Source organism: Paraburkholderia sp. LEh10, assembly GCF_017814945.1.
Lineage (GTDB): Bacteria > Pseudomonadota > Gammaproteobacteria > Burkholderiales > Burkholderiaceae > Paraburkholderia.
The window spans coordinates 1-52,899 of record NZ_JAGIPX010000055.1 but is presented as its reverse complement, the minus strand read 5'-3'; the positions used below and the strand labels follow the sequence as shown (position 1 = coordinate 52,899).

The window sequence follows — 52,899 nt, the reverse complement described above, 5'->3', positions numbered from 1 at the left end:
CAGGTCTTGCAGGTTTTCTCGCTGCCGCGCGGCGCGCGGATCGTGCGGGTCGGGTCGAGACGCGGGTCGATGTGTTTCGGGTTGTTCATGATGCCCTCGGAAGCGCTGATAACTCGGTAATGGAGTCGAAGATTGAACGGAAACGAAATCAGAAATGGCCGGTGAACCGGTAGCGGTTGCCCGGGTGCCAAAGGTTGGCCACGGAAGCGACCACGCCTTGCGACCACGTGCGCCTGTGCAACACGAGACAAGGCTCGGCGTCGTCCATCGTCAGGAGTCGGCGGGTGTCGGCTTCCGGCGCGGATGCTTCGATGCGGTATTCGACGCGCTGCAGCGGCGCGACGCGCACGAGATACTGGTTAGGCGTCGTGTTCGTGAAGTCCTGCAACGCGTATTCGGGCGCGACAGCAGGATTCACCCAACGTTCTTCGAGCTGGACGGGCTCGTCGTTCTCGAAGTGCAGCACGCGCGAATGAAAGATGGGACTGCCCGCACTCACCTGCATTTCGGCGGCAAGCTCGTCGCCGGCAATCGCGGCGCCCACGTTCAGCACGTTCGCGTGATAGCGATGGCCGCGCGCGACGATCTCGTCGGAGATGCTGCGGATCGCCACCAGCGTCGACTCGTACTTGGGCCGCGCGACGAACGTGCCCGAGCCCTGAACGCGCGTGAGCACCTGCTCGGAAGTCAATTCGCGCAGCGCGCGGTTGACCGTCATGCGCGCGACGTTGAACTCGCGTGCAAGCTCGTTTTCCGACGGAACCTGATGGCCTTCGCTCCATTCGCCCGCGTGAATGCGGGCGAGGATGAAGTCCTTGATTCCCTGGTAGGCGGGTGCGTTCATGCTGGGCATCTCATCTCTTTCGCTGTGCCGCGATGCGGATGGTTTAGCGTTGCTCGGAGATGAATGAGAACGGGCTGTGCTTCGCGATGGTGCCGTCCTGCACGAGCTTCGTGATCGCGGCGATATCGGGCGCGAAGTAATGATCGAGCTCGTAATGCGCGACTTCCCCGCGCACAGTGTCCATCACCTTTTGCAGCGCCGGGCTCGTCTTGTGCGGCGCGCGCAGATCGACGCCTTGCGCGGCGGCCAGCAGTTCGATCGACAGGATGTTCGCTGTGTTGTCGGCGATATCCGCGAGCTTGCGCGCGGCGAACGTCGCCATCGACACGTGGTCTTCCTGGTTCGCGGACGTGGGCAGCGAATCCACGGAAGCCGGGTGCGCGAGCGTCTTGTTCTCCGATGCGAGCGCGGCAGCCGTCACGTGCGCGATCATGAAGCCCGAGTTCACGCCGCCATCCTTGACGAGGAACGGCGGTAGGCCCGACAGCGTCGCGTCGATCAGCAGCGCGATGCGGCGCTCGGCGAGCGCGCCGATTTCCGATGCGGCGAGCGCGAGGTTGTCGGCGGCGAACGCGACGGGCTCCGCGTGGAAGTTGCCGCCCGACAGCACTTCACCCGTGTCCGGGAAGATCAGCGGGTTGTCGGAGACGGCGTTCGCTTCGACGAGCAGCACTTGCGCGGCGGCGCGCATCTGGTCGAGACAGGCGCCCATCACCTGCGGCTGGCAGCGCAGGCTGTACGGGTCCTGCACCTTGCCGCAATCGCGATGCGACAGATTGATCGCCGAGCCGTCGAGCAGCGCGCGATACGAAGCGGCCGCATCCATCTGGCCTTGATGGCCGCGCAGTTCGTGGATGCGCGCGTCGAACGGCTTGACGGAACCCGCTGCAGCATCGACGGACAGCGCCCCCGCCACGAGGCCGACGCGGTACAGGTCTTCGATTGCGAACATGTTGTAGAGCGCGAGCGCCGCCGATGCCTGCGTGCCGTTGAGCAGCGCGAGACCTTCCTTCGCCTGCAGCGTCATCGGCTTCAGGCCGACGAGGCGCAAGCCCTCCGTCGCCGGGACGCGCTCGCCCTTCACGAACACTTCGCCGACGCCGAGCAGCACGGCCGACATATGCGCGAGCGGCGCGAGGTCGCCCGATGCGCCGACGGAGCCCTTCACGGGGATCACAGGCAGCACGTCGGCGTTGAACAGCTTGATGAGCGCCTCCATCACTTCACGGCGGATGCCCGAATGGCCGCGGCCGAGGCTCGACAGCTTGAGCGCCATCAACAGGCGCACGACGGGCTGCGACATCGGCTCGCCGACGCCGACGGCGTGCGACAGGACCAGATTGCGCTGCAGCAGTTCGAGCTGATCGTGCGGAATGTGCGTGCTCGCGAGACGGCCAAAACCGGTGTTGATGCCGTACGCCGGGTCGCCCTTCGCGGCGATGTCCGCGACGGCTTGAGCGCAGGCGTCGATGGCGGCGAAGCTCGCGGGATCGAGTTGCAACGTAACCTGTTCGCGTGCGATCTGGCGCAGTTGGGGCAAGGTCAGGGAGCCGGGCGTAAGGATCATGATGTAAGTTCCTGTCTATACAATTTCGACAAAGTGTAGCCGCGTCAGCTTGTCTATACAACTCAAATCTTGCAAAAACCGATAAGGGCTTTCCACTAGAGCTGACGCGGTTTTGCGGGCATGTTTCTCGCAGGGCGGGGGCCTTGCGGCGACAGCCGTGTCGCGCCCGGCCGCGCCGCGTTCCATGCCGATAACTTGTATATACACGTCGGCTTCGCGCGTTGGCAAGCAATCAAAAAAGGCCGCGATGCGCCCGTTTCGTGACGGCCGACCGCCAGATGCCCGCCGCCGGACGTCCGTGAATGTTGATTCCAGATCAAGATTGATTTGAAACTCGCGCGCTTTTTGCAAGACTCGCTCGACACCATACTGTCGTCATTCCAGTTGTTCGAAGGAGAGCGTGTTGAACATTTTCGTCACTGGCGCGAGCGGCTTTATTGGCGGATCGATTGCAGCGGGCCTCGTGCGCGCGGGGCATCATGTGACAGGCCTGATCCGCAACCCGGAACATGCGGCTGAGTTGAAGCGCCTCGGCATCGAGCCCATCGTCGGCACGCTCGACGACCGCGACCTGCTGATCGCCCAGGCAAAGGCCGCCGACGCCGTCATCAACGCCGCGAGCAGCGATCATCGCGGCGCGGTCGAGGCGCTGATCGAGGGGCTCGCGGGCTCCCGCAAGCCATCCGGCAAGCCCTTTCTGCATACGAGCGGCTCGAGCATCGTCGGTGACGCGTCGGGCGGCGAACGGGGCGACGCGAAGATCTACACAGAAGACGCGCTGCCCGAGCCGACACCCGACAAGGCGCCGCGCGTCGCAATCGAGAGGTTGGTGCTGAGCGCGGCGCAACGCGGCATCCGCTCGTCGGTGCTGTGCAATACGCTGATCTATGGGCACGGCGCCGTCAAAGGCAGCGCGAGCGTGCAGCTGCCGCGCCTCGTGCGCCAGGCGCAAAAGAGCGGCGTCGTGCGGCACGTGGGCAGCGGCGGCAACATCTGGTCGAACGTGTTCATCGACGATGTCGTCGAACTGTATCGGCTCGCGCTCGACAAGAGCCCGGCGGGCACGTTCTATTTCGTCGAGAGCGGCGAAGCGTCGTTCAAGGACATGAGCGGCGCGATCGCGAAAGCGATGCATCTCGGCCCGCCGCAGGACTGGCCCCTCGATCACGCGATAGAAGAATGGGGCTATGAAATGGCGTCGTATGGACTCGGCTCGAATAGCCGCGTGCGCGGCACCCGCGCACGCGACCTGCTGGGCTGGAAACCGACGCGCACGTCGGTGACCGAGTGGATCGGGCACGACATGATGAACGGCGCGTAAGCGCACGCATCAAGCGTTGCCCCGCGCACACGCTGTAAGCTGGCCTGTTGCGTATCCGTAAGCTCGCGTCGCTAGAATCGGCAATGTCCGATGAGGTTCATGACGACCTCGCTCTAACGGCCCGAGCTCCGATCACGCAATGCTGCTTGCACTCAATTTCGACTGGCTGACCAATCTGCTCGCGATCCTGTTCGTGATCGCGTGCCTCTACGATTCGCGCTACGACGAATACGGCACGCTGACGCTCGCGTCGGGCGCGATGGGCCTCGTCGTGATGGGCATCGAACTCTTTCTGAAGCCCGCGTTCGAAATGTCGCTGTAAGCGCGGGCTTGCGCACGGCGTTCCGCGTTGCGCCTTTCTCGCGTTGCACCTTTCGATGCCCGGCCCTTCACTTGTGCGCGGCTTCGTGACAGCAAGCACCCGCCTTCTGTCCCTCTTGCGCCAGCGTCCTGCCCGACACGCCGTCTTCGTAGCTGTCGTGACGGCGCAGCCAGCCCATCATCTTGTTCTCGTCTTCGTCGCGGCCCTTCGGCACATAATCGAGCAACGTATAGGTGCCGATCAGCGGCTCGCCGCCTCGACCGAACGCCGAAAACGTATGAAAGACCTCGTCGTTCTCATTGCGATAGAAGACGCTCATTCCGGGCAGTTCGTCGCACGCGTAGTCCTGCGTCTCGAAGTTGTAGAAGACCTTGCCTTGCGCCTCCTGTTGCGGCGTGAACGACACATTGAAGTCGAAATTGAAGTCGCTGCCGAACGACGAGACCCACGGAAACTGCCAGCCCATGCGCTTCCTGTACGCGTCGATTTTTTCGAGCGGCGCGCGCGAAACGGCGACGTACGTCACGTCGCGATGCGCGAGGTGCACGAGCGCGCCGTCGATATGATCGGACAAGAACGAACAGCCGGGACAGCCCTGCTCCCAATCCGGCCCGAACATGAAGTGATAGACGATCAGCTGGCTGCGTCCCGCGAAGAGACCCGCCAGCGTCTTCTTGCCGTCAGGCGTATCGAACGCATAGGTCTTGTCGACTTTCACCCACGGCAGCGCGCCGCGCTTCTTGACGAGCGCATCGCGTGCGCGCGTATGAGCCTTTTCCTCTGCGAGATGCGCGCGATGAGCGGCAAGCCATTCTTCGCGTGAGACGATCTTGTGCGGTTCCATCTGCTCCTCCAGTTGCATGGCCACTTCACTGCCGATCAGCGCTTGCGGCCTTCACGAGAAATAGCGTTCGAGTCCGTCGAGCGCATCCGTCCAGCCGCCGCGATGCGCGTCGCGCGCGGCCTCGTCGAAGAAGCGTTCGTGCGTGAGCGTCAGCCACGTGCCGTCGCCGTCGGCTCGCAGCTGGAATGTGACGATCGACTCACGTTCCGGCGTCGAACGGAACGCCCACGTATAGACGAGCTTTTCGTTGATCGCGACTTCGCGAAACACGCCGCTTACGTCGTGCTCTTCGCCATCCGGTGCGCGCATGATCATGTGAAAGCGGCCGCCCGTCTTCAACTCCATTTCGGCGAGGGTCACGTTGCAGCCGCCGGGATGCAGCCACTTCACGATTTGCTGCGGGTCCGTCCAGGCGCTGAAGACTTTCTCCGGGGGCGCCTTGAGGTGCCGCTGGAGCGTAAGGGCGGGTTGGGCGGGCATGACGCTTCCTCCACATAGGCGGCGAGTTGATCGAGTGCCTCGGACCAGAATCGCTGATAGTGACACAGCCACGCCATGGCCTCCTCCATCGGTCCCGCCGACAGACGGCAGGCAACCGTGCGGCCCGTCTTGGTCCGCGTGACGAGGCCCGCGTCGGCCAGCACGTCGAGATGCTTCATGACGGCGGGGAGCGACATCGCGAACGGCTCGGCCAGTTCGGAAATGGAGAGGTCGCGGCTGTCCGACAGGCGCAACAGCAGCGCGCGGCGAGTCGGGTCCGCGAGCGCGGCGAAAGTGCGATCGAGTGTGGCGTCCTGATACTTAACCATGGGGTTAAGTGTAGGACAGGGGGACGCCGTGTCAAGGCTGATGTTGCCCGGACGGCGTCCCCGGTTTGCGCGTTCGTGGTCCGCGGCGGCGTGGTGATCCGGCTGGATTCGCCCGCCGCGAAAAGTCAGAAGCAGTCAGGAAAGACAGACGCTCAGATCGCCCATCCGCCGAGATAGAACACGGCGAGCACCACGGCAATCGCCACCGTCCCGACATTGAGCTTGCGCCACTCGCCACTGACGACGCGGCCGATCACCAGCGTGCAGAACCCGAGCATGATCCCCGTGACGATGTTGGCCGTCAGCACGATGAAGACGGCGCATACGAGGCCCGACATCGAATCGACCATATCGTCCATATGCAGCTTGCTCACGCTCGAGAGCATCAGCAGTCCGACATACATCAGCGCGGGCGCGGTCGCATAGGAAGGCACGAGCGCGGCGAGCGGCGAGAAGAACATCACGACGAGGAACAGCAAGCCGACGACAGCGGCAGCCAGCCCCGTCTTCGCGCCCGCGGCGACGCCCACGGTCGACTCGATATAAGCGGCGGCGGGCGCGCCGCCCATGAAGCCGGAGAAGATCGAGCTGAGCGAATCGGCCGTCAGCGCGCGGCCGCCGTTGATGATGCGGCCATTCGCGTCGAGCTGGCCCGCCTGCCCCGCCACTGCGCGGATCGTTCCCGTCGCGTCGAACACGGCCGTCATCACGAGCGCCAGCACGCTGGGCAGCACGGCGAGCGACAGCGCGCCCTTGATGTCCATCGCGCCGATCAGCGATGCATGTCCCGGCGCGCTCAGCGACGGCAGCGCGAACACGCCATGGAACGCGACGCCGGGATCGAGCAGCAACGCAAGCGCCGAGATCGCGACGATCACGATCAGGATCGAGCCCGGCACGCGACGACGCACCAGACCGAAGATCGCGGCGAGCCCGCCCACCGACATCAGCACGGGAAGCGACGTGATATGGCCGAGCGTCACGGGCAGACCGGGCCCCGGATTCTTCACGACGAGACCGACATCGTTCGCCGCGATCAGCAGCAGAAAGAGCCCGATGCCGATACCCGTGCCGTGCGCGACACCCGCGGGAAGGTTGCGCAGAATCCACGAGCGCACGCCCGTCACCGAAATCGCGGTGAACACGAGCCCCATCAGGAACACGGCGCCCAGCGCGACGTTCGGATGCAGGCCCTTGCCGAGCACGAGGCCGAACGCGGTGAACGCGGTGAGCGAGATCGCGCAGCCGATCGCAATCGGCAGACGCGCCCACACGCCCATTAGCAGCGAGCCGAAGGCCGTCGTCAGGCACACGGCGACGAATACCGCACTGGTGTCGAAGCCCGCCTTGCCGAACATCCCCGGCACGACGAACACGGAATAGACCATTGCGAGAAACGTCGTGATGCCGGCGATGATCTCCTGGCGTCCCGTACTGCCGCGCGCGGTGATGTCGAAAAAGCGGTCGAAGAATGTCGTCTGCCCGTCGCCGGTGTTGCCGAACACCTCGCTCCCGGCTTCCGCGATGCTCTGCGCCTGGGGTTCCATCATGATGAGTGCCTCCTTTATCAGCATGCTGAAACGGCGGCCGGTCAGCGGCTGCGCCGTCATCAGGGTTCGTCTCGTTGAGTAGTAGATGTGTGCTGCGATTGACGATTTCGCGGCGCGCAGACGCACGTCGTCCTCGTTACGGCGGGTAATCCGTCGTCGGACGATCATCGATCGACATCGCGTTCCGTTTTCACCAGTCCACGACACGCCTTCGCGTCGTTCTTCTTGTGCTGAGGCGAAGGTTAGGCGAATCGCGATATGTCTCCTATCGCAATAAAAACATGCCGGGCATGTCGCGATCCTTATATCGTTTGAGACACGGCAATGTGCAATGCCGACCCGCGCGTTAACACCTACGCGTTCAGCGCGCGCATGCCGTGCAAAAGCGCCGGCCGACAGCGCTTTGAAGCCCGCACTGCATTCAGCCGGCGATGGCGGATTGCGGCGCGTTCGCATCGTGCATTTGCGCTCGCCGCCGTGCGTTTCACGGCCCGCTGTTCGAGCAAACGAGCAGACGAAACAAGGGCCGCGCAGCGCCACGGGTTAAACTCTCGGCAAACCATGCCTTTAACGCATTGCCGGCGAGACGCTTCGATGCCTGCATGAACCACTGGATCGTCGTTTGCGACAGCCCTTGCATCGGCCTGCCGCCCTGGCCACGGAGTCCCACTTGATGAATGGCGGTTTCCTACGTCCAGCCTGCCGTCTATTGTTCCTGGCCGTTTTTGCGGCCCTCATCGCGATGCTGTCGGGTTGCAGCCTGTTCGGTCCGACGGAGCAGCCGCCCGCGCCCATCACGGAAGCAACGGTGACGGACCTGACCGTCCCCGCACCTGTGACGGAGCCCGAACCCGAGCCGGTCGAACCCGCCGGGCCGAAGGAGCCGAAGAAGCCGCGTCCGCCCGTCGTGCGCCCGCACAAGCCGGAGCCGCCGCCGCCCGTGGTCGCGCCCGCGCCGCCGCCGCCTCCTCCGCCGCCCCCTGCCGCGCCCATCATCACGACCCGCGTGCTCGATCGCAACGCGATGCACGGTCTGCTCGACAGCGAAGTGCAGAAGGCTGACGGCAAGGTGATCGGCCGCGCCGTCGACATGACGGCGGACGGGAGCGGCACGCCGCGCCAGATGATCGTCAATCTGCACGGATTTCTCGGCATCGGCGACCGCAAGGCAGGCTTCCCATGGACGGCGTTCCGCTTCACGCCGAACGCAAAGGGTCCGCGCATCACGATCACGCTGCCGCCGAACCAGCTATCGGCGGCCAACCGGGCCAAGCCGTCGGCCTCGCTCGCGATGCCGCTTGCCGGCGTCACGGCAGCGCCCGCCGTGCCCCCCGGCCAGGTCGAGCTGATGGACACGGACGTCGAGCGTCCGAACGGCGGCAAGGTCGGCCGCGTGGTCGACGTGCTGGTCGACGCGAACGCGCAGCCGCAAGCCGTGGTGCTCGACGTGAGCGGCATCATCAGTGCGGATCGCCGCACGATTGCCGCGAACTGGTCCGCGCTGCGATTCGTCACGAAGGACAAGACGCTGCATCCGTTGATGGATCTCAATGACGCGCAGATCAAGGCTTCGCCATCCTACGAACCCGACAAGCCCATCCACGCCGTCTCGCCCGCGCCTCCTCCAGCACCCGCGTCCGCCGCGACGGCTGGCCCTACGTCGTCCGATGCGGCGGCCTCAACCGCGCGCAATTCACGATGACGAGCCGTCTCATGGTCAACGCACGCAGTCTTCGCGCCCTCGACTGGCTCAACTTCTTCGTCGCCAACGTGCAGACGGGATTCGGGCCGTTCATCGCTTCCTATCTCGCGTCGCACAAGTGGACGCAGGGCGAGATCGGGCTCGCCCTGTCCGTGGGCACCATCAGCGCGATGGTGAGCCAGGTGCCGGGCGGCGCCGCCGTCGATGCGCTGCGCAACAAGAAGGCGGCCGCCGCTTGGGCGATCATTGCGATCATCCTCAGCGCCGTGCTGCTCGCGACGAGCCCGACCGTGCTGCCCGTGATGGCCGCCGAGGTCTTTCACGGCTTCGCTAGCTGCATGCTCGTGCCCGCGATGGCGGCCATCTCGTTCGCGCTCGTCGGACGCCACGATCTCGGCGACCGGCTCGGGCGCAACGCGCGCTGGGCGTCGATCGGCAGTGCCGTCGCGGCGGGATTGATGGGCCTCTTTGGCGAGTACTTCTCGGCGCGCGCGGTGTTCTGGCTGACGGCGGCGCTCGCGGCGCCTGCGCTCATCGCGCTGTCGATGATCGCGATGCCGCAGCACCAGCACGTGCCGGCGCACAAGCCCGCGAAAAACGAACACGACGACGGCGAAGAGAAGGAATCGATTTTTCAGCTCTTGCGTGACAGGCGCATGCTGATCTTCGCGGCGTGCGTGGTGCTGTTCCATCTGTCGAACGCGGCGATGCTCAATCTCGCGGCGGGCGAAGTAACGGCGGGGATGGGCGACAACGTTCAACTGGTGATTGCCGCGTGCATCATCGTGCCGCAGGCGATCGTCGCGATGCTGTCGCCTTGGGTCGGACGCACGGCCGAACGCTGGGGACGGCGGCCCATCCTGCTGATCGGCTTCTCGGCGCTGCCGTTGCGCGCGCTGCTGTTCGCGGGCGTGAGCAGTCCGTATCTGCTCGTGCCCGTGCAAATGCTCGACGGCGTGAGCGCTGCCGTGTTTGGTGTGATGCTGCCGCTGATTGCCGCCGACGTCGCGGGCGGCAAGGGACGCTACAACCTCACGATCGGCCTGTTCGGCCTCGCGGCGGGGATTGGCGCGACGCTTTCGACGGCTGTCGCGGGTTTTATTGCCGACCGGTTCGGCAGCGTGATCAGCTTCGTCGGGCTGGCGGCCGCGGGCGCGCTCGCGGTGCTGCTGGTGTGGGCGGCGATGCCCGAGACGCGGGATGCCAATGGGGAGCGGGCCGTGAAGCCCGCTGCTTCGGATGATGGGGCTTTGAAGAGCGTGGAATAAGGGTTTGGGTACGGCTGGGTTTTTGCCCTTGCGCGGGCATCCGCGAGTGCGGTTTGTTTTGCCTTTGCGCGGGCATCCGCGAGTGCGGTTCGTTTTGCCTTTGCGCGGGCATCCGCGATGCGCCTCGCGGCGCAAGCGTTGCCCCTGTGCGGGGCGGCACCTACTTTCTTTGCCGCGGCAAAGAAAGTAGGCAAAGAAAGCCGCTCACACCGCCAAACCTTGACCGTTACCCACGGGCCCTTAACGTCCCCCGCACTTCGCACGGCAACGCACTGACCCATGTCCGTGCCAGCGCACTGATTGAACGCCTCAACCGCTTCATGCCCCCGCGTTGCGGAATACGACCTCGACTATCCACCGCCCCTGTGCGGCAAACGTATGTAGGCCTTCGCGCCTCAGAACACCTTCGCTGCGCGACGTCTCTGCACGGTTCAAGCGCCGCCGTGTGAACCAACATATGTTTGCCGCACAGGGCGCTGAATCACCAGCGATGGAAGGCCATTGTGCGGGCGCATGAAGCGGGTGAGGCAATTGCCGGATACGATGGCAACTAACATAGGTCAGCACGCTACTGTGCGAAGTGCGGGGACGCCGGGAGCACGTGGATAAACGTCAAGCACTGGCGGTGTGAGCGGCTTTCTTTGCTTACTTTCTTTGCCGCGGCAAAGAAAGTAAGTGCCGCCCCGCACAGGGGCAACGCCCGCGCGCGAGGCGCAATCGCGGATGCCAGCGCAAAGGCAAAACAAACCGCAATCGCGGCATGCCAGCGACAGCAGCAAAGCAAAGCAAAGCAAAGCAAAGAACCAGCGTCGCAGACAAACCAACCCAACCCCTACCTCAATCAATCGCCCTTCCCGCCGTCTCACGAATGAACGGCAACGCCGCCAGCGACACCGCGCCGCAACCGATCAGATACCAGGCAGGCGCCAGCGTACTCCCCGACAACTGGATCAGCCACGTAGCAAAGAACTGCGCAAAGCCACCAAAAATCGACACGCCGAGGCAATACACAATCGACATGCCCGTCGCGCGAATCTCGCGCGGAAACATCTCAGGCAGCATCACGATATTCGGCACTGCCGTAAACGCAACAAGCACGCCCAGCACCGCGACGACAGCCAGTAGTACAGGCACGGTCGGCACCGCGTTGATGACCATGAACGCGGGATACACAGCCGCGATCAGCAACACTCGCGAGATCCACAACACGCGCTTGCGTCCATATCGATCCGACAGCGAGCCCGCAAACGGCGAGCAGATCACCGTGACGAACGCCGCCGTCCACGACGCCCACAACGCAAGCGACATCGGCAGATGCAGAATCTTGATCGCATAAGTCGACAGGTAAAACAGCACGATGTAGTTCGCCGCCGTGCCCCCAATCGTCGTCACGACGCCCGTCGCGATCGCGCCCTTGTGCGTGCCGACGATCTCGCGCACGGGCCGCGCGACAGCCGCGGCCTCGATCGCGGGCGCTTCGTTAGACGCCGCGGGCATCGGCAGCGTTTCGTCCAGATGACGCCGGATATACACGCCGATCGGCCCCATCGCCATGCCGATCACGAACGGCACGCGCCAGCCCCAGCTTTCGAGTGCGTGCGTCGACAGCATCGCGGCCAGCGCGACGCCCAGCAGCGAGCCGACCACCGTGTTCAAGCCCTGGCTCACGAACTGCCAGCTTCCGTAAAAGCCGCGCGTACGGTCGCTGCCGTATTCCATCAGCAGCGACGTCGATGCGCCGATCTCGCCGCCCAGCGCAAAGCCCTGAATCAGCCGCGCGAGAATCACGAGCGCGGGCGCGGCAACGCCGATGGACGCATACGTCGGCGCGAATGCAATGATCGCGGAGCCGAGCGTCATCAGCCACAGCGTCAGGCTCATCGCCGCCTTGCGGCCCGCGCGGTCCGCATACGCGCCAAGCACCACGCCGCCCACGGGCCGCATGATGAAGCCGACGCCGAACGTCCCGACAGCAAGCATCAGTTGCATAAGCTGCCCTTCGACAGGAAAGTACAGCTTGCCGATGATCGTCGCGAAGAAGCTGTAGATCGTGAAGTCGAAGAACTCGAGTCCGTTACCGAGCGTGATCGCGGCAATCGCTTTTGCGTGGCTCGCACGCTGCGGCTGCGAGTCGGCACTCGCCGACATTGCGGCAGCGTCTTGCGTCGGCGTCGAAGTGGCTGAATAGCTCATGTCCGTCTCCCGAACGCGTTAGACCAGAAACGCCTGCGCGAGACGCACCCAATAGGCGGCGCCCGTCGCGAGACAATCGTCGTTGAAGTCGTAGCCCGGGTTGTGGACCATGCAGCCGCCCTCGCCGTCTCCGTTGCCGATGATCAGATACGCACCCGCGCACTGTTCGAGCATGAACGCGAAATCTTCGCTGCCCGTCAATGGCTGCATGTTCCCGATCAGGCCCGCGTCGCCGACCCAGTCGCGCGCGACCTGAGTCGCGAACGCCGTCATCGCGTGATCGTTGACGAGCACCGGGTAGCGGCGCTGATAGTCCATCTCCGCACGCGCGTGATACACGGCGGCTTGCGCGTGGACCACTTCCTGAATGCGCGTCTCCAGAAAGCTGCGCACGTCCGGCTTCAGCGCCCGCACGGACAAGCGCATTTCCGCCGTCTCGGGAATCACGTTGGACGCTTCGCCCGCGTGAATCGCACCGACCGTGATGATCGCCATGTCGAGCGGCGCGACGTTGCGCGACACGATGGTCTGCAACGCGAGCACGATCTGCGCGCACACGACGACGGGATCGACGGCCTTGTGCGGCATCGCGCCATGTCCGCCGTGCCCCGTCACCTTGATGACGACGGTATCGGACGACGCCATGAACGAGCCCGGCAGGAAGCCCAACTTGCCCGTCGGGTGGCCGGGCATGTTGTGCATCGCGAACACGGCATCGCAAGGAAACTGCTCGAAGAGACCGTCTTCGATCATTTTTTTGGCGCCCGCAAGGCCTTCCTCGGCGGGCTGGAAAATCACGTTCAGCGTGCCGTCGAACGAACGCTCCTGCGCCAGGTGTTTCGCCGCGGCCAGCAGCATCGCCGTGTGACCGTCGTGGCCGCATGCGTGCATCTTGCCGGGCAGCTTGCTCGCATAGGGCAGGCCCGTCTGTTCGTGGATCGGCAGCGCGTCCATGTCGGCGCGCAGGCCGAGCCTGCGCGCCCCGCTGCCCACTTTCAGTTGCCCTACGACACCCGTCCCGCCCAGCCCGCGCGTCACGCTGTAGCCCCACTCGGCGAGCTTTCCGGCGACCAGATCGCCCGTTACGTGCTCTTCGTACGCGAGTTCGGGATGCGCGTGAATGCGGCGGCGCAATGCGATCATTTCGTCTTCGAGGTCGGCGATGCCGGCGGGGATGACCATCGTGTTCACGCTGCTGTCTCCTTTGAATATCTGTGAGACCAGCATAGCCAACCGTTTCTTTGACGGACAGGCGGGAAACGGTTACGGTGACAACCGGTAGTTGTCACCCGCGGTGCCACCCCGCATACGTCTGACCATGAAACTGCATCAGCTCAGCACCCTCGCCGCGATCGCCGAAACGGGCAGCATCCGGGCGGCCGCGCGCCAGATGGGCCTCTCGCCCGCCGCCGTCACCAAGTCCGTGCGCGAACTGGAAGCGGACCTGCGCGCGCCGCTCGTGATACGCAGCCCGTCGGGCGTCGCGTTCACCGAGTACGGCCGTGCGCTCGTCGTGCACGCGCGGCTCGTGCTCGGACAGCTTGCGCGGGCGGAAGCCGAGCTCGAAGCGATGCGCGGCGCAGCGGCGGGCAAGCTGTCCGTCGGCGTGACGCCATGGCTCGCGCTGACGTTTCTGCCGGAGACGGTCAACCGCTTCAAGCAGAAGATGCCCGACGTGCAACTGGAGTTTTTCGAAGGATTGCTGGCCGTCGTGCAGCCGCGCCTGCGCGACGGGAGTCTGGACTTCTCGATCGGCCGCCCGCCGCCTGCGTCGCCGCAATCGGAGTTTCATAACGTGCCGCTCTTTTCGACCCATTCGGCCGTGGTCGCGCGGCGCGGCCATCCGCTTGCCGAATGCCGCACGCTACACGACCTGCAGGATGCCGAATGGGTGCTGAACTGGGACCCGGCGAGCAGCGAGTCGATGGCCGACAATCTGTTTCGCAAACGCGGGATGAAAGTGCCGCACACGATCCATCTCGCGCATTCGTTTGCGATCGTGCTAGGCCTGCTTCAGCAGACCGATTTCCTCAGCATCTTTCCGTGGCCGCTCGTCGAGGTGAGCATCGCGAAGGACAATTTGCGCGCGTTGCCGTTGAGGGAAGTGGTCGATGAAACCACTGTCAGCATCACGTCGCGGCGCGGCGTGCCCATCAGTTCCGCGGGCGCGTGGTTTATCGAGTGCCTGCGCGAAGTAATCGATGAAGGCGCGCGGTCGCAAGACGCCGACCGCCGCCGCCTGTTTCATTCGATCGAACTGCTTTTTTAACGCTTATTTCGCGTAACCCACCACGCACTTGATCTCAAGAAAGTCTTCGAGACCAAACTCGCCGTATTCACGGCCATTGCCCGACTGGCGATAGCCGCCGAACGGCGCTTCAGGCGAGTACTCCGCGTAGTTCAGATAGATCGTGCCCGTGCGCAGACGCTTCGCGACGGCGCGCGCCCGTTCCAGCGACGCCGACTGCACGTAGCCGGCAAGACCGTAGATGCTGTCGTTGGCCATCGCGACGGCTTCGTCTTCCGTGTCGTAGCCGATGATCGACAGCACCGGCGCAAAGATTTCTTCGCGCGCGATCGTCATATCGTGCTTCACGTGGCCGAAGACGGTCGGTCGAACATAGTACCCATCGGCGAGACCTTCGGGACGTCCCGGGCCGCCAGCCGCGAGCATGTTTGCGTACTTGCTCACTGCGTTGCCAACGCACTGGCTAACGCCTGACCCACGTCTCGCGCTTGCGCCCAGACATACGGCATCGAACATCTCGTCGCCCTCATTAGCGTGGGAACGTTGAGAGCCCGTGGGCAGGTGCTGTACTCGGAACGTTGGGGGCCCGTGGGTAGAAACAAGGATTGGCGGGGTGAGCCCGCTTTCTTTGCTTACTTTCTTTGCGGCGGCAAAGAAAGTAAGTGCCGCCCCGCACAGGGGCAACGCTTGCGCCGCGAGGCGCATCGCGGATGCCAGCGATAGCGGCAAAACAGACCGCAATCGCGGATGCCAGCGACAGCGGCAAAACAAATCGCATCGCAGATGCCAGCGAAAAGGCAAGGCGAACCACACGGCGCATGCCCCAAAAAGCCTGGCAACCCCAACAGCGTCGCAGACAAAAAAACAAAAAAACTACATCGGAAATCCCAGCGCCTTGATGGAGTTGATCCACCACCTGCGCCAGCCACCGCGATCATCAGCGCCATCAAACGCATTAAACGTGATCTTCGCCGCAATCCAACGCACCGGCTCCGGCGGAATATACGACGGCCCCTTCCGGGAAATATCGAGCGACGTAATCAGCGTATCGCGATTCCATAACATCTCGAGCCCCATGCGCGCGCCGAACCGGCTGCCCGCGACGCCAAAGCCCGTATACCCCGCGACAAACACCGTCTTGCCACCGTGATACTTGCGCGCAAACACCGCGCCGCGCGAACAGTAGTCGATCGGGCCGCCCCACGCATGCGTGAACTTCACATCGCCCAGTTGCGGGAAAGTCCGATAGAACGCTTCAGCGAGCTTGTAATACGTGCGCTCGTCGCGATCCTGCGCCGGGTTGTTGTTGCCGCCGAAGTGATAGCTGACACGCCCACCGAAAATAATGCGGTTGTCCTTCGTCAAGCGGAAATAGTTCAGCTGCGTGCGCGTGTCGTACACCCCCTGGCGGTTCGCCCAGCCGATGCGCGCCATCTGCTCCTGCGTCAGCGGGCTCGTAGCAATGATGTGATCGCGCACCTGCATCACCCGACGGTTGATGTCCGTCACGCCGACCTTCGCCGTGCCCGTGCCGAGCAGCACGCGCGGCGTCTCGACGCGTCCCGCCTCCGTGTAGACGATCATCGTGGCGCCACGCTCTTCGAGATGCGTCAGCGGCGAATGCTCATGCAGCCTCACGCCGAGTTTCAAGGCGGCCGCCTTCAGGCCCCACGCGAGCTTCGCCGGATGAATCGTGCCGCTGCGGTTGCGCGACCACATCGCGCCCGCAAACAAAGGCGAGTTCAACTGCTCACGCGCCTCGTCACTGTCGAGCAGCACGACATCGTGCCCGTGCGACACATGCAGTTCGAAGTCGTTGTGCAAGTGGCCAAGATGCTTTTCTTCGACGGCCACGGTCATCTCGCCGTTCCATTCGACATCCGCTTCGATGCCATAACGTACAAGCGATTGCTTGAAACCATCGAGGTTCTCTTGCCCAAGCCGCTCGAGCACGTCGAGATCTTTCGGAAACACGCGCGTCGCGTTCGGCAAGCCATGCATCACGGACGTCGAAATGATGCCGCCGGGCCGGCCCGATGCGCCGTAGGCAACCTTGCCCGCTTCGATGAGCACGACGTCGAGCTTCGGATCGTTCTCCTTCGCCTGAATCGCGGCCCACAAACCCGTAAAGCCGCCGCCGACGATCACGAGATCGGCCGTGGTCGGCCCGATCAGTTCGCGTTCGACGGCGGGCGCCGCCGGGTTGTCCAGCCAGTACGGAAACAGCTTTACGCCTTCGAATGCGCGTTTGACCGACTCGCTCATCTTCTCACCTGCTCATTTCCAGTCTTTGATAGGGGTGCCCCCAGGGCGCTTCGGTTGTATTACGCGGCGTCCTGCGTATCGAACAGTTCTTCGCGCGGCGCCGTCATTCTGCCGCCGCGCGCCGGATGCGGCTCGACGGCCTTGATCTTCGCATGCGTCGCCTTGTGACTGCCGCGCAGCCAGCGACGGCCTTGCGGACCATAGACACCGTCCGGCTCCGGAAAGCATTGCAACAGCGTGACGTACAACACGAAGGCCATCGTCAGCGCAACGGGCAGGCTGATATCGGTGCCGCCCGCGAGCCCGCCCAGGGGACCGACGAACTGATCGGGCAAGTTGACGAACGCAAGGCCCGTCAGCGCGCCCGGAATCCACGCGCCCATCGCGCGCCAGTTCCAGCCGTGCGTGAACCAGTAGTGACCGCCGCGGCCGCCGCGATTGAACACCTGCAGATCGTCCGACAGATAGAAGCCGCGCCGCGTCACATAGCCGATGATCATCATCACCATCCACGGGCAGCTGCACGAGTTGATCAGCACCGAGAACGTCGACACGCTTTCGACGAGGTTGAACACGAAGCGCCCGAGAAAGATGAAGCCGATCGCCGCACAGCCGATCAGGAACGTCGCACGCACACGGTTGAGCAGCTTCGGGAACATGCTCGACATGTCGAGGCCCGTGCCGTACAGCGCCGTGGTGCCCGTCGACATGCCGCCGAGACCGAAGAAGAACGACACGAACGTCGCGATCTGCGCGATCATCACCGCGAGCATCGTGCGATGCTTCGGCGTGTTCTGCGGAATGTAGCGCGCCCAGTCGCCCATCGTCGATGCGAACGAAACGGGATTGCTCAAGGCGACCAGCACGGCGCTCACGAACGCCGGCCAGAACCGGGAAGCTGCCGAGCACGGAAGTCGAAAACGTATTGCAGCCGCCGAATAAAAGCCGGAACAGGTCAACGGGCCGCGCGTAGCGCGAGCGGTCAGGAATGCGTTCGAAACCGAACGTCTCGACGGTCGTGATGCGGGTGTTGTTGCTGTCGATACTGCGGCTCATGTCTCCGACTCCTCTGACGGCCAGGGCAATCACCGCGGCTCGCGGCAGTCACGCGGCGTCCGCTTTTCGCAAATGTCTGGCTGCCACTGTAAAGAGAAACAATGCGCGCACAAATCTCGTTGGCACAATCGTAAACGTCGAAATGAATCGGCAGCTTTCACGCGCGGCGGCGCTTTCTTGCGGCCGCAACCGACGGCATCGGAATCGGCACGCTGCCCTTCATCCCCTCGTCGATCAGGAAATCGCGGAACAGGCTCGCGACGTGCGGCAGACGCTTGTCCGACACATGCATCACGTACCAGTCGCGCTCGATGGGATTGTGCGGCAGCGGCAGCAAAGCGAGCAGGCCCGCCTGAAACTCCAGCGTGCATGCGTGCAGCGACAGGAACGAAATGCCAAGCCCCGCTTCCACCAGTTGCTTGATCGCCTCGTTGCTCGACAGTTCGGAGCCGATATGGATCTTGTGCCCCGCCTGCCTGAACAGGTTCTCGACCGTCGAGCGCGTGCCCGAACCGCGCTCGCGCACGAACAGGTTCGCCGATTCCAGATCGCCGAGCGTGAGGCGCTTGCGCTTCATCAGCGCATGCGACGGCGACGCGACGAACGCCATCGGGTGCTTCGCGAACGCGGTGGCAACGGTGCGCAACTCACGCGGCGGGCTGCCCATTACGGCGAGATCGATTTCATGCGTCGCGAGCATGCGGATGATGTCCGCGCGGTTGCCCACCTTGAACTGCACCTTCACTTGCGGCCGCGCTTCCGTGAAGCGCACGAGAAACGGCGGAATCAGATATTCGGCCGTCGTGATCGCGCCGATGCGCAGCGTGCCGCCCTGCTCGCCGTGCAACGCGGCCAGGTCGTCGGCGGCGCCGTTCCACAGGTCGAGGATTTCGAGCGCATAGCGCGCGAGGATTTCGCCCGCGGCCGTCAATTGCACGCCGCGTCCTACGCGCTGCAAAAGAGGTGCGCCGGCCGCCTCTTCAAGCAACCTGATTTGCAGCGACACGGCAGGCTGCGTCAAGCGCAATTCCTCCGCTGCGCCCGACACGCTGCCGAGCTTCGCCACCGTATGAAGCGCCTTCAATTGACGAAACGTCGCCGCCTTTAACATAAGCCTTAACCTATATATCGCGTACAAACATTAAATTGTGCTGCTGATTTCCCCGATTCTATACTCGACCTGACTGATGCAGTTAAGGCATGAATCGAATTCAAAACGTCTCAGGAGAGTACCCATCATGGCCTCGATCGATCGACACACAGCAAGCAGCACACAACCTGCGCCGCACCGGATCGTCATTGTCGGCGGCGGCGTGGGCGGACTGGGACTCGCTACGCGTCTTGGCGAATCGCTCGGCAAGGCCGGGCACGCGCAAGTCGTGCTCGTCGACCGCTCGCCGACGCACTTCTGGAAGCCGCTCCTGCATGAAGCCGCGTCGGGCCAGATCGATCCCGCCACGCATCAGCTGCAATACGCGGTGCAGGCGCGGCGTCATGGCTTCGAATTCGAACAGGGCTCGCTGCAATCGCTCGACCGCGTGCAACGACGCATCACGATCAGCGCGACGCGTGACGCGGACGGCCGTGAAGTGCTGCCGGCGCGTCAGGTCGCATTCGATACGCTGGTGCTCGCGCTCGGCAGCGTGACCAACTATTTCGGCGTGCAGGGCGCGGCGGAACACGCGTTGCCGCTGGAGTGCGTCACACACGCGGAAACGTTCCGGCGCAAGCTGCTCGATGCCTGCACGCGCGCCAATCACGCACGGCGCGTGAGCGGCGCACAGCAGGTACAGCCCGTGTCGATCAACATCGTCGGCGCGGGCGCGACGGGCGTCGAGCTCGCGGCAGCGCTGCGCGACAGCATTCGCCTGATGCACCGCTACAGCCTCTTTGCGCTCGACCCGGAGCGCGACTTCTGCATCCGGCTGATCGAAGGCACGGATCGCGTGCTGCCCGCGCTGACGCAACGCATTTCCGCGCGCGCCCAGCGGATTCTCGGCGGGCTGGGTGTCGAAGTGTTGACGGATACGCGCGTCACCGAAGTGTGTGGCGACTGCGTGCGCACGCACGATGGCCAGCATCTGCCGAGCGATATCGCCATCTGGACGGCGGGCATCGCAGGGCCGCCCGTGCTGCGCGTGCTCGACGGCATCGCGGTGAACCGCAACGCACAGGTGCTCGTGACCCGCACGCTGCAAACCACCACGGATGCCAATGTGTTCGCGTTAGGCGATTGCGCGGCGTGTCCTTCGCATCGCGACGGCTTTCTCGCACCGCGTGCGCAGGTCGCGCATCAGCAGGCGATGTTTCTGGCGCGCGCGCTGAAGTGGCGGGTCCGTGGCGAAGCGCTGCCCGAATTCACGTATCGCGACGCGGGCACGCTGGTCGGTTTCGGCGACGTCGGCACGATCGGCAATCTGAGCGGTCTGCGCGAGCGGCCTGTGTTCGTCGATGGTTGGCTCGCGACGGTCGTGTACAGGCTGATCTATCGGCGGCACCTGATGTCGCTCACGGGCTTCGCGCGCATGACGCTCGACACGGCGAGCCATTGGCTGCGGCGTCGCGTGCATCCCGTGATCCGGCTGCATTGAGCGTTGCATGAAGCGCTGCCGTGCAAGTGGTCAGTCGCGTTCAGTCGAGAAACTCGGCTGAACGCTTGCGCAGCGCGGCCCCGAAATCGTCGAGCCAGCCGATCGACAGCCGCCAGCTCTGCCAATACAGATCGACATCGAGATGCTTGCCCGGCACCATGTCGATCAACTCGCCGCTTTCGAGTTGCCCGGCGATCATCCGCTCCGGGCACATGCCCCACCCCAGCCCCGTCGCGCACGCGCGCAAGAAACCGGAGACGTGCGGAATCCAGTGCGTCGGCGCATCGAACGCGGTGCGCGTGATCTTGTGCACGAAGCGCTTTTGCAGCTGGTCTTTCGGATTGAAGTCGACGCACGGCGCCTGTCGTAACGTATCGCGCGTGACGCCTTCGCTGAAATAGCGCTCGTAATACGCGGGCGTGCAAACGGCGAGATAGCGCATGCGTCCAAGACGCGTCGAGCGGCAACCCTGCACGGGCTCCGATTGCGTCGTCACGGCGCCCTGCACGCTGCCGTCGCGAATGCGCTGCGCCGTGTGGTCCTGATCGTCGATCACGAGGTCGAGAAGCATGCCGCGCTCGACGCAGAAGTCCGCGACGGCATCGACGAACCACGTGCCCACGCTGTCGTCGTTGACGGCGACGCGCAACGACGGCCACGGCTCCAGCAACGCGCCCGGCAACTCCGGCATGCGCCCGTTCAGTTCGGCTTCGAGCAATTGCACGCGCTCCGTATGCCGGCACAGCAGCGCGCCCGAGCGCGTCGCCGTACAAGGCTGCCCGCGCTTGACGAGCACGCTGCCGACGCGCTCCTCCAGCAGCTTCACGCGCTGCGACACAGCGGAAGGCGTCACATTGAGCGCGGCGGCCGCGCGGTCGAACGAGCCGTGGCGCACGACGGCCGCGAGCGCATCCAGCAGGGCATAGTCGAGCATTAGCGTTCCTTAAGCAGCGTTACCGATATTAGCTTCTCTTATTCTATCGATCGCGGCACACTCATGCCATCCGATTCCTCCTTCCATCAAAAAACACCATGAACTGGCTGGCTTTTTCGCATGGCGCCGCACTATGCGCGTCGTTGATCGTCACTATCGGCGCGCAGAACGCGTTCGTGCTTCGTCAAGGCATCATGCGTTCGCATATCGGCAAGATCGTGCTGCTGTGCACGCTGTCGGATTTCCTGTTGATCGGCGCGGGCGTCGGCGGTGCGTCGGTGCTCGTCGAACGTTATCCGACCTTCATTCACGCGCTGTTATACGTGGGTCTCGCGTATCTCGCGTGGTTCGGCATCAGCGCGCTGATGCGCTCGCTGCGCCCCGGTCACGCGATCCTCGACACCGATGCGAAAAACGATCCCGCGCCGGCCGCGCAGCGCGCATTGCCGATCGTGCTGATGACGCTCGCGTTCACGTGGCTCAACCCGCATGTCTATCTGGATACGTTTCTGCTGATCGGCACGGCGGGCGCGCGTGAAGCGCAGGGTTCGCGCGCCGCTTTCGCAATCGGCGCGATGAGCGTCAGCGCGGTCTGGTTCGTTGCATTGGGCTATGGCGCGCGGGCGCTCGCGCCGCTCTTCAGGCGCGCCACCGCCTGGCGCGTGCTGGATGGCGCGATCGGCAGCATGGTGCTGCTGCTCGCCGTCACGCAGTTGCGCTGATTCGCGCCCGGCAGGCTACCCCTTGAGCGTGACGCTGATGAGCGGCTCTGCGTCCTTGATGACCGCCCGGCTCACGCCGATGGTCTGCAACCCGCCATCCGTCACGTACGGCACGATGCCGAGCGCCCCGATCTTGCGCACGATGTCCTCGCGGCACGCATCATCGCCGGGCGCGCAATAGTCGATCGAGATCACGGGCAACTGGTAGCGCTCGTGAACCTCGCGCGCTTCGCCGAGCAGCCATTCGCGATCGCGGTCGGGCACTGCGCCGTAACGCTGATTGGTTCGATCCCATCGGCCGAATAACGATTCGAACGCGACGGCCGCAACCTGATCGTGCACCTGCGGCAGGATCTCGAAGCCCCGGTTGAGGATCAACTGCGCTTGCGGATAGCGTGCTTTCAATGCATGCAACACCGCGACGAGACCCGCCTGCTGCTTTGCACGCGCTGCGTCCGTCTGCGCGACGCGCCGATACGAATCGAGCGTATCGAGGAAAAAGCCGCGATAGCCACGTTCCCACAGCGGCTCGATGATTTCATCGACGAAGAACGCCGGCCATCCCGGCGCGGTCTGATCGACAACCGCCGAGTCGTGCATCGAGTCGCGCGCCGAATCGTGCATCGCGTCGCGCGCGTCATCGGCGGCCAGCAACCACGTGTGTGGCATTTTCGCGTAGTAAGCACGCGCCTTCGACACTTCGCCGACGCTCACGTACGCATACCACTTCGGACAATGCGCCAGATGCGCAGCCGGATCGAAACCGCTATCGGGTTCGAGCACGACGGTATCGAACGATTCGAACTGCTCCGCGCGCACATTGGCCCCGTAGTAGAACGCGACGGCCCCGATGCCGCTTGCCGACACCCGCTTGCACGCGGACAGTGCGGGCCGCAGCCACGCGACCGACAGCAGCAGGATCGCCACCGCGGCGCACGCGGCGACGATCCAGGAGACGCCCAGATGCGCGAGAGAAGTGGCTTTCATGGGCGTCTCCGTGTTGTCGTATCCACTTGTCGTATCCACGTTGGCATCGGGGGTACGGGGCGCTTCAGCCCGCCATGCCCCGCAGTTCCTGCACGAGTTGCGCCGACACGTAATGCGGACCGTCGAAAAGATAGGTCCGATAGCCGCGATAGGCGCGCAACTGCGGCGCCAGTTCGGCCGCGCTTGCTGCGCGAAACCCGCCACCCACGGCGGGCCGAAAGGCCTCGGCGATGACGCGTACGCGCGCCTTGCCGAGCCGCGCCGCCAGTGCATCGGCGTATTCGCGCGCCGCCGCCGGGCCGCGCGCATACACGCCGCAACCGTCCTGCAAAAACACACCGACGTCGTGCGGCAACCAGCCGTCGAGCCACGCGGCGAGCGTCGCGCCGCCGATGTTCGAATTGTCGTACACGCTGATCCACAGCGGTCGCGGCAAGGCTCCGAGCAACGGTGCGAGCCTCGCCGCGCCCTGCCACGTCGGATCGACCTCGACGGGAAAGTAGTAGCCGTCGACATGAACGGGCGGCCTTGCAGCCACGAGGCGCTTCGACTGCTCGACGAGCCGCGCCATCTGCGCCCGCGCGCCCGTTTCGTCGAAACGGCCCGCGAGACCGACGATCACATTGCGCGCCCACGGCTCTTGCGCAATACGCGTCCAGTCGGGCAGATGGCTGGACGTCTGCAGACGCACGGACGATGGCTCCTGCTGCGTCGCGGTGCCCGGCAGGAACGAGATGTCATCGACGGCCGTCCATTGCACGAGCAGGTCCGTCACGCCGAGCGCCTGCCAGTCGCCGCGCGGATCGACATGGTCTTCATCCAGTTGCCAGACGACGCCTTGCGCCCACGCCGCCGCATCGCCGGCGCGCGGCGTGGAACAGGCGGCCGTGAGCGCGGCGCTCAGACCCGCGGCGAGCAGCGCGCGCCGGCGCGGCGACGGCGGCTCCTGAGCGGCTTGAGTAACCTGAGCGGCCTGAGCCACCTGAGCGGCCATCCGTTCAATGCTGTGCTTTGAGATGTGCGTCACGGTAATTCTCGGCTAACCGTGCGCGGTCGATCTTGAAGTTGACGGTGACCGGCAACGACGCGCACGCCAGCAGTTCAGACGGAATCATATACGGCGGCAGGCGTTCGGCGAGCCGCGCTTTCCAGTCGCGCAATGCATCGGGCAAGCGGCCGTCGCCGGCGCCCGTCGCGACGAACCCGACGATGCGCGCCACCGAGCCATCGGGACGCCGCAACGGCACGGCCGCCGCGCTCGATACGCCGTGCAGCGCGCGCAACGCCGCATCGATTTCCATCAGTTCGATCCGGTAGCCGCCGATCTTGATCTGATCGTCGATGCGGCCGTGGCAAAACAGCAGTCCATCGCTTTCGACGGCGCCCAGATCGCCCGTGCGAAACGCGCGCTGCCCGTCATGCATGAAGAGGCGCGCCTCGTTCAGGTCCTCGCGGTTCAGGTAGCCGCGCATCACGTGCGGACCGGCGATGCACAACTCGCCCCGATCGACGAACACCGCCGCGCCGCGCTTCGCGTAACCGACGGGCAGGCGCGCATGCTGCGCGAGCAACGCATCGTCGACGACTATCGACGTACTCGCCACCGTTGCCTCCGTCGGCCCATACGTATTGATGATCCGCGCTGCGGGGAAGCGCAGGCGCAATTGCTTCGCGAGCGTGACGGGCAGCACTTCGCCGCAGAACAGGAACGTCGCGAGGGCGGGCAAGCCCTGCTGCGAGAATGCCGGGTCAAGCAATTGCTGTTGCGCGAACGAAGGCGTCGAAACCCATGTCGTCATGCGATGCCGGGCAAGCGTATCGAGAAACGCGCTGCGCCGCGCCGTCAGTTGCCGCGATGCGAGCACTGCCGTGCCACCGAGCGCGAGCGTGCCGAACAGTTCGTACATCGACAGATCGAAGCTGAACGGCGCCTGGTTCAGAAACACAGGCGATGCGCCGAGCGCGAAATCCGCCGCCATCCAGTCGGCCAGCGCGGCCACGCTCTCCCGGCCGATCTGCACGCCCTTTGGCTCGCCCGTCGTGCCCGACGTGAACAGCACGTACGCGAGACTCTTCTCACGCAGCGGCCGCGCCGCGCACCGTTCGCTGTCGTCCCTCGCGTGCCGCGCATCCGATGCCACGTTCAGCGGCACGAACGCGTCAGCCGCCGCATCGAAAACGATCCGCGCCCCCAGCGTCTGCGCGATGCGCCGCAGCCGTTCGTCGGGATAGATCGTATCGACGGGCACGAACGGCGCACCGAGCAGCAGCGCGCCCGTCATCGCGACGAAGAACGCTGCTTCCTTGTGGCCGCGCACGATCACGGGCACATCGGCTGCGAAGCCATGCTCGCGCGCCCGCTGCGCCCACGCGTCGGCGGCTTGCGCCAGTTCGCGCCAGCGCAGCGCGCGATCGGCGCCGATCACGGCCCATGCGTCCGCGCGCGTGTCGGTGTCGACAAAGCGGCTCGACGGCAGATCGAATCGCACGACGCGCCTACCCGTGCGCGGCGACGAACGCGCTGAGCGCATCCACGCTCGCGAGGTGCTCGGCGATTTCGGTGGGCGGAATCCGCACGCCGAACTGCATCTCGACGCCCATCACGATTTCGACGGCGAGCACGGAATCGACCAGCCCCGTTTCGAGCAACAGCTCGTCGCCGCGCACGCCGCGCAGGACGACCGATTCGACCAGCGACGCCACCTCGGCGTGCAGCGTTTCGTTGTGAGTCATCGTGTGATCCTTGCAAGTACCGTTTTGACAATCAGAACTGGAAGTAGAGAAAACGCACTTCGCTATGCAGTTGGGCGACGCAGAACGCCAGCGCGCCGAGCATCGCGAGCGTCCAGCGCAGCGACGGCCGCCATGTCGGCGCACGCGCGGTTTCAGTGGCGCGTTCGAGCGCGGGCGAGAAGAGGCCCATCCATTGATGCGAGTTCGGCGCACACCAGACGATCGCCAGCAACGCGGCGATCAAGAGCGCCAGCGTCGAGCGCCCGGCGACGAGGCGCAGCCAGCCCGCGAGGTCCGTACCCGCCGCGGTCCACGCGGGCCAGTCGAGCGTCTCGATGCCGCGCAGTCCGGCCATGCCTTGCAGCAGCGCGAGCGCATCGCCGACGCCATGCGCGCGAAAAAACGCGAACGCGACGAGCGCGGCGGCGAAGGTCAGCAACACATTGGCCGCGTGACGCACGCGCGTCGCAAAGCCGCTTGCCCGCGCGGCACGGGCGGCGGGCGACGCGGCCCGCCATGCGCGGTACGCGTGATTCACGCTCAGATACGACGCATGCAGCAAGCCATAGATCAGGTATTGCCAGCCTGCGCCGTGCCAGATGCCCGCGAGCGCCATCGTGTAGCAGGTCGGCACGGCGACCGTCGCCGCGAAGCCGCTTGCCGAGCGCTGCGCGAGACGTCCGATGGGCAGGCCGCGCGACGCACGGCCACGGTTGATGCGCATCGCCAGCGGGTAGTACAGGTAGGCCGTCAGGTAACGGGTGAGCGTCATGTGCCAGCGCTGCCAGAAATCGATGATGCTCGCGGCCTTGAACGGCGAATTGAAGTTCAGCGGAAAGCGCACGCCGAACATCTTCGCGAGGCCGACGGCCATATCCGAGTAGCCGGAGAAGTCGAAATACAGCTGCAATGCGTAGGCCATGCACGCGCCCCATGCCGCGAGCCACTGCAACGCGTGTGGCGCTGCGAAACCCGCGTCGGCGTACGGCGCAATGGTGTCGGCGAACAACACTTTCTTCGCGAGACCGATGGTGAAGACGAAAGCGCCGACCGACAGGTTCTCGGCCCGAAACCGGCAGGTTTGCGGCTGCGCGAACTGCGTCATCGTTTCCTTGTGATGCAGGATCGGACCGGCGATCAGATGCGGAAAGAATGTGACAAACTGCACATAGCCGAGCAGGTCCCGCTCCTTCACGATGCCCGCGTCGCAGTCGAGCAGATAGCCGATCTGCGTGAACGTGAAGAACGAAATGCCGAGCGGCAGGATCACCTCATGCATGCCTTGTTCGAGCCATCCGGCGGGCACGACGCCGCTTGCGTGAACGAGCGCGCCCAGTATCGCGGCCAGATACTTGTAGCGCACCAGCAGCGCAAGGTCGGCGGCGACGGCGAGGCCGAGCAGCCAGCGCCGCCGCGCCGATGACGCGGGCGCCGCGACGATCGCACAGCTCATCGCGTAGTTGAAAGCGATCGAGACCAGCAGCAGCCCGACGAACGCGGGGTTCCACCATCCATAGAAAACGATCGACGCGCCGCACAGCCACGCGGCCGCCGCGCGCGGCATGCGTTGGCCGAGCAGATAGTAGCCGGCCAGCGCGGGCGGCAGAAAGAGCGCGAGGAAGATGAACGAATTGAATAGCATCGGGATCAGTCCTGTCCGCCCGCGTGAGGCGTCGAGCGTGCGCCGGCAGCGGCAGCGTGTGCATCGAAGGGCGCATCGACGGGTGCATCGACGTGCATGGACAGCGCGTCCTCCGACATTTCCCAGATCACGACACGCACGCTTTTGGGCCAGTTCGCCCGCTCGCGCCAGGCTGACTGCATCGCGCGGTCGAACTGGCCGTCGTCGAGGCTGACGTTCCACACTTCGCGCCCCAGTTGCTCGCCAAGACGCTCGGCAAACGCGCTGCGCCGTGAAAATGAACTGCCCGCGAGCAGCACTTCGGCAGCCGGTCCGTCGTCGAGCAGGCCGCCGCTGCGCTGCGCGCGCAGCGTCTGCGCCGCCACGATGTCCGGCGCGGGGCGCCACGCATCCGGCACATCGTCGAGATTCGCTAGCTTCAGTAGATCGCCGACGCGCGGCGCGGCAGGCGCCGTCATATGCGTGAAGACCGTCTCGCCGCGCGCGCCGAGCATCGGCAGCACGGCCGCGCCGACAGCCTGCGCGGCCGCCTGCGCGCCGCGCGCGTTCCAGTGCACATCGGTGCGAAAGAACGCGGGACGCGCGGCCTGCAACACGGGCAACAGGCCGACCTGCGCGACGCCGCTTGCGCTCAACGCGCGCTGCCATGCGGCAAGCCGCTGCGTCAGCCGCGCGTCCTGGCGCAGCCCGCACAGCGCCTCGCTTTCGACGCGCGCCTTGTCCGGCACCGTGACGACCAGCAACTGGATGCCCATGCCGCGCAGCGCATTCGCATAGCCGCGCATCGTCGCGATGCGCGCATCCGTCAGCGCATCGCCGCCATCGGCATGCACTGGCGCGTCGTCGCCCGGCTGCACGGGCGCGCGCACGCCGTCCGCGTAGAACAGCCAGCCGGGGCACCCCTCGCGCACCTGATGACCGAGATCACCGAGCATCCCGTAGCGCGCCGCCGCCTGCCAACGCTGCAGCGTGCGCGCATAAGGCACGTCGAGCGCGCGATCAAGATTGCGCCCCAGACTGCCGTCGCGCCAGCCGCGCATATCGAACGACGCGCCCGCGCGCGACTGCGTCCCGAGCGAGGCCAACGCGCCGGCGAAGCCGAAGCCGAGCAAAAGCGCGACCAGCCACGCGATGCGTGCGTGCGAGCCTGCGCTTTGTCGCGCCGCGTCCGCGTCACGGCAGGTTCCCGCTGCCCCCGCTGCGCCCGCCCCCGCGTTTCCAACGGTCTCGCTCATGCCGCGAGCGCCGTCGCGACACGCGCAACGAATGTATCGTCCGTCATCAGCGAAGCGGCGTCCCACTGCCCCGCCGCGCCGGGCAGATTCATCATTTGCCCTTCGTTGAATTGCCAGACGAGCGCCTGCGGCGGATTGGCCTTGAAGGCGGGCGATTCCAGATAGTTGAGCAGCGTCTTCCACGGGCCGGTGTCGCCGAAGGTCCATGTGAGACCCACAGGACGGTCGATCGCGTTCGACAGCTTTTGCGGGAAGCCGAGATACGGCTGCACCATGCTGTTGCCCACCACCTGCACGACGGACGGTCCGCCTGCGACGAGCCCCTGCGGCGCGGCGCACGCCGTGCGCACGATGAAATGGTCTTTGCCGATCGCCTTCTTGCGCTCGGGCGGCAGCAGCGCCGCAAGGTCGCCGTAGTGGACCTCCTCGTTCCATTTGCCGAGCCGCGTGCCCGCTCCCGCGCCGCCCTTCAGCGGACCCGCCGCGACGATGAGGTCGGCGGCGCGCTGCGCAACGGCCTCCGACGAATGACCGCTCCAGTGATAGTCGGCGCGAATATATTTCTGCTGCGCGGCATCGACGGCAGCGATCGCGGCCTGCGTATCGACCATCCGCAGGCCCAGCTCGTTTGCGTGCCACTGGATGGCGGCAAGGCGCGCCGCCACGGCGCCCGAGAGTGCGACGCCTTCGGGCAGATGCTCGGGGCACGCGCGCGCCTTCAGCGGCGCGATCACGATCACGCTGCGAATGCCGCGCGCGTCGAGTTTGCCGGTGGCCCGGCGGATCAGGTCGAGGGCTTTCAGACAGGCAGGCGTCGCGTCGTCGCTGAAGCTCTCCCAGCCCGGGTAGAGCCACAGGTCGCGGCCTTCGATGACACTCGTCGATGCCGCCGCTTGCGCGCGTCGCGGCGCAAGAGCTATCGATCCCGCTAACGGCGCTGCCGCGAGCGCGAGCAACAGGCGGCGGCGCTGGCCGTCGACGGGCTGGGATTGGACGGGCAGCCGCGTGAGCGGATGGCGAGCGTCGATCATGTCGTGAATTCTCCGTAGCTGTTTTGCGTTGCTAGTTGGTGAGGTGGAGCAAACTCATTCGAAGCCCCACGCCCTTGCAAAAACCTCTGCCAAAGCCGTGGCAACAGCGTTCGCGCACGCGCGGCGAACGGTGTCGACGGCGAACGGTGTCGAAAGGCATCAGCGCGCGGCGGGCGGCCAGGCGAGCGCATCGCGCGCGCCGCTCAGTACCGGCTGGCGGGCGTCGCCATGAATGAACAGGCTGTAGCTTTCGCCCGCGGCGAGCGGCGGCAGCGGCAGCGGCGCGCTGGCCGCCGCGCCGCACCGCCCCACCAGCTTTGCGCTCACCGGGTTGATCGCGCGCGCGTCCTGCGCGCCGCTCGCGAGCTGCGCGAACACGGTCGGCCCCGCGCCGTCGACGCTGATCTCCGCGCTGCAGCCCGGCACGAAATTGAAGGCGCGCAGCGTCGCCTTCAGGCCGTCGACGCGCCCGTAGCGGCCCGCGACGCGCATCGCGTGCCAGCCCTTCGCATCGTGGCTGAGCGCCACCGTGACGGCGTCGCCCGGGTGGCCGGTGGCGGCCGTCGCGTCGGCCAGCGCCTTGCCGTCGACGCTGACATGCATCTGCGTAGCCGGCGCAAGCACGCTGAAACGCGTGGCCGCGCCCGGTGCGAGCGTCTGCGGCGCTTCGCTGCCCGCCAGCGCGACGCGCGCCGGCAGCGGCGACACGTTGATCACGCGCAGATATGTCGCGTCGTCGGGCGGCTGCGGCCCGTACAGGCTCGCGACATCGCCGGCCGCGGCGTGCGCTGTCGCGGGCAGCAGCAGCGCCATCGCGGCCATCGATGCCGCCATGCTCCCGTCGATCGGGCTGATTCTGTTCATGTGATTGATCCAGTTTCAATACGAATAAATGGCGCCGAAGAACACGCCGCGGGCGCGCTCGTCGCCCGTGATCTTCAGCCGGTACTGCACCGACAGATCGATAAACGAGCGCGGCGCGTCGTAGCGGCCGTCGCGGAACCAGTAGCGCGTCGAAATGCCGACGCCCGCGCCGACCGGGATGCTGTGATCGACATTCGAGTCGTAGTCCGCGCCGATCACCGCGTACGGGAACACCGTCCATTTCGGGCTTACGCTGTCCATGCGGAACGTGCGCCCCACTTCGACATTGGTGGTGCCGTAGACGCTGCCCGCGTTCAGATAGGCGCCCGTCTCCGCGTACGCCTGCAAGGTCCACCACGACGGCACGTCGATGCGCCTGCCCGTGCCGAAACCGCCTGAGTACGCAAGCCGCGCGAGCCAGTCCGGATGGGTCTTCGAGCCGATCGCGACGATCCGCTCGAATGCGACGATCGCGTCGACCTGAGACAGCGGCTTCGCGCGTGCGCCGAGTGCCGCCTGCGTCGTGGAGATGCCCGTCGCGCCGCCGTTCTTCACGCCGAAGCTGTCGTAGCCGCGCGCGTACAGTTCGAACATCCGGTCGCCCAGGCTGCCGAACGGGCGCCAGTACGCCTCGACGCCCGCCTGCCAGTTGTTCGACGTGCCCGGCGTCGTCGATGTCGCGTAGCCCGGCTGGATACCCGCGCCGCGATAGTTGAGCGACGCGTCGAAGCCCCAGTCGCGCGTCGCCTGGGCGTGCGCGCTGCGCATTTCGTTCAGCTGCGCGGGCGTGGCGGGCGTGGCGTCGGCGGCGGGCCTGGCACTGGCGTCGATCGCGCGTTCGAAGTACTGCGCGGCTTCGCGGTTGCGATACGCGTTAGCGGCGGCATACCCGGCATCGGCATTCGCGGATACAGGCATGACTCCCGCCTTGTCGGCCATCCGGAAATGCTGATACGCAAGCCGGTTCTCGCCTGCCCGCTGCGCGATATAGGCGGCCGTCATGTCGGGCATCGCGTCGAGCATGCCGGCAGCGACGAGCGCCCGCGCCTCGCGCGCCGCGGCGCGGTCGTCGCCCGCCGCGCTGAGCACGTTGATCAGCTCGACACGATGTTGCGGATCGTCGGGCGCGGCTTTCACCGCTTCGCGGGCACAGCCGAGCGCGCGTTGCGTGTCGTTCGCCGCTGCCGCCGTCGCCGACGCGCGTGCCGCCGCGAAGCCGGGGTCGGCGGCGTAGAGGTCGCAGGCCGCGCCGAACGCGTCCACGACGCAGTCGATCACCGGGCGGCGCGCAGGATCGATCGAGCCGGTGGCCGTGACGGACGCTTCCTTCGCGGCCGCCCCGGCGGCATGCGTCTGCGCGAGCAGCCGGTGCGCCTGCGCGCGGCGCAGCGCAATCGGGAAATCGGTATCGTCGCCAACGGTGGCGAGCGGCGTGAGCAGATCGAGTGCGCGCTGCGGCTCGCCTTCGGCAAGCCAGACATCCGCGATGATCGCGCGCGCGATGCGCTTGTTGCGCCGGGTCGCATCGCCGGCTTTCAACGCGTTGCCGAAGTCGGCGTCGGCTTCGTCCATGCGGCCTTGCGCCGCCAGCACGTAGCCGCGCAGCACGAGCGGCGCGATTTCGCTGTCGTCGGCGGCAATCGCCTCGCTTGCGGCAGCCTGCACGCCGGGCAGATCGTTCGCGGCGAACAGCGCGTCCATCAGTTGCACGCGATAGTTGACCAGGTCCGGCGCATAGGTGACGGCCTCGCGGGCATGCTCGACCGCGTGCGCATAGTCGCCTCGCGCGCGTGCGTCGAACGACGCGCGCGACGACTTCGGCGCAAGACGGCTGCCGATGAAGCTGCGGCGCACGCGCAGCTCCTCGTTGTCGCCGAAGCGTTTGACGGCGTCGAGATCCGCGTTCCATGCCTGCATATCGTGACCGCCGGCGCTCGCGGCATCGACGAGCAGCAGCCGCAGGCGCAGCAGATCGGGACGCAGTGCGATGGCCTCGTTCGCGTGGTTGACGGTGCTGTCGAAGTCCTTTGCGTTGTAGGCCTGGTAGGCTTGCTGCGCGGCGCTCAGTGCGGCGCCCGTCAACGCGTCCTGGTCGTTCGGCTGCACGCGAGGCGCATGCGCGACGGCGCGCGTCGACGCGTTCAGCGCATCGATCTGCGCGCGGCGCGACACCAGCGCCGGATCGCGCCCAAGCTGCACGATCGCATCGCCGAGCGCCCGGCTCGCTTCGCCATACCGGCGTTGCGCGGCAAGCGCGTTGGCGAGCAGCACGCGCAGCGATACCACGTCGGGCCGCTGGCGAATCGCTTCGCGCGCGCCCGCGACGGCGGCGGCGTAGTCGGCACGGCCATACGCGGCATAGGCTTGCTGCGCGACGCGATACGCGGCGCCCGTCAGCGGCAGCGGATTGCGGTCGGCCGGAATGGCGCGCGGCGCGTGCGCGACGCCTTGCGCGTACGCGGACCCCGCGCCGCACACGACGCCTGTCATCATCGCGGCCGCCGTCATAGCCGCCGTCACAGCCGCCGTCATTCCCGCCGTCGTCGTCATCGCTGCCGTCGTCGCCTTCAAGGCCGACCGCCACGACGCCGTGACGCTCACGCGCGCAGGCTCATCGCTGCAATCCGGAACGGCCGGCCGCGCACACGGCGAAGCACGCCACACAGCCATCAGCGCGTTGATAAATGAATCGGTCATTCGGATGCCGCCAGCGCGCCCTGCAGGCGGCGCTGTTGCTGGATTACGTTGTCGAGCGCCGCGCGCGTGATCACGTCGCGCGCGACCATGTAGTCGCCGATACGGCCGTGTCGATCCGGGCGGTAATGCTGCATCGCGGCTTCGAAGGCTTCGCGGCTCACATGGCCGTGCTCGATCAGCAAATCGCCGATCAGCGGCACGCTGCGCGCAGGCGCGGACCCGGCAGCGTCGTCAGCCGCGTCTTGCGGCGCCGCCACCTCGACGCCGCGCAGCGCGCGCAGCCCGGCGGCGATCTCGCCCTCCCGGACGATGTGCTGCACGACGGGTCCCGCGAGCAGCGCGCCGAGTTCGGCCAGCACGGATTCGGCGAGCGGACTCGCCGTCAGCAGGACCGTATGGGCGGCGGCGGCATCGGTTGCGCCCGCTCCCGCGCTGCTGTCCTGTCCTTCCGGTGCATCGGCCTGCGGCAACGCGCGATGCCGCACGATCACCTCGAGGGGCAGGCGCCCGGCATCCGCTTGCAGCCGCGATAGCTGCAAACGGCCGCGCGGCAGATCGGCCTGGAACGCGATCGCTTCCGCCAGCGTTTCCTCGTCGAGCCAGCCTTTGGCCATCAGCACGCGGCCGAGCGGCGCTTCGCGCGCATGGCTTTCGCCGAGCGCCAGTTCGAGCTTGTCGGAATCGATCGCCTGCCACGACAGCAGCAGCTCGCCCAGACGCTGACGGCGGTTGTTGAAGCCGTCCGCCGACGGGAAGTCGTGCATCGTCTTGTCCCATGCGAGCCGCTTGCCCGTCACGAGATGGGTGACGAACAGCTTCCATGCGCGCGACACAGCCATGAAATTGACGAAGTTGCCCACCACCATGCGTGGCACTGACAGCACGCCATGCTCCCAGCCGTACAGCCGCGTGACGAAATAGACGCGTTGCACGACGCGCAACAGCAACGCGCCCGCGTTGGACCACAGCAGCACGTCGAGCCACGGCGAGTCGGAAAACGGCGGCGCGATCAGCTCGGGCATCCAGCCGAGCAGCCCGGCGCCCGCGAACAGCAGGAACTGCAGCAGCAGCACGTACGCGAGGATGCCGACGATCGCGGTCACGACGCCCTTGCGGTCGCGAAACAGCAGATAGCGATTGGCGAACGATCCCGTCCAGCCTGTCTGCTTCCAGCCTTGCAGGCCGATGCCGAGCGTCCAGCGCGCGCGCTGCCGGTAAGCGGTGCGAAACGTGTCGGGAAAGAATTCGCGTACGCACAGCGGCATCGTGACGGTGATCTCGCGCTCCTTGCCGAAGCCGAACCATGCGTTGCGCCGTGTCGAGAACTGCACCGGGAAGCGCGCGAAGATAGACTGCATGCCCATCTTTGCGAGACGCGCGCCGACGTCGTAATCCTCGGTCAGGCTTTCGGTGTTGAACGGCTGGTTGCCGGTCTCGGCGATCAGCCCAAGCAGCGCGCGCCGCGAGAAACAGGTGCCGACGCCGGCCGACGGCACCGAGCGCGCGAGACTCTCGCGCACCACGAGGTCTTTCGCGTGCCACTCGGCGAACTCGTCCATGTACGTGCCCGCCACCAGCTCGAACCAGTTGCGCTCGAGCGACGCCACGGGCAGCTGGATCATGTCCTTGCGCGGCAACAGGTAGTTGAAAAAGCGCAGTTCGACGGGATGCAGCACGTCCTCGCTGTCGTGCAGCACGACGCCCGCGAATTCGATGCCGGCTTCGCGCTCGTAACGGAAGATCGCCTGGATCACCCAGTTCAGGCAGTCGGCCTTGCAGGTCGGGCCGTCGTGCGGCACCTCCACGCGGCGCAACTGCTTGTAGCGGCGGCGCATCCGTTCCACTTCGGCGATGGTCTGCGGATCGTTCTGGTAGGTGCCGATAAAGACGACGTAGTTGCGGTAGTCGAGCACCCGCACCATGTCCTCGATCATCGCGGCCACGACGTCGTACTCGTGCCACGCGGGCACCATGATCGCGAGCGGCTGCTCTTCGCGCTGGTACAGTTGCGCGCTGGTGAGCGGCTTATACGCGCGCTGCACCGTGCAGCGTCGCCAGATCGTGCGGACCCAGTACCAGAGATCGATGAACAGGTCGTCGAGGCTCGACAGCAGGATGACGAACGCCACCGCCGCCGAGACGTATTCGAGACCATGGTAGTAATGGGCTACCGCGTAGCCCGCATACCATTTGAACAGCGCTAAGCTCACGACTTGTCCTGGCTGCGGCGGCGCGCAATATGCGCGATCAGCAGCAACGAGACCAGCAGGCCGACGAAACCGGCGGCGGCGCCCCAGGCCAGCCAGCCGCGCAGATACCACGGCCGCCCCAGATCGTCGTCGATCACTTCGCCCGGATGGCGCGTATCGAACTGCCGCAGCGTGCCGCTGCCGTCGACGATCGCGATGTCGCCGCGCGATAGCTGGAACGACGCCGGCAGGATCGCGGCGGTGTCGCCCACCGTCCGGTACACGATGCCCCGCACGCTGCCCGACTCGACGGCCTCGATGACGCCGACGCGATTCAGGCCCGACACATCGGCGAGCATCCTGCCCGACGCATCGACGAGCGACAGGCGGTCTTTCGACAGACGCGCAACGCGCTTTTCGTCCGCGAGCGTCACGTCGGCCGCGAGGAACACGCCCTTCGGGCTGACCGCCTCGCCGTCGCGCGCGACGCTGAAGCTGGCGCGCTGCGGCGCGATGCCGCTCGCGTTCGCGAGGCTCGCGACGCGCGGCAGCACGCGGGTCGCGTCGTTCAGATACGCGGCGGGCACGATCACGTTCGCGTCCGTCGCGAAGCGCGCGACCATGCCCGTGAAGTCGTCGCCGGGCGTGGCGTCGGCGAGCGTCAGATGGCTGCTCGGCAGCACCGCGACGGGATGGTCCTGTCCGCGCGACTGGCAGCCGCCTTCGGGCTGGCGCCGGAACACCACGCGCAGCAGGTTGTTCGGCGCCAGCGTGTAATGCGGCACGCGCGCCTCAATGCGTTGCGGCTTGCCGTCGGCGTTGAGCAGTTGCGAGCCGATCAGCACGTCGTTGAAATAGATCGACGCCGTCTGCCCTGCGTGGTTCGCCGTGGGCACGGCTGCCACGTCGAGCACGACGGACTTCGGCAGCTTGCCGTTGCCCGAGGCCGCGCCAAGGTCGAAATTCGCGTCCCAGACGGCGACGTCCTGCACATCGAGCGTGCGCGGCTGGCCGCCGAGCAGCGCGAGCGAGATGCCGTCGCCGCGCGTATTCGGCGCGTCGTCGATCTGATGCACGATGAGGCGGCTCGTGACGTCGATGGGACGCCACGCGCGCGCGAGCGCCGCGACGGCGTCCTTGTCGCCGACCACGATCGCCGTTTGGCCGCCCAAATGCGCAAGCCGCACTTCGCCCGCCGCCAGCGGCTTCGCAATGGGCTCGATCGCGCGGGCGCGCCACGCGTCGAACGCATCGGCCGCGCGAGGCGCGGCGCTCGCGACCTGCTCGCGTAATGCGTCGAGTTCCGTGTTGAGCGTGTTGCGCAGCGTGTCGTCGGCGACGATCAGATCGGGCGCGAATGCCGGGCGCGGCGTCAGTGCGACCAGCGCGCCCGCTTCCGCGGGATTGGCCAGCGTGTGCGATCCGCCCGCCGCCAGCGCGGCGAACGCAGGGATGGCGCGCAGCGGCACGGGCACGTCGATGCCCGACAGGTCGACGGTGTCGCCCGCGACGGGCCACGCGCGCGTAACGGGCGTGCGGCCATCGCGCTGCAGCAGCGACTCGAGGCGCCAGCCGGCGTCGAACGCTGGCGCGCCGAGCGTGCGTGCGCCGAGCATTACCACGGGCTTGTGCGGCAACGCGCTCCACGCGCCGCGCAAATCGGTGATCGAATCGGGATCGTAGCGATAGGTGAAGCGCGTGGTCGGCGCGATCCGCCAGACGTTGCCGATCGCCGTCTGATCGGCGCACACGCTGTCGTTGACCACCGACGACCAGTCGAGGCCCACGCGCACGAATCCGTTCGCGCGCGGCGCGCCGTCCACGCCGAGCGTCGCCGAGCCGTCGCCCTGCTCTTGCGCCGGACTGCGCGAAAACACGGGCGAGCCGTCGAGCGAGACCAGCATCGTCGTGCGCCCGCCGTTGCCGCGCAGATAGCCGCCGTCGATCTGCAGCGCGGCATCGCTCAGCGTGACGCCCGCGGGAACCGGGAGATACAGTTCCTGACGGCTATCCGGCGCGCGCAGCACGATCGGGTCGTGCAACCCCAGTTCCGTCAGCACGACCGTGCGCGTCGCGAGCCGGCCGCTGCCGAGATGCGCGAAGCTGCCGGCCACGTCGGCCGGCTGTTGCGCATGGGCGGCCGTCGCGAGCAACAGCAGCGCGGCCCATGCATTCGGACGTGAACGCGCAAGGCGGGGCATGGAGATGGCGGGAATCACTTGGGTTATCTCTCGATCGACGCGCAACGGGTGAAGCCGGTTGCACGGCATGGTTAATCTGGAACGGTCGGCGGCGGGCCGTCACGGTCTGCGAGATCACGCGACCGGTCTCATCCGTGATATCGGCGCGGCGCGCTGTGCGCTGAATCCCGCTGCACGGCCCGGCGCGCGGAAGACGCCTGAAACAGGCTTGCATCCGCTTTCACCGCGCCTGCGCTAGTGCACGGCTCGCGCGGGCGCAGCATGCTGTACCCCGATATTCTCGGCGCCGTCATCGCTTGCGAATTCATCGAACGGACGCCCGGTTAGCGCCGCGACGATACGCGCCGATGCATGGCCGTCGCCATACGGGTTGATGCGGCGCGCGAAGGCGCTGCGCTCGTGCGCGTCTGCGAGCAACGCCGTCACCGCCTGCACGATCGCCGCGCGCTGCGTGCCGACGAGGCGCACCGTGCCCGCCGCCACCGCTTCCGGCCGCTCGGTCACGTCGCGCATCACGAGCACGGGCTTGCCGAGCGCGGGCGCTTCTTCCTGCACGCCGCCCGAGTCGGTGAGGATGATCGATGCGCGTTGCATCAGGCGCACGAAGCCGAGGTAATCGAGCGGCTCGATCAGGTGAACGTTGCGCGCATCGCGCAGCGAGTGCTTCACGGGGCCGCGCACATTCGGATTCAGGTGAACGGGATAGACGATCTGCGCGGCATCCGTGGCGGCCAGTTCGGCGAGCGCCGCGCAGATGTTCGCGAAGCCCTCGCCGAAGCTCTCGCGGCGATGCCCGGTGACGAGCAGCAGGGGCAGCGCGTCGTCGAGATGCGGCAGGCGCGCGTCGAGCTGGGCGCGCAAAGCGAGGTCACCGTCGATACGCGCCGTGGTGAGGTTCAGCGCGTCGATCACGGTGTTGCCTGTCACGACGATCCGGCCATGCAGCGCCTCGCGCGCGAGATTCGCCTTCGAGCTTGCGGTGGGCGCGAACATCAGGTCGCTCATTACGTCGACGACGCGGCGGTTCATCTCTTCGGGCCAGGGCTGCATCAGATTGCCTGTGCGCAGGCCCGCTTCGACATGGCCAACAGGAATGCGCCGATGGAACGCGGCCAGCGCCGACGCCGAGGCCGTCGTCGTGTCGCCATGGACCAGCACGCGGTCCGGCTTGACGGCGGCCAGCACGTCGTCGAGCGCCGCGATGATGCGCGCGGCCAGCTCGTTGAGCGTCTGGTTGCCCGTCATCAGCGCGAGATTGTGATGCGGTTCGATGCCGAACAGACCGAGCACCTGATCGAGCATCTGCTGATGCTGCCCCGTGACGCACACGACGGAATCGATATCGGGATCGCGCTCCAGCTGTTTGACAAGCGGTGCCATTTTGATGGCTTCTGGCCGCGTGCCGAAAATCGACAGAATCCTCGTTCTCATAATCCGGTCTTCTATTTAAACTTTGGCCGCGCGGGCCACGCCGTGCGGATTAACCATCGCACCCCCATATATCCAAGCCGATTTGTACGACGAAATCAATGTGCGCATTCCCGTACAAGCGCCCATCCGACGGCGATCGGCCACTGCACTGGCTGCCTGTCCTGCTCGATCCTCTTCGTGCCTTTCGATGCCGCGCGCTCGTGCGTCAGGACGAATGTGCCTGAAACGACGCGCATTCTAGCGCGCATTTCACGGATTTTTGCGAATGATTTCGGCTGCTTACAGCGTTCCGGCAATCGGCGGATGCACGGCGAAAAGGCGCTTGCGCGACGTACGTGTGGGTTTCATCGCCGCAAACGTTTCAGACGGCAGACACGAATGAGAATATGCGGAACATTAATCCGCGGCGGTCAAATCGCGATCTAACAATTCAAGAATGCGCGGCCGCGTTGCTGTTTAAAATATCAGCGGCAAACGTTTTCGGCGATTTTCTTTCGATTCGCGGGGCCGGAGCTAAAAACGAACGTCTGGTAATCCCGCAAAATGGGACCGTCAATTGTTGTTCGTGGCAACAACGCCTGGGCGCCGCCGACCCGATGGGCACGCCCGTTGCTCCACCGTGACGGCGACGGCGGTTTCTGCCGATACTGTTCCAGCATGCGGGTCGATCGCCATATCGATCCGTCCAGCAACCATTCAAGGAGGCTCTCATGCTTCGATACGCTGCCATCTTCTTCGTGATCGCGATCATCGCGGCCGTATTCGGCTTTGGCGGCATCGCCGCCGGCGCGGCTGAGATAGCGAAGGTGCTCTTCTTTATCTTTATCGTGATCTTCCTGGTGACGCTGTTGATGGGCGTCATCAGGCGGTGAGGCATCGTTCAGACAGGGCGCACGGCCACCGTGCCGCTCGCCCTACCCCGACGCGCGAGACTCCAGTACGCTCAACGCGTCATTAAGCCTCATCGCCCGCGTCTTTTGCGCGGGAATGCGCGCAGCCGCCGTGACGTCATCCACACGCTTGCGCCAATAGGAAAGCGGAATGGGGTCCGCATCGGAAATCCGCGCCAGGACAAGCTCTAGATGCTCGATATCCGACTCGAGCTGGTGATGGTTCATATCTTTCCCCGATCGCACCGTCCGCGCGGATCGGCGAATCAGGCCGTCGCGGCAGTGTCGAATTGATATGCACTGAAACGGGCCGTCACGTGTCGGAGACATCCAACGCGCTCTGGCCCTCGGACGCACAATATGACATCACGCGAAAAATCCCGGCAAGCCATCGTTGCGTCGGCGTTGCATATACGAGGAATCCTCACAACTTTCACGCGCTTGTAAAACTGTCGCCGGTTCAATCGAGCCGTGGAATGTCGGGCGCGAGGTCGTAGCCCAAAAAGCCGAGTATCAGCCGCACCATTTCGTCTTCGAACGCCTGGGTGCCGAAGTAATGCGGACGCTCCTGCGCGGTCGCGAGCAGCACGCCCGAGATTGCGCGAAACAGCACGAAGCGCGCTTCGTCGGCGGCAATGCGGCCGCCGAGCACGGGGTTCTCCCGGCTCATCGCCGCCGAAATCATGTCGAAGTAGTGCCGCATGCCCTGGCCTATCGGCGTGTCGGGCGGCGCGTCGCTCCATTCGGTGCGCAAGATGCCGTATAGCCGCGGACGGTCGCCAATGAACGCCGCCGTCGTGCGGATCATGCGGCGCGCGTTGAGCCCGGTGCCGAACGGCGCCGGGTGAACGAGCGCCTCCTGCATCATCGTCGTGAGCCGTTCCAGTTCGCGCCGCGCGAGCGCCTCGATCAACCCTTCCTTGTTCGGAAAGTACTGGTAGATCGCGCCGATGCTGAAGCCCGCCGTATCGGCGACGCGCTGCGTCGTGAGGCCCGCCTTGCCGTGGGATTCGAGCGTGCGCGCGGCCGCTTCGAGGATGCTGTCGAGCGCGAATTCGGCACGCGCCTGCTTGGGCTGCCGACGCGACGTGGGAGTCGTGGGCAAGTAAGCTCCGTGAATGAGTGTGGTTTGATGGCCGCTCGTTGCACCCGCAACATCTTCGCGCACCGGACATTTATATGCAGCGCGCATGAATCATCCCGCTCGCGCTGCACCAGGATGCATTGCTGCGCGACCAGTCGAAGCGAGGTTATCACGCGCGTTCGCGAAACGGCATGCGACGGCGCGATCCGTCAGCGGCGCGGCGCACGCGACGAACGCTCGATGAAGCCGAGATCCAGTTCTTCACATAGAAAAGTTTGCAGTGCATTGACGGCCGCTTCCTGCGTGCCCGCCGTATCGCGCGCGAAAAGGCCGAGATCGGCGGCGGGCGGCTCGGGCAGTCCATCGGCGGCGCCGAGCACGCGCATCGTGTCGTGGCGGATATTGCCTTCGAGCAGCACCGATACGCCGAGCCCCGCCTCCACGGCCGACTGCACGGCGGGCAAGCTCGTGCTCGTGCACACCACGCGCCATGCGATGCCCGCGCGCCGCAGCACTGTCATCACCTGCTGCTGCCACAGACACGTGCCGCCGAACGCGACGAGCGGCAACGGTGCATCGCGCTCGGCCAGATAACCGCGCGCGCCGACCCAGAAAAGCGGCTGCGTCCACGTGGCGAGCGGCGTCGCATCGACCATCGCGGGATCGCCGACCAGCACGTCGAGCGCGCCGTCGGCAAGACGCTGCGACAGCGCCGCGCTCGCGTCGACGACAATCTCCAGCGCGACCTGCGGATGCGCCGTCGAGAACCGCCGCAGCGCGCGCGGCAAGCGGCCGACTGCGACGTCTTCGAGCATGCCCAGCCGCACGGTGCCCGCGACGTCGCCGACTTCGAGTGCACGGCGCGCGTCTTCGCCTGCGCCGAGAATCGCGTGCGCATACGGCAGCAGCCGATGGCCCGCCTCCGTCAATCGCACGCCGCGCGGCGAGCGCTCCAGCAGACGCTGCCCGATGTCGTCCTCGAGGCGGCGCAACTGCATGCTGACGGCCGCCTGGGTGCGCGCGAGACGCGTGGCCGCTGCGCTGACCGCGCCGGTTTCCGCGACCGTCACGAAGGCTCTCAGAAGACTGCTGTCGAAGTCGCGCACTATTAAGATCCTTGATGGCGGCATAAGCAATATCAGCTTATCTTAACGCCCGGTTCATCGATATGATGGGCTTTTTCGCCCTCGACGCCTTCTGCGCGCCGCCTGAACAACCCCATGAAAGACTCTTCGCTCGCCGAACGCGCGTCGTTCGCCGCTGCTCCGACGCCCTCGCCCGCCGCGCCCAGGTCCGCCGTACGAAGGCACCGTGCCGGCATGGCCGCGCTGCTCGGCGTCGCCTCGATGTGCTGCGTGCAATTCGGCGCGGCCCTGTCCGCGCCGACGATGGACGCGTTCGGCGCGTTCAGCACGACCTGGCTGCGGCTCGCGTGGGCGGCCGCGATTCTCGCGCTCGTCGTGCGCCCGAAGCTGCGCAGCTATTCGCGCGCGCATTGGCTCGCTGCGGGCGTGCTCGGCGTCGCGATGGCGGGCATGACGTTGTGCTTCTTTTCGGCTATCGAACGCATCCCGCTGGGGCTTGCCGTCGCCATCGACTTTCTGGGCCCGCTCACCGTCGCGACGTTCGGCGTGCGCCGCTGGCGTGCGTCAGTTTGGCCGCTGTTCGCGGTAGCGGGCGTGCTGCTGCTCGCGCATAACCGCGCGGGCTGGGTCGGCGAGCCCGTCGGCATGCTGCTCGCGGCGGGCGCGGCGTGCGGCTGGGGCAGCTACATCGTGCTGATGAAGAAAACGGGTGCTCTCTTCGACGGGCTCGAAGGGCTGTCGGTGTCGCTGATCGCGGCGGCATTCGCCGCAACGCCTTTCGGGCTGATCGAGCAGGGATTGCATATCGCGCCGATGCAACTGGCCGCGACGGCCGGGCTCGCGGTGCTCGTGCCGCTGCTGCCCTACGCGCTGGAAATGATCGCGCTGCGCCACCTGCCCGCTTCGTCGTTCGGCATTCTGATGAGCCTCGAACCGGCGATCGGCGCGCTCGCGGGCTTCGTCGTGCTGCATCAGCCGATGACGGCCTTGCAACTCGCGGGCACGCTGTTCGTGGTCAGCGCGAGCGTCGGCGTGATCGTCACCGCGAGGTGAAACGCGAGGCGGCGTCTACAATCGATGGTTCAGCTACCGACCATCGAGGGCCGCATCATGACCGACGACGAACGCGCGATCCGGCAACTGATCGACACCTGGCTCGCCGCGAGCAAGGCGGGCGACACCGACACCGTGCTGAGCCTGATGACGGACGACGCCGTCTTCATGGTGGCGGGCCAGAAGCCGTTCGGCAAGACGGCGTTCATGGCGATGTCCGAAGAACAGAAGAACGTGGACATCGACGGCAAAAGCGAGATTCTCGAACTTCAGGTGCTGGGCGACTGGGCCTTTCTGCGCTCGCACCTCGAAGTCACGATCACGCCGAAAGACGGCTTGGCGCCGATGCGCCGCGCCGGCAACACGCTGACGATCCTGCGCAAGGAAATCGACGGCCGCTGGCTGCTCGCGCGCGACGCCAACCTCCTCGTTCCGCAGCCATAGCGTACGCCGTCACTTTTCCCACGGCGCGCTTGCGTCGGCGGCGAGCCGGCCATACCGTTCGAGCGCCTGCCTGACGATACCGCGCGCAATCGCGCCTTCGTCGGCCAGCGCTTTCAACGCAGTAATTGCAATCGACGCGCGGTCCACTTCGAAGAAAGCCCGCAATGCCGCGCGCGTATCGCTGCGCCCGAAGCCATCGGTGCCGAGCGTCACGTAGCGGCGCGGCACGTACGCGCGAATCAGCTCCGGCACGGCGCGCACGTAGTCGGTCGCGGCGATCACGGGGCCGCGCGATGCGGCGAGCGCCGTCGTGACATAAGGCGCGGCGCTGTCCTCGTCCGCAAGCAGGCGCTCCGCACGTTCCGACGCAACGCCGTCACGATGCAGTTCGGTGAAGCTCGTCACGCTCCACACCGACGCCGCAATGTTCCAGTCATCCTTCAGCATGCGCGCGGCCGCCTGCACCTCGCCGAGAATCGCGCCCGAGCCGAGCAACTGCACCTGCGCCGTTTCGAGCGATCCGGGATCGAGCGGATAGATGCCCTTCAGCACACCTTCTCGCACGGTGTCGATGGGCGCCGTGGGCGCAATCGGGCGTGAGGGCTGCGCGTAGTTCTCGTTTGTCACGGTCAGGTAATAGAACACGTCGCGCTGACGCTCGATCATCTCGCGCATCCCTTCGTCGACGATCAACGCGAGCTCGTACGCAAACGCGGGATCGTATGCGCGGCAGTTCGGCACCGTCGATGCCGCGAGATGGCTCGTGCCGTCCTGATGCTGCAGGCCTTCGCCGCCGAGCGTGGTCTTGCCCGCCGTCGCGCCGATCAGGAAGCCGCGGGCGCGCTGGTCGGCGGCGGCCCAGATCAGGTCGCCGATACGCTGGAAGCCGAACATCGAGTAGTAGATGTAGAACGGCAGCATCGGCAGATCGTGCACGCTATACGACGTGGCCGCCGCGATCCACGACGACACCGCGCCCGCCTCCGAGATGCCCTCTTCGAGAATCTGGCCGCCCGTGTCTTCGCGGTAGTAGAGCATCGAGCCCATGTCTTCGGGCTCGTACAACTGGCCGAGCGGCGAGTAGATGCCGACCTGGCGAAACAGGTTCGCCATCCCGAACGTGCGCGCCTCGTCCGCGACGACGGGCACGACGCGCGGCCCGAGCGACGCATCCTTCAACAGGCTGCCGAGCATGCGCACGACGGCCATCGTCGTCGACATCTCCTTGCCGTTCGCCTCCAGCGCGAACTGCCCCCAGGAAGGCATCGCAGGCACGGTCGGCGTCTGCGATGCGGCTCTCCGCCTTCTGGGCAGATAGCCTCCGAGCGCTGCCCGGCGCGCATGCAGATACTGCATCTCGGGGCTCGTTTGCGCTGGCTTGTAGAACTTGAGCTGCTCGACGTCCTCATCGGACAACGGCAGGCGGAAGCGGTCGCGAAACGCCTTCAGCTGTTCGACGTCGAGCTTTTTCTGCTGATGCGTCGTCATGCGACCCTGGCCGATCGAGCCCATGCCGAAGCCCTTCATCGTCTTCGCGAGAATCACGGTCGGCTGGCCGCTGTGCTTCAACGCGCGGTCGTAGGCGGCGTGCAGCTTGCGCACATCATGGCCGCCGCGCCGCAAGCGGTCGATGTCGTCGTTGCTCAGATGCGCGGCGAGCGCGGCAAGCTCGGGGTTCTGCCCAAAGAAGCGCTCGCGGTTGTACGCGCCGTCGTTGGCCGAGAAGGTCTGGAACTGGCCGTCCACGGTATGCGCGAACGCGCGCAGCAACGCGCCCGTGCGGTCGCGCGCGAACAGCGCATCCCAGTCCGAGCCCCACAGCACCTTGATGACGTTCCAGCCCGCGCCCGTGAACTGCGCTTCGAGCTCGTCGATGATGCGGCCGTTGCTGCGCACGGGACCATCGAGCCGCTGCAGGTTGCAGTTGATCACGAACACCAGATTGTCGAGCCCTTCGCGCGCCGCCAGCGACAACGCGCCGATCGACTCGGGCTCGTCCATTTCGCCGTCGCCGAAAAAGCCCCACACCTTGCGGCCTTCCGTGGTGAGCAGACCGCGGTTTTGCAGATAGCGCATGAAGCGCGCCTGGTAGATCGCGTTGATGGGCCCGATCCCCATCGAGCCCGTGGGGAACTGCCAGAAGTCCGGCATCAGCCACGGATGCGGATATGAACAGAGGCCCGGCCCCGCGATCTCGCGCCGGTAGTGCTCGAGATGCGTCTCGTCGAGAAAGCCCTCGAGGAACGCGCGCGCATAGACGCCGGGCGACGAATGCGGCTGGAAGTAGACGAGGTCGGCGCCACGAGCATCGTTTGCGCCACGGAAGAAATGATTGAAGCCGACCTCGAACAGATCGGCCGCCGACGCATAGCTCGCAATATGGCCGCCCAGTTCGCCATACGCGCGGTTGGCGCGCACCACCATCGCGAGCGCGTTCCAGCGCAATGCGGCCGCGAGCTTCTCTTCGGTGTCGAGGTCGCCGGGATAAGGCGGCTGCTGATCGACGCGGATCGTATTCGCGTACGGCGTAACGTTCGCGCGCGCCGTCGCGACGCCGTTGCCCAGCGCATGCGCGGCCAGCCGGTCGAACAGATACTGCGCCCGCTCGATGCCGACATGCTGGACGACGCCATCCAGCGCGGCGAGCCACTCGGCCGTCTCCTGCGGGTCGCTGTCGACGGGGGCTTGAGTAAGGGCAAGAACTGGTTGAGCACCGCTCGATAAATCCGTCATGGCGCAACTCCGGCTGGAAAACGTACGGGAAAGACGACTCGAAAACGTTCAATCAGCTTACCCATGCAGCCGCAAAATGTGCGTCTCTTTTGCTTGCGTCGACGGCTGCGGATAGTGTATTTATTCCCGTAACGCGACCATAAATGGAATATTTGCACTATGACCTCCGTAGCCCGGCCGGCGCCGAGACGCCTGGACCGTATCGACATCGCGATTCTTCAGCAGCTGCAGCAAAACGCGCGGATCACCAATGCGGAACTGGCGCGCGCCGTCAATCTTTCGCCGACGCCCTGCTTCAACCGCGTGCGGGCGCTCGAAAAGCTCGGCCTGTTCCGCCAGCAGGTCACGCTGCTCGACGCCGAGGCGCTCGGTCTGCGCATCAACGTGTTCATTCAGGTGAGCCTCGAAAAGCAGGTCGAAGACGCGCTGCGCCGCTTCGAGCAGGAAGTGGGCGAACGCCCCGAGGTGATGGAGTGCTATCTGATGACGGGCGACGCCGATTATCTGTTGCGCGTCGTCGTGCCCGACATGCAGAGCCTCGAACGCTTCATCGTGCAGTGGCTCACGAAGATTCCCGGCGTGTCGAACATCCGGTCGAGTTTCGCGCTCAAGCAGGTGCGCTACAAGACAGCGTTGCCGCTGCCTGTCGCGGGTCTCGCATTGTCGGCGGCAGACGAGGCGCCGCGCGAGTGGGCCTGAGGGCAGCCCGAAGCCGCCGGGGCGCCCCGCATGCCCTGCTCAGGCATCGGGCGGCGACACGCGCTGGCGCAGCTCGCGCCGGATGACCTTGCCCGTCGCCGTCATCGGCAACGCGTCGACAAACTGAATCGCGCGCGGATACTCGTGCGCGGCGAGATGGGTCTTCACATGCTCTTGCAGCGTCCGCACGAGCGCGTCGCTCGCCTCGTAGCCGGCGTTCAGCACGACGAACGCGGTGACGATCTCCGTGCGCTGCGCGTCGGGCGCGCCGACGACGGCCGCCATGCGCACGGCGGGATGACGCAGCAGGCAGTCTTCGATCGGCGCGGGGCCGATGCGATAGCCGGCGCTCGTGATCACGTCGTCGTCGCGGCCGACGAAGCGGATGAAACCCTCCGCGTCCATCAGGCCCATGTCGCCCGTCAGCAGCCAGTCGCCGCGAAACTTGTCGCGCGTGGCCTGCTCGTTGCGCCAATAGCCGAGGAACATCACGGGATCGGGTGCATGAATCGCGATGTTGCCAGGCTCGCCGCGCGGGACCGTGTGGCCTGCATCATCGACGATCGCCACGCGATGGCCCGGCACCACCTTGCCGATCGAGCCGGGGCGCGGCTCGAACAGCGTCGCGCATGACGACACGACGACATTGCACTCAGTCTGCCCGTAGAACTCGTTGATCGTCACGCCGAGCGCGCGCCGCCCCCAGTCGATCAGTTCCGCGCCGAGCGATTCGCCGCCGCTCGCAACGGCACGCAGCGAAAGCTGCCAGCGTTCGGGATGCTCGACGGCGCGCATCATCTTCAGCGCCGTCGGCGGCAGGAACGCATGCGTGACCGCGTAGCGCTGCATCAGATCGAACGCCGCCTCGCCGTCGAACTTCTCGAAGCGCCGCGCAAGCACGGCCACACCGTGATGCCATGCGGGCAGCAGCACGTCGAACAGGCCGCCGATCCACGCCCAGTCGGCGGGCGTCCACATCAGCGCCGCAGCGGCCGGGAAGAACGCCTGCGGCATCTCCACGCCGGGCAAATGGCCCAACAGAACACGATGCGCGTGCAGCGCGCCTTTCGGCTTGCCCGTCGTGCCGGACGTGTAGATGATGACGGCGGGGTCGTCGGCGCAAGTCGGCTGCGGGTCGAAGACGGGCGACGCCTGGTTGAGCGCGGACCAGAACGATTCGACCTGCAACGCGGGATCGGCACGGTCGGTATCGACGCAGAATATCGTGCGCAATTCAGGCAAGGCCGCGCGCACGGATGCCATCTTCTGCGCGCCGCCAAGGTCTGTGACGAGCGCGACGGCGCCGCTGTCGGACAGGCGGTATTGGAGCGCGTCGGGGCCGAACAGCGCGAACAGCGGCACCGCGATCGCGCCGCACTTGTAGACGGCGAGATGTGCGAGCGCCGTCTCCAGCGACTGCGCGAGAAAAATGCCGACGCGATCGCCCTTCTTCACGCCGCTTTGCCGCAGCGCATTGGCGAAGCGGTCGGACAGCGACTTGAGTTCGTCGAAGGTGTGGCGCGTCACCTGCCCGTCGTGCGTCTCGCAGATCAACGCGAGACGGCCGCTGCCGTCCGCCCATCGGTCGCACGCATCGATGCCGATGTTGTATTGCGCCGGAATGCGCCACTCGAATGCGGCAGTCAGGCCGTCGTAGGTATCAGCGGCGGGAAGCATGGGTGTCTCCTGAGTTGTTCGTGTGCGAGCGGCACGCGCTCGCTGTCATGCTACTCAGACATGACGTCGAAGACCATCTGTTTGCGGGCATCAATCGACACGGTTGCGCGTGTCGCCGGTGACGGGCTCGTCGGTATGATTTGTCGTTTGCCTTGTCGTTTGCCTTGTGCGCTTTGTCGTCTGCTTTCTCGACCATATTGGGGACCACCGGCGGCTTACCCGCACGCACGCGCGCCGCCGAGGGTGGATCTTGCGCACCCCACCCGACAATGAAAGCATAATGTGATTGGTTGCGATGTCGCCGCATGGCGATCATGTCCAGCACACTCGCGCCAGATTTTTTTCAGTTGCCTGATGCGGGCGCTGCCCGCCACAATGCGCGAACCAAGGGAGGAATATGAAGAAGTGCATTCTGCTTGCCGGGATTGGCGTGCTTGCCGCGTGCACTGCGGTATCGGGCGTTGACAGGAAGCAGAACGGTTACCTCTCGATCACGAGCCGCGGGCGTACCAGCTTCGCGTCGTGGAATAGCGTCCGCAACGCGGGGGTCAAGTATGCAAAGGCGTACTGCCGCGACCAGCACAAAGAAATGCACACCGTTGAGATTCACACCAACGGCGTGCGCAGCGCAGGCACCCAGAGTGTCGAAGTGGTATTCGAGTGCTTTTGACGATGCAATAGCGATGACGGACAGCCCTCAAGCGGGATTCGCTTCGTCCGCGACCGTGTCGCCGAAATGGCTTGCAACGAAAGCGCGCATCGCGGCGATCAGGGGCGTGGCGCCTGTTTGCTCGATGGTGGCGGCTCCCCCCGGGACGGAGCCCGTCCAGTTGAGGTGCTCGCCAGCCGCGGCGGGCACCAGATGGATGCGGGCCCGCTCGATGATGGGGCCGCACTGCGCCCAGTCCGACGACGGCGCGAACGCGGCATCCAGCGCGCGTGCCGGGTCGCCGTCGCAAGCCGGCTCTTCGATCCAGCAGAAGCCATCGTCGACGCGCGGCTTCGGCAGATTGTCCGCTCGCGCGACCCAGTAATCGAGCAACGCGCCTTCCAGATCTGAAACTCTCATCTCGGCTCCTCATGGAGATCGTATGTGGCGAATTCAGCATCGATTGTGCATCAAGTTCGTGTTGCGCTTTGTGACGCCGCGAGCGTCTTGCGCCGCCGGGTCATGCATGCTACCGGCGGCGCTGGCTGGTATCGCGCTGATCGCCGTGGATGCCGCCGTGGATGTCGCGCATGCCGCGCCGCGTATGCCGCCGCATATGACGCCGGTGACGGGCGGGCCGATCATCATTGACGCGCAAGGCGATTCGACGATGTGGGGCTACCAGACGTCCGACGCTTTCACCAGGTCGTGGCAATCGCCGAACAACCCGCCCGCCCTGTTGCAGGCGGCGCTGCAGGCCCGCTTCGGCCCGCACGTGATTGTGCAGAACAACGGCGTGCCCGGCGCGACGCTCGTCGATCGCGAGAGAGGCACTAACGGCTATGCGCTGCCGTACGCGCAATGGGCGGCGACATCGCCCGCGCGGATCGTGATCGTCAATTTCGCGCTCAACGATGCGGACAATCATTTGAAGGAGTCGCCAGAGAACTTTCGCGCGAACCTGGTGCGCTTTATCGAGGAATCGAAGCGCGCGGGACGGATCGTCGTGCTCGAGGAACCGAACCCCGTCGATTACGCCGTCAACAAGACCATCGTTCCGCGCTATGTGGCTGTGGTCGACGAGATGGCGAAGCACTACCGGCTCGCGCTTGTCCGTCAATATGCGTATATCGGCGCGATCCGTAACTGGCGGTCGCTATTGATCGACCATGTGCATCCGACGGATGCGCTTTACCGGCTCAAGGCGCAAAGGCAACGCGAAGTGTTGGAGCCTATTGTGGCAAAGCTCGCATCAAGGAAATGATCCCTGGCCGCAATTCACTCTGGATTGGGCTTATATCTTTGTGGGCAGAAAAGATTGACACGCGGCAAGCGTCGCGTCGGTGCATTGCCCGCTGTCTCTGGCGGGAGAAGCGTTCGGGGACTGCAAGACGGAACAAGCTGTTAGCAACAACAGATTGGGGAACGGCACGCCGGGTGTGACGTCTCGCGCACTTCCGTTGCAGGTGCGAATGCGAGCCGATGTACCGTCTGGACAGGCATCGCCCGCCTCGCGACGATGGGTGTCCTTCGCTGCATTCTCATTCGAGCGGCTTGCACAGTCCACAGACTGTTTTGACAGGCAATGACCTCCGTTCCGGCTGGCAACAGCTGCATCGTTTCAATCGAACCAGTTGTCTCGCCTTGAAGCGGACGGGACAACACCAAGCTACCCTGCATGACAGCGTCCGGTGTCGTCGGTCGTTTTTCTGGCAGTCAAGTTATATTTAGGGTTTGCATGATTGACGGATCAATCCAAGGTTATCCAGCCGTTGCCTGGCGAAACTGAGTGCCAACTCACTTCCGGCCCAACCCAGGATGTCATTGGCCTTTTGTGCAACATCGCTTTCCATATGCATCGCGTCGGAGAGATAGGTCTCAGCAGGGTCTTTACACGCGCTCCCGCTTTCCGATTTAATCTGCGAGAGCAAGCGACTTGCTCTATCGTTTATATCAGCGACACCTTCGTCATAGCACTGTTGAAGAATCAACCCACATCCCGTCGAGCAGGTTAAACGATCCTGCTTCGTGCGGCCCATGCATTTTTGAAAGACGTCCATATCAGGCGCCTTCGAATATGCGCCGGAGGCCAGGAACAAGCACAACACACCAATCAAACCGTTTGAAATCTTTTTCATTTTCGCAAATACAGCCTCACTCTGGTCGAGATAAATTCACTTGCACAGAAATATGCTTTGGCGTCGGCGCTGAAAATTCGGTTTCCGAAGGAACCCAATCTGTGAAAATATCTCATGTACACCAGGAGAAAACGAATCTCTCGAATAGCCAAACCCTCCACCATTCACCAGTTATTCACTCTGTCGAGTGTACTGTCGAGAAATCCATAGTCACTCACTCTGTTTATATTCCGCGTTCCATCGTGATGCTTCCACACCCAAAAAAACCACCGCTATCACAACCCGCCGACGGGGTCGAAGTCCGCACCATCGCTGGAGGTGGTGACCTGCCTGGGCAGGAACGGCGGGGGCAACGGGTTTTCCACTTGCCATCATGACTCTGCGGACCGGCGAGAACATAATCGGCGCGGCGCGTCAGGACATGCCTACTTGCGCACGGGAATTCATGCCGCCCGGTCGTGCCGCGCCACTTCTTTGAGAGCAGGATCAGACGGCGCCTGCGCGCTGCCACTTCGGACATCGTATAGAGGTAAAATTTATGCCTCTCGTAGAGAATGCGCGGCAATCCATTTTTATCAAAACCATGTTCCGCCTCCCAATGTCCTTTGCCAACCGTCTCTTGCTTCATCAATGCTTTAATAGCGGCAGCTTCACAACCAAATGAATTCGCCAGATAAGTAAAATGATCTTCTGTTAGCAAAATTGTTTTTGGATAGTTCAGTTTCGACCCAAGCACATTCAATGCGACTGTCTGCGGCTTCCCGTTGTCCACGACTTTATAGTGGTGCTCAATAGTAGTCGTTGCTTTTGTCTTTTCGTCAATGGTCGTTTCTTTGCGTTTTGTCGGACTGTCTTTCTTGACTTTTCCCTGCTCGGTTACTTTCTGTGACCAGCCGATATAAGGCCCGAATTCTTTAACCAGCCGCTCGATAGTCATGATCTCGCCCTGCTTGACAACGGGAAGATTCAAATCCTGCTCGAATTCCTCCTTCGGCGTCAGCTTCGTGGTTGCTTCGAGGTGATACTCGGGGCTGACAATCGTGAAGGCGCTGATGTCCTTTTTTGGCGTCACGGTTTGTCCCACGAAGGCGTCTTCTCCAGGATCGGTCCCGGCGATGCGTTGATGATACCGCTGCCGTTGATCTGGATATACGAGCCGCCCGCGCCGATCCACACTTCCTTCGCTGCGGTGATGACGACC

Annotated in this window: 45 protein-coding genes and 3 pseudogenes; 13 read left to right on the top strand and 35 right to left on the bottom strand. The window is 65.3% G+C overall.

Annotated elements, in window-relative coordinates:
* Window positions 1-148 precede the first annotated feature (148 nt).
* The 3 genes from hutC to J8I87_RS33005 are packed head-to-tail and all read right to left on the bottom strand — an operon-like array spanning window position 149 to window position 2,762.
* Window positions 149-844 (bottom strand): histidine utilization repressor, encoded by a 696-nt coding sequence (gene hutC, locus J8I87_RS33015; protein ID WP_209936421.1) that lies wholly within the window; start codon window positions 842-844, stop codon window positions 149-151.
* A gap of 43 nt (window positions 845-887) precedes the next feature.
* On the bottom strand, window positions 888-2,414 hold the full coding sequence (gene hutH / locus J8I87_RS33010; RefSeq protein ID WP_209936419.1) for a histidine ammonia-lyase: 1,527 nt from the start codon (window positions 2,412-2,414) through the stop codon (window positions 888-890).
* Window positions 2,415-2,426: 12 nt separating this feature from the next.
* Entirely contained in the window at window positions 2,427-2,762 is a 336-nt protein-coding gene (locus tag J8I87_RS33005; protein ID WP_209936411.1) for a hypothetical protein, read from the bottom strand.
* A 52-nt stretch (window positions 2,763-2,814) separates the two neighbouring features.
* Between J8I87_RS33005 and J8I87_RS33000 the strand changes: the two genes are divergently transcribed.
* Both J8I87_RS33000 and J8I87_RS32995 read left to right on the top strand, forming a co-directional pair.
* On the top strand, window positions 2,815-3,732 hold the full coding sequence (locus J8I87_RS33000) for an NAD-dependent epimerase/dehydratase family protein (RefSeq protein WP_209936409.1): 918 nt from the start codon (window positions 2,815-2,817) through the stop codon (window positions 3,730-3,732).
* Between the two features lie 139 nt (window positions 3,733-3,871).
* A complete protein-coding gene (locus J8I87_RS32995) occupies window positions 3,872-4,054 on the top strand; it encodes a hypothetical protein (RefSeq protein WP_209936408.1) in 183 nt (60 codons plus the stop codon).
* Between the two features lie 67 nt (window positions 4,055-4,121).
* Here the strand turns inward: J8I87_RS32995 and J8I87_RS32990 are convergent, their stop codons facing one another.
* From J8I87_RS32990 to J8I87_RS32975, 4 genes and pseudogenes are all read right to left on the bottom strand, one after another.
* Window positions 4,122-4,898 (bottom strand): thioredoxin family protein, encoded by a 777-nt coding sequence (locus tag J8I87_RS32990; protein ID WP_209936407.1) that lies wholly within the window; start codon window positions 4,896-4,898, stop codon window positions 4,122-4,124.
* 51 nt (window positions 4,899-4,949) lie between these two features.
* The gene (locus tag J8I87_RS32985; RefSeq protein WP_209936406.1) at window positions 4,950-5,378 is read right to left on the bottom strand and encodes an SRPBCC domain-containing protein; all 429 of its coding nucleotides are present in this window, start codon (window positions 5,376-5,378) and stop codon (window positions 4,950-4,952) included.
* Window positions 5,285-5,707, bottom strand: coding sequence for an ArsR/SmtB family transcription factor (locus J8I87_RS32980; RefSeq protein WP_209936405.1), 423 nt, complete (start codon window positions 5,705-5,707; stop codon window positions 5,285-5,287). The genes J8I87_RS32985 and J8I87_RS32980 overlap by 94 nt, the downstream gene beginning before the upstream one ends.
* Window positions 5,708-5,859: 152 nt before the next feature.
* Window positions 5,860-7,173: pseudogene (locus J8I87_RS32975) on the bottom strand (NCS2 family permease); the annotation flags it as partial.
* Window positions 7,174-7,930: 757 nt separating this feature from the next.
* Between J8I87_RS32975 and J8I87_RS32970 the strand changes: the two are divergent.
* Together J8I87_RS32970 and J8I87_RS32965 are read left to right on the top strand one after the other, a co-directional pair.
* A complete protein-coding gene (locus J8I87_RS32970) occupies window positions 7,931-8,959 on the top strand; it encodes a PRC-barrel domain containing protein (RefSeq protein ID WP_209936402.1) in 1,029 nt (342 codons plus the stop codon).
* Window positions 8,956-10,227, top strand: coding sequence for an MFS transporter (locus J8I87_RS32965; RefSeq protein WP_209936401.1), 1,272 nt, complete (start codon window positions 8,956-8,958; stop codon window positions 10,225-10,227). Before J8I87_RS32970 ends, J8I87_RS32965 begins: the two co-directional genes overlap by 4 nt.
* Window positions 10,228-11,064: 837 nt before the next feature.
* Here the strand turns inward: J8I87_RS32965 and J8I87_RS32960 are convergent.
* Window positions 11,065-12,420, bottom strand: a complete 1,356-nt coding sequence (locus tag J8I87_RS32960; RefSeq protein ID WP_209936400.1) for an MFS transporter — start codon at window positions 12,418-12,420, stop codon at window positions 11,065-11,067.
* Between the two features lie 18 nt (window positions 12,421-12,438).
* A complete protein-coding gene (locus tag J8I87_RS32955; RefSeq protein ID WP_209936398.1) occupies window positions 12,439-13,611 on the bottom strand; it encodes a M20 aminoacylase family protein in 1,173 nt (390 codons plus the stop codon).
* Window positions 13,612-13,738: 127 nt separating this feature from the next.
* Between J8I87_RS32955 and J8I87_RS32950 the strand changes: the two genes are divergently transcribed.
* Window positions 13,739-14,689 (top strand): LysR substrate-binding domain-containing protein, encoded by a 951-nt coding sequence (locus J8I87_RS32950; protein WP_209936397.1) that lies wholly within the window; start codon window positions 13,739-13,741, stop codon window positions 14,687-14,689.
* 3 nt (window positions 14,690-14,692) lie between these two features.
* On the opposite strand, the gene J8I87_RS32945 is transcribed toward J8I87_RS32950, so the two are convergent.
* From J8I87_RS32945 to J8I87_RS32930, 4 genes and pseudogenes are all read right to left on the bottom strand, one after another.
* Window positions 14,693-15,184 (bottom strand): aldehyde dehydrogenase family protein, encoded by a 492-nt coding sequence (locus J8I87_RS32945; protein WP_280923122.1) that lies wholly within the window; start codon window positions 15,182-15,184, stop codon window positions 14,693-14,695.
* Between the two features lie 357 nt (window positions 15,185-15,541).
* On the bottom strand, window positions 15,542-16,933 hold the full coding sequence (locus tag J8I87_RS32940; protein WP_209936396.1) for an NAD(P)/FAD-dependent oxidoreductase: 1,392 nt from the start codon (window positions 16,931-16,933) through the stop codon (window positions 15,542-15,544).
* Between the two features lie 59 nt (window positions 16,934-16,992).
* Window positions 16,993-17,989 (bottom strand): annotated as a pseudogene (locus J8I87_RS32935) (cytosine permease).
* 157 nt (window positions 17,990-18,146) lie between these two features.
* Complete coding sequence (locus J8I87_RS32930) at window positions 18,147-19,100, bottom strand: LysR family transcriptional regulator (RefSeq protein ID WP_209936395.1); 954 nt, start codon at window positions 19,098-19,100, stop codon at window positions 18,147-18,149.
* A 127-nt stretch (window positions 19,101-19,227) separates the two neighbouring features.
* Here J8I87_RS32930 and J8I87_RS32925 point away from each other — a divergent pair, with 127 nt between their 5' ends.
* Entirely contained in the window at window positions 19,228-20,580 is a 1,353-nt protein-coding gene (locus J8I87_RS32925) for an NAD(P)/FAD-dependent oxidoreductase (RefSeq protein ID WP_209936393.1), read from the top strand.
* Between the two features lie 40 nt (window positions 20,581-20,620).
* On the opposite strand, the gene J8I87_RS32920 is transcribed toward J8I87_RS32925, so the two are convergent.
* Window positions 20,621-21,514 carry a LysR family transcriptional regulator ArgP gene (locus tag J8I87_RS32920; RefSeq protein WP_209936392.1) on the bottom strand — a complete coding sequence of 298 codons (894 nt, stop codon included), beginning with the start codon at window positions 21,512-21,514 and terminating at the stop codon, window positions 20,621-20,623.
* 98 nt (window positions 21,515-21,612) lie between these two features.
* Between J8I87_RS32920 and J8I87_RS32915 the strand changes: the two genes are divergently transcribed.
* On the top strand, window positions 21,613-22,236 hold the full coding sequence (locus J8I87_RS32915) for a LysE/ArgO family amino acid transporter (protein WP_209936391.1): 624 nt from the start codon (window positions 21,613-21,615) through the stop codon (window positions 22,234-22,236).
* A 15-nt stretch (window positions 22,237-22,251) separates the two neighbouring features.
* On the opposite strand, the gene J8I87_RS32910 is transcribed toward J8I87_RS32915, so the two are convergent.
* From J8I87_RS32910 to wecB, 12 genes are all read right to left on the bottom strand, one after another.
* Complete coding sequence (locus J8I87_RS32910; protein ID WP_209936390.1) at window positions 22,252-23,223, bottom strand: endo alpha-1,4 polygalactosaminidase; 972 nt, start codon at window positions 23,221-23,223, stop codon at window positions 22,252-22,254.
* Window positions 23,224-23,287: 64 nt separating this feature from the next.
* A complete protein-coding gene (locus J8I87_RS32905; RefSeq protein WP_409518853.1) occupies window positions 23,288-24,241 on the bottom strand; it encodes a hypothetical protein in 954 nt (317 codons plus the stop codon).
* On the bottom strand, window positions 24,222-25,754 hold the full coding sequence (locus tag J8I87_RS32900) for a D-alanine--poly(phosphoribitol) ligase (RefSeq protein WP_209936388.1): 1,533 nt from the start codon (window positions 25,752-25,754) through the stop codon (window positions 24,222-24,224). Before J8I87_RS32900 ends, J8I87_RS32905 begins: the two co-directional genes overlap by 20 nt.
* A complete protein-coding gene (locus tag J8I87_RS32895; protein WP_209936387.1) occupies window positions 25,720-25,956 on the bottom strand; it encodes an acyl carrier protein in 237 nt (78 codons plus the stop codon). Before J8I87_RS32895 ends, J8I87_RS32900 begins: the two co-directional genes overlap by 35 nt.
* A 31-nt stretch (window positions 25,957-25,987) precedes the next feature.
* Window positions 25,988-27,598: an MBOAT family protein gene (locus J8I87_RS32890; protein WP_209936386.1), complete on the bottom strand. Its 1,611-nt coding sequence runs from the start codon at window positions 27,596-27,598 to the stop codon at window positions 25,988-25,990.
* A 5-nt stretch (window positions 27,599-27,603) separates the two neighbouring features.
* Complete coding sequence (locus J8I87_RS32885; protein WP_209936385.1) at window positions 27,604-28,833, bottom strand: alginate O-acetyltransferase AlgX-related protein; 1,230 nt, start codon at window positions 28,831-28,833, stop codon at window positions 27,604-27,606.
* Window positions 28,830-29,864 carry an alginate O-acetyltransferase AlgX-related protein gene (locus tag J8I87_RS32880; protein WP_209936384.1) on the bottom strand — a complete coding sequence of 345 codons (1,035 nt, stop codon included), beginning with the start codon at window positions 29,862-29,864 and terminating at the stop codon, window positions 28,830-28,832. The genes J8I87_RS32885 and J8I87_RS32880 overlap by 4 nt, the downstream gene beginning before the upstream one ends.
* Window positions 29,865-30,023: 159 nt before the next feature.
* Complete coding sequence (locus J8I87_RS32875) at window positions 30,024-30,728, bottom strand: alginate O-acetyltransferase AlgF (protein WP_209936383.1); 705 nt, start codon at window positions 30,726-30,728, stop codon at window positions 30,024-30,026.
* A 15-nt stretch (window positions 30,729-30,743) separates the two neighbouring features.
* On the bottom strand, window positions 30,744-33,425 hold the full coding sequence (locus J8I87_RS32870) for a bacteriophage N4 adsorption protein A (RefSeq protein WP_245254336.1): 2,682 nt from the start codon (window positions 33,423-33,425) through the stop codon (window positions 30,744-30,746).
* Window positions 33,422-35,635 (bottom strand): glycosyl transferase family protein, encoded by a 2,214-nt coding sequence (locus J8I87_RS32865; protein WP_209936381.1) that lies wholly within the window; start codon window positions 35,633-35,635, stop codon window positions 33,422-33,424. Before J8I87_RS32865 ends, J8I87_RS32870 begins: the two co-directional genes overlap by 4 nt.
* The gene (locus J8I87_RS32860) at window positions 35,632-37,815 is read right to left on the bottom strand and encodes a cellulose biosynthesis cyclic di-GMP-binding regulatory protein BcsB (RefSeq protein ID WP_209936380.1); all 2,184 of its coding nucleotides are present in this window, start codon (window positions 37,813-37,815) and stop codon (window positions 35,632-35,634) included. The genes J8I87_RS32865 and J8I87_RS32860 overlap by 4 nt, the downstream gene beginning before the upstream one ends.
* A 234-nt stretch (window positions 37,816-38,049) precedes the next feature.
* Entirely contained in the window at window positions 38,050-39,246 is a 1,197-nt protein-coding gene (gene wecB / locus J8I87_RS32855; protein WP_209936379.1) for a non-hydrolyzing UDP-N-acetylglucosamine 2-epimerase, read from the bottom strand.
* Between the two features lie 710 nt (window positions 39,247-39,956).
* On the opposite strand from wecB, the gene J8I87_RS32850 reads away from it, so the two are divergent.
* Window positions 39,957-40,118, top strand: a complete 162-nt coding sequence (locus J8I87_RS32850) for a DUF1328 domain-containing protein (protein WP_028368672.1) — start codon at window positions 39,957-39,959, stop codon at window positions 40,116-40,118.
* Window positions 40,119-40,160: 42 nt separating this feature from the next.
* Here the strand turns inward: J8I87_RS32850 and J8I87_RS32845 are convergent, their stop codons facing one another.
* The 3 genes from J8I87_RS32845 to J8I87_RS32835 form a co-directional block, all read right to left on the bottom strand.
* Window positions 40,161-40,364: a hypothetical protein gene (locus tag J8I87_RS32845; protein WP_209936378.1), complete on the bottom strand. Its 204-nt coding sequence runs from the start codon at window positions 40,362-40,364 to the stop codon at window positions 40,161-40,163.
* Between the two features lie 232 nt (window positions 40,365-40,596).
* Complete coding sequence (locus J8I87_RS32840) at window positions 40,597-41,241, bottom strand: TetR/AcrR family transcriptional regulator (protein ID WP_209936377.1); 645 nt, start codon at window positions 41,239-41,241, stop codon at window positions 40,597-40,599.
* A 188-nt stretch (window positions 41,242-41,429) separates the two neighbouring features.
* Window positions 41,430-42,350: a LysR substrate-binding domain-containing protein gene (locus tag J8I87_RS32835; protein ID WP_209936376.1), complete on the bottom strand. Its 921-nt coding sequence runs from the start codon at window positions 42,348-42,350 to the stop codon at window positions 41,430-41,432.
* A gap of 90 nt (window positions 42,351-42,440) precedes the next feature.
* Between J8I87_RS32835 and J8I87_RS32830 the strand changes: the two genes are divergently transcribed.
* Both J8I87_RS32830 and J8I87_RS32825 read left to right on the top strand, forming a co-directional pair.
* Window positions 42,441-43,358, top strand: a complete 918-nt coding sequence (locus tag J8I87_RS32830; RefSeq protein WP_209936374.1) for an EamA family transporter — start codon at window positions 42,441-42,443, stop codon at window positions 43,356-43,358.
* Between the two features lie 57 nt (window positions 43,359-43,415).
* The gene (locus J8I87_RS32825) at window positions 43,416-43,802 is read left to right on the top strand and encodes an SgcJ/EcaC family oxidoreductase (protein ID WP_209936373.1); all 387 of its coding nucleotides are present in this window, start codon (window positions 43,416-43,418) and stop codon (window positions 43,800-43,802) included.
* A gap of 9 nt (window positions 43,803-43,811) precedes the next feature.
* Here the strand turns inward: J8I87_RS32825 and mdeB are convergent, their stop codons facing one another.
* A complete protein-coding gene (mdeB, locus tag J8I87_RS32820) occupies window positions 43,812-46,535 on the bottom strand; it encodes an alpha-ketoglutarate dehydrogenase (protein ID WP_209936372.1) in 2,724 nt (907 codons plus the stop codon).
* A 159-nt stretch (window positions 46,536-46,694) separates the two neighbouring features.
* Here mdeB and J8I87_RS32815 point away from each other — a divergent pair, with 159 nt between their 5' ends.
* On the top strand, window positions 46,695-47,234 hold the full coding sequence (locus J8I87_RS32815) for an Lrp/AsnC family transcriptional regulator (protein WP_209936371.1): 540 nt from the start codon (window positions 46,695-46,697) through the stop codon (window positions 47,232-47,234).
* Window positions 47,235-47,273: 39 nt separating this feature from the next.
* On the opposite strand, the gene J8I87_RS32810 is transcribed toward J8I87_RS32815, so the two are convergent.
* A complete protein-coding gene (locus J8I87_RS32810) occupies window positions 47,274-48,911 on the bottom strand; it encodes an acyl-CoA synthetase (protein WP_209936370.1) in 1,638 nt (545 codons plus the stop codon).
* Window positions 48,912-49,308: 397 nt separating this feature from the next.
* Here J8I87_RS32810 and J8I87_RS32805 point away from each other — a divergent pair, with 397 nt between their 5' ends.
* Complete coding sequence (locus J8I87_RS32805; protein ID WP_209936368.1) at window positions 49,309-49,581, top strand: hypothetical protein; 273 nt, start codon at window positions 49,309-49,311, stop codon at window positions 49,579-49,581.
* Window positions 49,582-49,608: 27 nt separating this feature from the next.
* Here the strand turns inward: J8I87_RS32805 and J8I87_RS32800 are convergent, their stop codons facing one another.
* Complete coding sequence (locus tag J8I87_RS32800) at window positions 49,609-49,980, bottom strand: DUF2591 domain-containing protein (RefSeq protein ID WP_209936367.1); 372 nt, start codon at window positions 49,978-49,980, stop codon at window positions 49,609-49,611.
* Between the two features lie 22 nt (window positions 49,981-50,002).
* Here J8I87_RS32800 and J8I87_RS32795 point away from each other — a divergent pair, with 22 nt between their 5' ends.
* The gene (locus J8I87_RS32795) at window positions 50,003-50,824 is read left to right on the top strand and encodes an SGNH/GDSL hydrolase family protein (protein WP_245254335.1); all 822 of its coding nucleotides are present in this window, start codon (window positions 50,003-50,005) and stop codon (window positions 50,822-50,824) included.
* A 463-nt stretch (window positions 50,825-51,287) separates the two neighbouring features.
* Here the strand turns inward: J8I87_RS32795 and J8I87_RS32790 are convergent, their stop codons facing one another.
* The 3 genes and pseudogenes from J8I87_RS32790 to J8I87_RS32780 all read right to left on the bottom strand — a co-directional run.
* On the bottom strand, window positions 51,288-51,698 hold the full coding sequence (locus J8I87_RS32790) for a hypothetical protein (RefSeq protein WP_209936366.1): 411 nt from the start codon (window positions 51,696-51,698) through the stop codon (window positions 51,288-51,290).
* A gap of 223 nt (window positions 51,699-51,921) precedes the next feature.
* Window positions 51,922-52,782 (bottom strand): N-acetylmuramidase domain-containing protein, encoded by an 861-nt coding sequence (locus J8I87_RS45815; protein WP_313067267.1) that lies wholly within the window; start codon window positions 52,780-52,782, stop codon window positions 51,922-51,924.
* Window positions 52,770-52,899, bottom strand: a pseudogene (locus J8I87_RS32780) (DUF2345 domain-containing protein); the annotation flags it as partial. The pseudogene J8I87_RS32780 and the gene J8I87_RS45815, both read right to left, overlap by 13 nt.

What these genes read in the sequence shown, in the direction of transcription:
- hutC (WP_209936421.1), bottom strand. Translation starts at nt 844, where the DNA reads ATGAACGCACCCGCCTACCAGGGAATCAAGGACTTCATCCTCGCCCGC.
- J8I87_RS32995 (WP_209936408.1), top strand. Translation starts at nt 3,872, where the DNA reads ATGCTGCTTGCACTCAATTTCGACTGGCTGACCAATCTGCTCGCGATC.
- J8I87_RS32990 (WP_209936407.1), bottom strand. Translation starts at nt 4,898, where the DNA reads ATGGAACCGCACAAGATCGTCTCACGCGAAGAATGGCTTGCCGCTCAT.
- J8I87_RS32985 (WP_209936406.1), bottom strand. Translation starts at nt 5,378, where the DNA reads ATGCCCGCCCAACCCGCCCTTACGCTCCAGCGGCACCTCAAGGCGCCC.
- J8I87_RS32980 (WP_209936405.1), bottom strand. Translation starts at nt 5,707, where the DNA reads ATGGTTAAGTATCAGGACGCCACACTCGATCGCACTTTCGCCGCGCTC.
- J8I87_RS32970 (WP_209936402.1), top strand. Translation starts at nt 7,931, where the DNA reads ATGAATGGCGGTTTCCTACGTCCAGCCTGCCGTCTATTGTTCCTGGCC.
- J8I87_RS32965 (WP_209936401.1), top strand. Translation starts at nt 8,956, where the DNA reads ATGACGAGCCGTCTCATGGTCAACGCACGCAGTCTTCGCGCCCTCGAC.
- J8I87_RS32960 (WP_209936400.1), bottom strand. Translation starts at nt 12,420, where the DNA reads ATGAGCTATTCAGCCACTTCGACGCCGACGCAAGACGCTGCCGCAATG.
- J8I87_RS32950 (WP_209936397.1), top strand. Translation starts at nt 13,739, where the DNA reads ATGAAACTGCATCAGCTCAGCACCCTCGCCGCGATCGCCGAAACGGGC.
- J8I87_RS32945 (WP_280923122.1), bottom strand. Translation starts at nt 15,184, where the DNA reads ATGTTCGATGCCGTATGTCTGGGCGCAAGCGCGAGACGTGGGTCAGGC.
- J8I87_RS32940 (WP_209936396.1), bottom strand. Translation starts at nt 16,933, where the DNA reads ATGAGCGAGTCGGTCAAACGCGCATTCGAAGGCGTAAAGCTGTTTCCG.
- J8I87_RS32930 (WP_209936395.1), bottom strand. Translation starts at nt 19,100, where the DNA reads ATGTTAAAGGCGGCGACGTTTCGTCAATTGAAGGCGCTTCATACGGTG.
- J8I87_RS32925 (WP_209936393.1), top strand. Translation starts at nt 19,228, where the DNA reads ATGGCCTCGATCGATCGACACACAGCAAGCAGCACACAACCTGCGCCG.
- J8I87_RS32920 (WP_209936392.1), bottom strand. Translation starts at nt 21,514, where the DNA reads ATGCTCGACTATGCCCTGCTGGATGCGCTCGCGGCCGTCGTGCGCCAC.
- J8I87_RS32915 (WP_209936391.1), top strand. Translation starts at nt 21,613, where the DNA reads ATGAACTGGCTGGCTTTTTCGCATGGCGCCGCACTATGCGCGTCGTTG.
- J8I87_RS32910 (WP_209936390.1), bottom strand. Translation starts at nt 23,223, where the DNA reads ATGAAAGCCACTTCTCTCGCGCATCTGGGCGTCTCCTGGATCGTCGCC.
- J8I87_RS32900 (WP_209936388.1), bottom strand. Translation starts at nt 25,754, where the DNA reads ATGCGCTCAGCGCGTTCGTCGCCGCGCACGGGTAGGCGCGTCGTGCGA.
- J8I87_RS32895 (WP_209936387.1), bottom strand. Translation starts at nt 25,956, where the DNA reads ATGACTCACAACGAAACGCTGCACGCCGAGGTGGCGTCGCTGGTCGAA.
- J8I87_RS32890 (WP_209936386.1), bottom strand. Translation starts at nt 27,598, where the DNA reads ATGCTATTCAATTCGTTCATCTTCCTCGCGCTCTTTCTGCCGCCCGCG.
- J8I87_RS32885 (WP_209936385.1), bottom strand. Translation starts at nt 28,833, where the DNA reads ATGAGCGAGACCGTTGGAAACGCGGGGGCGGGCGCAGCGGGGGCAGCG.
- J8I87_RS32880 (WP_209936384.1), bottom strand. Translation starts at nt 29,864, where the DNA reads ATGATCGACGCTCGCCATCCGCTCACGCGGCTGCCCGTCCAATCCCAG.
- J8I87_RS32875 (WP_209936383.1), bottom strand. Translation starts at nt 30,728, where the DNA reads ATGAACAGAATCAGCCCGATCGACGGGAGCATGGCGGCATCGATGGCC.
- J8I87_RS32870 (WP_245254336.1), bottom strand. Translation starts at nt 33,425, where the DNA reads ATGACCGATTCATTTATCAACGCGCTGATGGCTGTGTGGCGTGCTTCG.
- J8I87_RS32860 (WP_209936380.1), bottom strand. Translation starts at nt 37,815, where the DNA reads ATGCCCCGCCTTGCGCGTTCACGTCCGAATGCATGGGCCGCGCTGCTG.
- wecB (WP_209936379.1), bottom strand. Translation starts at nt 39,246, where the DNA reads ATGAGAACGAGGATTCTGTCGATTTTCGGCACGCGGCCAGAAGCCATC.
- J8I87_RS32850 (WP_028368672.1), top strand. Translation starts at nt 39,957, where the DNA reads ATGCTTCGATACGCTGCCATCTTCTTCGTGATCGCGATCATCGCGGCC.
- J8I87_RS32845 (WP_209936378.1), bottom strand. Translation starts at nt 40,364, where the DNA reads ATGAACCATCACCAGCTCGAGTCGGATATCGAGCATCTAGAGCTTGTC.
- J8I87_RS32835 (WP_209936376.1), bottom strand. Translation starts at nt 42,350, where the DNA reads ATGCCGCCATCAAGGATCTTAATAGTGCGCGACTTCGACAGCAGTCTT.
- J8I87_RS32830 (WP_209936374.1), top strand. Translation starts at nt 42,441, where the DNA reads ATGAAAGACTCTTCGCTCGCCGAACGCGCGTCGTTCGCCGCTGCTCCG.
- J8I87_RS32825 (WP_209936373.1), top strand. Translation starts at nt 43,416, where the DNA reads ATGACCGACGACGAACGCGCGATCCGGCAACTGATCGACACCTGGCTC.
- mdeB (WP_209936372.1), bottom strand. Translation starts at nt 46,535, where the DNA reads ATGACGGATTTATCGAGCGGTGCTCAACCAGTTCTTGCCCTTACTCAA.
- J8I87_RS32815 (WP_209936371.1), top strand. Translation starts at nt 46,695, where the DNA reads ATGACCTCCGTAGCCCGGCCGGCGCCGAGACGCCTGGACCGTATCGAC.
- J8I87_RS32810 (WP_209936370.1), bottom strand. Translation starts at nt 48,911, where the DNA reads ATGCTTCCCGCCGCTGATACCTACGACGGCCTGACTGCCGCATTCGAG.
- J8I87_RS32805 (WP_209936368.1), top strand. Translation starts at nt 49,309, where the DNA reads ATGAAGAAGTGCATTCTGCTTGCCGGGATTGGCGTGCTTGCCGCGTGC.
- J8I87_RS32800 (WP_209936367.1), bottom strand. Translation starts at nt 49,980, where the DNA reads ATGAGAGTTTCAGATCTGGAAGGCGCGTTGCTCGATTACTGGGTCGCG.
- J8I87_RS32795 (WP_245254335.1), top strand. Translation starts at nt 50,003, where the DNA reads ATGTGGCGAATTCAGCATCGATTGTGCATCAAGTTCGTGTTGCGCTTT.
- J8I87_RS32790 (WP_209936366.1), bottom strand. Translation starts at nt 51,698, where the DNA reads ATGAAAAAGATTTCAAACGGTTTGATTGGTGTGTTGTGCTTGTTCCTG.